The sequence below is a fragment of the Nicoliella sp. ESL1149 genome (assembly GCF_058107265.1).
Map to the genome: position 1 here is coordinate 922,744 of NZ_JBYLUE010000002.1, position 57,671 is coordinate 980,414.

General features: G+C 36.0%; 51 protein-coding genes, 6 tRNA genes and 3 rRNA genes (2 of these 60 only partly in view). 51 read left to right on the top strand and 9 right to left on the bottom strand.

Going from position 1 to position 57,671, the window contains the following annotated elements; all coding sequences use genetic code 11:
- The 8 genes from metG to AC3B6G_RS04460 all read left to right on the top strand — a co-directional run.
- Window positions 1-1,024, top strand: partial view of a methionine--tRNA ligase gene (gene metG / locus AC3B6G_RS04425; RefSeq protein ID WP_489849207.1) — the 3' portion only. It extends 1,007 nt beyond the left edge of the window; the window shows 1,024 of its 2,031 coding nt (coding positions 1,008-2,031); its start codon lies off the left edge, out of view; the stop codon is at window positions 1,022-1,024.
- Between the two features lie 63 nt (window positions 1,025-1,087).
- The gene (locus tag AC3B6G_RS04430) at window positions 1,088-1,861 is read left to right on the top strand and encodes a TatD family hydrolase (protein ID WP_489849208.1); all 774 of its coding nucleotides are present in this window, start codon (window positions 1,088-1,090) and stop codon (window positions 1,859-1,861) included.
- The gene (rnmV, locus tag AC3B6G_RS04435) at window positions 1,862-2,428 is read left to right on the top strand and encodes a ribonuclease M5 (RefSeq protein ID WP_489849209.1); all 567 of its coding nucleotides are present in this window, start codon (window positions 1,862-1,864) and stop codon (window positions 2,426-2,428) included.
- A complete protein-coding gene (gene rsmA / locus AC3B6G_RS04440; protein ID WP_489849210.1) occupies window positions 2,421-3,311 on the top strand; it encodes a 16S rRNA (adenine(1518)-N(6)/adenine(1519)-N(6))-dimethyltransferase RsmA in 891 nt (296 codons plus the stop codon). Before rnmV ends, rsmA begins: the two co-directional genes overlap by 8 nt.
- A 191-nt stretch (window positions 3,312-3,502) precedes the next feature.
- Window positions 3,503-4,354: a 4-(cytidine 5'-diphospho)-2-C-methyl-D-erythritol kinase gene (gene ispE / locus AC3B6G_RS04445; RefSeq protein ID WP_489849211.1), complete on the top strand. Its 852-nt coding sequence runs from the start codon at window positions 3,503-3,505 to the stop codon at window positions 4,352-4,354.
- An 89-nt stretch (window positions 4,355-4,443) separates the two neighbouring features.
- The gene (purR, locus tag AC3B6G_RS04450; RefSeq protein WP_489849212.1) at window positions 4,444-5,268 is read left to right on the top strand and encodes a pur operon repressor; all 825 of its coding nucleotides are present in this window, start codon (window positions 4,444-4,446) and stop codon (window positions 5,266-5,268) included.
- A gap of 21 nt (window positions 5,269-5,289) precedes the next feature.
- Window positions 5,290-6,666 carry a bifunctional UDP-N-acetylglucosamine diphosphorylase/glucosamine-1-phosphate N-acetyltransferase GlmU gene (gene glmU / locus AC3B6G_RS04455; protein ID WP_489849213.1) on the top strand — a complete coding sequence of 459 codons (1,377 nt, stop codon included), beginning with the start codon at window positions 5,290-5,292 and terminating at the stop codon, window positions 6,664-6,666.
- Between the two features lie 104 nt (window positions 6,667-6,770).
- Entirely contained in the window at window positions 6,771-7,751 is a 981-nt protein-coding gene (locus AC3B6G_RS04460) for a ribose-phosphate diphosphokinase (RefSeq protein ID WP_489849214.1), read from the top strand.
- Between the two features lie 56 nt (window positions 7,752-7,807).
- Here the strand turns inward: AC3B6G_RS04460 and yidA are convergent, their stop codons facing one another.
- Both yidA and AC3B6G_RS04470 read right to left on the bottom strand, forming a co-directional pair.
- Window positions 7,808-8,620 (bottom strand): sugar-phosphatase, encoded by an 813-nt coding sequence (yidA, locus tag AC3B6G_RS04465; RefSeq protein WP_489849215.1) that lies wholly within the window; start codon window positions 8,618-8,620, stop codon window positions 7,808-7,810.
- A complete protein-coding gene (locus AC3B6G_RS04470; RefSeq protein ID WP_489849216.1) occupies window positions 8,620-9,984 on the bottom strand; it encodes an HD domain-containing protein in 1,365 nt (454 codons plus the stop codon). Before AC3B6G_RS04470 ends, yidA begins: the two co-directional genes overlap by 1 nt.
- Window positions 9,985-10,140: 156 nt before the next feature.
- On the opposite strand from AC3B6G_RS04470, the gene AC3B6G_RS04475 reads away from it, so the two are divergent.
- The 5 genes from AC3B6G_RS04475 (at window position 10,141) to AC3B6G_RS04495 (ending at window position 14,777) form a co-directional block, all read left to right on the top strand.
- Window positions 10,141-10,581: a YwiB family protein gene (locus tag AC3B6G_RS04475; RefSeq protein WP_489849217.1), complete on the top strand. Its 441-nt coding sequence runs from the start codon at window positions 10,141-10,143 to the stop codon at window positions 10,579-10,581.
- A gap of 66 nt (window positions 10,582-10,647) precedes the next feature.
- Window positions 10,648-11,193, top strand: a complete 546-nt coding sequence (gene rpoE / locus AC3B6G_RS04480; RefSeq protein ID WP_489849218.1) for a DNA-directed RNA polymerase subunit delta — start codon at window positions 10,648-10,650, stop codon at window positions 11,191-11,193.
- A 168-nt stretch (window positions 11,194-11,361) separates the two neighbouring features.
- On the top strand, window positions 11,362-12,972 hold the full coding sequence (gene pyrG / locus AC3B6G_RS04485) for a CTP synthase (protein WP_489849219.1): 1,611 nt from the start codon (window positions 11,362-11,364) through the stop codon (window positions 12,970-12,972).
- 171 nt (window positions 12,973-13,143) lie between these two features.
- Window positions 13,144-14,421 (top strand): UDP-N-acetylglucosamine 1-carboxyvinyltransferase, encoded by a 1,278-nt coding sequence (gene murA / locus AC3B6G_RS04490; RefSeq protein WP_489849220.1) that lies wholly within the window; start codon window positions 13,144-13,146, stop codon window positions 14,419-14,421.
- A 107-nt stretch (window positions 14,422-14,528) separates the two neighbouring features.
- Complete coding sequence (locus AC3B6G_RS04495; protein WP_489849221.1) at window positions 14,529-14,777, top strand: type B 50S ribosomal protein L31; 249 nt, start codon at window positions 14,529-14,531, stop codon at window positions 14,775-14,777.
- A 39-nt stretch (window positions 14,778-14,816) separates the two neighbouring features.
- Here AC3B6G_RS04495 and AC3B6G_RS04500 read toward each other — a convergent pair whose 3' ends face one another.
- Window positions 14,817-15,287 carry a low molecular weight protein-tyrosine-phosphatase gene (locus tag AC3B6G_RS04500; RefSeq protein WP_489849568.1) on the bottom strand — a complete coding sequence of 157 codons (471 nt, stop codon included), beginning with the start codon at window positions 15,285-15,287 and terminating at the stop codon, window positions 14,817-14,819.
- Between the two features lie 88 nt (window positions 15,288-15,375).
- Here AC3B6G_RS04500 and AC3B6G_RS04505 point away from each other — a divergent pair, with 88 nt between their 5' ends.
- The 7 genes from AC3B6G_RS04505 (at window position 15,376) to AC3B6G_RS04535 (ending at window position 22,602) form a co-directional block, all read left to right on the top strand.
- Window positions 15,376-15,954: a LemA family protein gene (locus tag AC3B6G_RS04505; RefSeq protein ID WP_489849222.1), complete on the top strand. Its 579-nt coding sequence runs from the start codon at window positions 15,376-15,378 to the stop codon at window positions 15,952-15,954.
- A 9-nt stretch (window positions 15,955-15,963) separates the two neighbouring features.
- Window positions 15,964-16,866 carry a zinc metalloprotease HtpX gene (htpX, locus tag AC3B6G_RS04510; protein WP_489849223.1) on the top strand — a complete coding sequence of 301 codons (903 nt, stop codon included), beginning with the start codon at window positions 15,964-15,966 and terminating at the stop codon, window positions 16,864-16,866.
- 72 nt (window positions 16,867-16,938) lie between these two features.
- Complete coding sequence (locus tag AC3B6G_RS04515) at window positions 16,939-17,718, top strand: hypothetical protein (protein ID WP_489849224.1); 780 nt, start codon at window positions 16,939-16,941, stop codon at window positions 17,716-17,718.
- A gap of 118 nt (window positions 17,719-17,836) precedes the next feature.
- On the top strand, window positions 17,837-19,216 hold the full coding sequence (locus tag AC3B6G_RS04520) for a UDP-N-acetylmuramoyl-tripeptide--D-alanyl-D-alanine ligase (RefSeq protein WP_489849225.1): 1,380 nt from the start codon (window positions 17,837-17,839) through the stop codon (window positions 19,214-19,216).
- A gap of 155 nt (window positions 19,217-19,371) precedes the next feature.
- Window positions 19,372-20,919, top strand: a complete 1,548-nt coding sequence (cshA, locus tag AC3B6G_RS04525; RefSeq protein WP_489849226.1) for a degradosome RNA helicase CshA — start codon at window positions 19,372-19,374, stop codon at window positions 20,917-20,919.
- A gap of 115 nt (window positions 20,920-21,034) precedes the next feature.
- Window positions 21,035-22,174, top strand: a complete 1,140-nt coding sequence (gene alr, locus AC3B6G_RS04530) for an alanine racemase (protein ID WP_489849227.1) — start codon at window positions 21,035-21,037, stop codon at window positions 22,172-22,174.
- Between the two features lie 35 nt (window positions 22,175-22,209).
- Window positions 22,210-22,602, top strand: coding sequence for a type II toxin-antitoxin system PemK/MazF family toxin (locus tag AC3B6G_RS04535; RefSeq protein ID WP_489849569.1), 393 nt, complete (start codon window positions 22,210-22,212; stop codon window positions 22,600-22,602).
- 98 nt (window positions 22,603-22,700) lie between these two features.
- Here the strand turns inward: AC3B6G_RS04535 and AC3B6G_RS04540 are convergent, their stop codons facing one another.
- On the bottom strand, window positions 22,701-23,654 hold the full coding sequence (locus tag AC3B6G_RS04540) for an L-lactate dehydrogenase (protein ID WP_489849228.1): 954 nt from the start codon (window positions 23,652-23,654) through the stop codon (window positions 22,701-22,703).
- A 178-nt stretch (window positions 23,655-23,832) separates the two neighbouring features.
- On the opposite strand from AC3B6G_RS04540, the gene pth reads away from it, so the two are divergent.
- The 20 genes from pth (at window position 23,833) to AC3B6G_RS04640 (ending at window position 43,426) form a co-directional block, all read left to right on the top strand.
- A complete protein-coding gene (pth, locus tag AC3B6G_RS04545; protein WP_489849229.1) occupies window positions 23,833-24,390 on the top strand; it encodes an aminoacyl-tRNA hydrolase in 558 nt (185 codons plus the stop codon).
- Between the two features lie 18 nt (window positions 24,391-24,408).
- A complete protein-coding gene (gene mfd, locus AC3B6G_RS04550; RefSeq protein WP_489849230.1) occupies window positions 24,409-27,930 on the top strand; it encodes a transcription-repair coupling factor in 3,522 nt (1,173 codons plus the stop codon).
- A complete protein-coding gene (locus AC3B6G_RS04555) occupies window positions 27,930-28,208 on the top strand; it encodes an RNA-binding S4 domain-containing protein (RefSeq protein ID WP_489849231.1) in 279 nt (92 codons plus the stop codon). The genes mfd and AC3B6G_RS04555 overlap by 1 nt, the downstream gene beginning before the upstream one ends.
- Window positions 28,209-28,231: 23 nt before the next feature.
- On the top strand, window positions 28,232-28,597 hold the full coding sequence (locus tag AC3B6G_RS04560; RefSeq protein ID WP_489849232.1) for an FtsB family cell division protein: 366 nt from the start codon (window positions 28,232-28,234) through the stop codon (window positions 28,595-28,597).
- Window positions 28,598-28,668: 71 nt separating this feature from the next.
- Window positions 28,669-29,148 (top strand): S1 domain-containing RNA-binding protein, encoded by a 480-nt coding sequence (locus AC3B6G_RS04565; RefSeq protein ID WP_489849233.1) that lies wholly within the window; start codon window positions 28,669-28,671, stop codon window positions 29,146-29,148.
- A gap of 57 nt (window positions 29,149-29,205) precedes the next feature.
- On the top strand, window positions 29,206-30,564 hold the full coding sequence (gene tilS, locus AC3B6G_RS04570) for a tRNA lysidine(34) synthetase TilS (RefSeq protein WP_489849234.1): 1,359 nt from the start codon (window positions 29,206-29,208) through the stop codon (window positions 30,562-30,564).
- 15 nt (window positions 30,565-30,579) lie between these two features.
- Window positions 30,580-31,122, top strand: coding sequence for a hypoxanthine phosphoribosyltransferase (gene hpt, locus AC3B6G_RS04575; protein ID WP_489849570.1), 543 nt, complete (start codon window positions 30,580-30,582; stop codon window positions 31,120-31,122).
- 111 nt (window positions 31,123-31,233) lie between these two features.
- Entirely contained in the window at window positions 31,234-33,243 is a 2,010-nt protein-coding gene (gene ftsH, locus AC3B6G_RS04580) for an ATP-dependent zinc metalloprotease FtsH (protein WP_489849235.1), read from the top strand.
- Window positions 33,244-33,314: 71 nt separating this feature from the next.
- On the top strand, window positions 33,315-34,223 hold the full coding sequence (gene hslO / locus AC3B6G_RS04585; protein WP_489849236.1) for an Hsp33 family molecular chaperone HslO: 909 nt from the start codon (window positions 33,315-33,317) through the stop codon (window positions 34,221-34,223).
- Complete coding sequence (dusB, locus tag AC3B6G_RS04590; protein WP_489849237.1) at window positions 34,223-35,218, top strand: tRNA dihydrouridine synthase DusB; 996 nt, start codon at window positions 34,223-34,225, stop codon at window positions 35,216-35,218. The genes hslO and dusB overlap by 1 nt, the downstream gene beginning before the upstream one ends.
- Window positions 35,219-35,298: 80 nt before the next feature.
- Window positions 35,299-36,816, top strand: a complete 1,518-nt coding sequence (gene lysS / locus AC3B6G_RS04595) for a lysine--tRNA ligase (RefSeq protein ID WP_489849571.1) — start codon at window positions 35,299-35,301, stop codon at window positions 36,814-36,816.
- A 351-nt stretch (window positions 36,817-37,167) separates the two neighbouring features.
- Window positions 37,168-38,744: ribosomal RNA gene (locus AC3B6G_RS04600) — 16S ribosomal RNA — on the top strand.
- Between the two features lie 99 nt (window positions 38,745-38,843).
- Window positions 38,844-38,916, top strand: a tRNA-Ala gene (locus tag AC3B6G_RS04605).
- A gap of 177 nt (window positions 38,917-39,093) precedes the next feature.
- Window positions 39,094-42,009, top strand: a 23S ribosomal RNA gene (locus tag AC3B6G_RS04610).
- Between the two features lie 71 nt (window positions 42,010-42,080).
- A 5S ribosomal RNA gene (rrf, locus tag AC3B6G_RS04615) occupies window positions 42,081-42,197 on the top strand.
- The 16S, 23S and 5S rRNA genes sit together here with 5 tRNA genes alongside, the layout of an rRNA operon.
- 8 nt (window positions 42,198-42,205) lie before the next feature.
- Window positions 42,206-42,278 (top strand) — tRNA-Asn (locus AC3B6G_RS04620).
- Window positions 42,279-42,320: 42 nt separating this feature from the next.
- Window positions 42,321-42,393: transfer RNA gene (locus tag AC3B6G_RS04625), tRNA-Thr, on the top strand.
- Between the two features lie 101 nt (window positions 42,394-42,494).
- Window positions 42,495-42,577 (top strand) — tRNA-Tyr (locus AC3B6G_RS04630).
- 9 nt (window positions 42,578-42,586) lie between these two features.
- Window positions 42,587-42,658, top strand: a tRNA-Gln gene (locus AC3B6G_RS04635).
- Between the two features lie 66 nt (window positions 42,659-42,724).
- A complete protein-coding gene (locus tag AC3B6G_RS04640; protein ID WP_489849238.1) occupies window positions 42,725-43,426 on the top strand; it encodes a GntR family transcriptional regulator in 702 nt (233 codons plus the stop codon).
- Between the two features lie 27 nt (window positions 43,427-43,453).
- On the opposite strand, the gene AC3B6G_RS04645 is transcribed toward AC3B6G_RS04640, so the two are convergent.
- A complete protein-coding gene (locus AC3B6G_RS04645; RefSeq protein WP_489849572.1) occupies window positions 43,454-44,176 on the bottom strand; it encodes a WecB/TagA/CpsF family glycosyltransferase in 723 nt (240 codons plus the stop codon).
- Between the two features lie 119 nt (window positions 44,177-44,295).
- Here AC3B6G_RS04645 and AC3B6G_RS04650 point away from each other — a divergent pair, with 119 nt between their 5' ends.
- The 6 genes from AC3B6G_RS04650 to AC3B6G_RS04675 all read left to right on the top strand — a co-directional run bounded on the left by AC3B6G_RS04650 (window position 44,296) and on the right by AC3B6G_RS04675 (window position 48,585).
- Entirely contained in the window at window positions 44,296-45,759 is a 1,464-nt protein-coding gene (locus AC3B6G_RS04650) for a nicotinate phosphoribosyltransferase (protein WP_489849239.1), read from the top strand.
- A gap of 12 nt (window positions 45,760-45,771) precedes the next feature.
- Window positions 45,772-46,599 (top strand): NAD(+) synthase, encoded by an 828-nt coding sequence (nadE, locus tag AC3B6G_RS04655; protein WP_489849240.1) that lies wholly within the window; start codon window positions 45,772-45,774, stop codon window positions 46,597-46,599.
- 27 nt (window positions 46,600-46,626) lie between these two features.
- Window positions 46,627-47,043, top strand: coding sequence for a hypothetical protein (locus AC3B6G_RS04660; RefSeq protein ID WP_489849241.1), 417 nt, complete (start codon window positions 46,627-46,629; stop codon window positions 47,041-47,043).
- A 62-nt stretch (window positions 47,044-47,105) separates the two neighbouring features.
- The gene (locus AC3B6G_RS04665) at window positions 47,106-47,576 is read left to right on the top strand and encodes a SprT family protein (RefSeq protein WP_489849242.1); all 471 of its coding nucleotides are present in this window, start codon (window positions 47,106-47,108) and stop codon (window positions 47,574-47,576) included.
- Entirely contained in the window at window positions 47,576-48,445 is an 870-nt protein-coding gene (locus tag AC3B6G_RS04670; protein WP_489849243.1) for a homoserine kinase, read from the top strand. Before AC3B6G_RS04665 ends, AC3B6G_RS04670 begins: the two co-directional genes overlap by 1 nt.
- Window positions 48,446-48,499: 54 nt before the next feature.
- A tRNA-Leu gene (locus AC3B6G_RS04675) sits at window positions 48,500-48,585 on the top strand.
- Window positions 48,586-48,679: 94 nt separating this feature from the next.
- On the opposite strand, the gene AC3B6G_RS04680 is transcribed toward AC3B6G_RS04675, so the two are convergent.
- A complete protein-coding gene (locus AC3B6G_RS04680; protein ID WP_489849244.1) occupies window positions 48,680-49,756 on the bottom strand; it encodes an LCP family protein in 1,077 nt (358 codons plus the stop codon).
- Window positions 49,757-49,930: 174 nt separating this feature from the next.
- Here AC3B6G_RS04680 and AC3B6G_RS04685 point away from each other — a divergent pair, with 174 nt between their 5' ends.
- Together AC3B6G_RS04685 and AC3B6G_RS04690 are read left to right on the top strand one after the other, a co-directional pair.
- Complete coding sequence (locus AC3B6G_RS04685; RefSeq protein ID WP_489849245.1) at window positions 49,931-50,890, top strand: AEC family transporter; 960 nt, start codon at window positions 49,931-49,933, stop codon at window positions 50,888-50,890.
- A gap of 67 nt (window positions 50,891-50,957) precedes the next feature.
- Window positions 50,958-51,632 (top strand): 2,3-bisphosphoglycerate-dependent phosphoglycerate mutase, encoded by a 675-nt coding sequence (locus tag AC3B6G_RS04690; RefSeq protein WP_489849246.1) that lies wholly within the window; start codon window positions 50,958-50,960, stop codon window positions 51,630-51,632.
- A gap of 45 nt (window positions 51,633-51,677) precedes the next feature.
- Here the strand turns inward: AC3B6G_RS04690 and AC3B6G_RS04695 are convergent, their stop codons facing one another.
- From AC3B6G_RS04695 to AC3B6G_RS04705, 3 genes are all read right to left on the bottom strand, one after another.
- Window positions 51,678-53,012, bottom strand: a complete 1,335-nt coding sequence (locus AC3B6G_RS04695; protein ID WP_489849247.1) for a C1 family peptidase — start codon at window positions 53,010-53,012, stop codon at window positions 51,678-51,680.
- Window positions 53,013-53,075: 63 nt separating this feature from the next.
- On the bottom strand, window positions 53,076-53,756 hold the full coding sequence (rpiA, locus tag AC3B6G_RS04700; protein ID WP_489849248.1) for a ribose-5-phosphate isomerase RpiA: 681 nt from the start codon (window positions 53,754-53,756) through the stop codon (window positions 53,076-53,078).
- Between the two features lie 39 nt (window positions 53,757-53,795).
- Entirely contained in the window at window positions 53,796-54,044 is a 249-nt protein-coding gene (locus tag AC3B6G_RS04705; RefSeq protein WP_489849249.1) for a hypothetical protein, read from the bottom strand.
- 121 nt (window positions 54,045-54,165) lie between these two features.
- On the opposite strand from AC3B6G_RS04705, the gene AC3B6G_RS04710 reads away from it, so the two are divergent.
- The 3 genes from AC3B6G_RS04710 to gltX all read left to right on the top strand — a co-directional run.
- On the top strand, window positions 54,166-54,705 hold the full coding sequence (locus tag AC3B6G_RS04710) for a dCTP deaminase/dUTPase family protein (protein WP_489849250.1): 540 nt from the start codon (window positions 54,166-54,168) through the stop codon (window positions 54,703-54,705).
- Between the two features lie 19 nt (window positions 54,706-54,724).
- Window positions 54,725-56,107: a DNA repair protein RadA gene (radA, locus tag AC3B6G_RS04715; protein ID WP_489849251.1), complete on the top strand. Its 1,383-nt coding sequence runs from the start codon at window positions 54,725-54,727 to the stop codon at window positions 56,105-56,107.
- Window positions 56,108-56,187: 80 nt separating this feature from the next.
- On the top strand, window positions 56,188-57,671 hold the 5' portion of the coding sequence (gene gltX, locus AC3B6G_RS04720) for a glutamate--tRNA ligase (protein WP_489849252.1). The gene runs 7 nt beyond the window's last position; 1,484 of the gene's 1,491 nt are visible here — the first part of the coding sequence; it begins with the start codon at window positions 56,188-56,190; its stop codon lies beyond the right edge, outside the window.

Genomic DNA, 57,671 nt, shown 5'->3' on the forward strand with positions numbered 1-57,671 from the left:
GAAAGCTGTACCTTTTGGTAATGATGGTTCATTTACGCCAGAAGACTTTGTTGATCGAATCAACTATGATTTAGCTAATGATTTAGGGAACTTATTGAACCGGACCGTTGCGATGATCAATAAATATGAAGATGGTGTCATTCCAGCGTTTGAATCTAACGTTACAGCTTTTGATAAAGATCTTGAAGCCACTTCTGCTGAAGTAGTTAAAGAATACATGCATGATATGGATACGGTTCATTTCTCTGATGCATTAAGTGATGTTTGGAAGTTAGTTGCTCGAACTAATAAGTACATTGATGAAACTGAACCATGGAAATTAGCTAAAGCTGAAGATGATGACTCAAAGAAGAAGTTAGCTGCAGTTATGGCTCATTTAGCAGCTAGTTTAAGGGTTATTGCGTTATTGATCAGTCCAGTAATGCCGGAAGCACCAAGAAAGATTTTTGAACAACTTGGTTTTGCCGAACATCCACTTGATTTAACTAATGTTAAGATTGAAGATTTACCTAAAAATAGTCATACAGTCAAAAAGGGAACGCCAATTTTTCCAAGATTAGATGCTGATGAAGAAGTTAAGTTCATTAAGGATCAAATGACTGTTTCTGATAAAAAGAAGGGCCGTGCTGCTCAACAAGCTGCTGCAGCTAAGAATTTTGATCCAACTACTACGGTTTTGAAATCAGATAAAAAAGAAGTTCGATTTGATAAATTTGAAAAGGTAGAATTAAAAGTTGCTCAAGTGATTGATGTAAATCCAGTTGAGGGTTCCGATAAGTTACTTCAATTTAAGTTGGATGCTGGTGATGACGGGTATCGTCAAATTCTTTCTGGAATTGCCCAATTTTACCCTGACTATAAAAAATTAGTTGGTAAAAAAGTATTAATTGTTGGGAACTTAAAACCTCGCGAAATGATGGGACACGTTAGTCAAGGAATGCTATTATCTGTTCAACATGATGATGGCAAAGTTGAATTAACGATTTTACCCGAAACGTTTGAAAATGGTGCAACATTAGAATAGTAAAATAATTAGTCATTGGTTCATTTTTGAATTGATGACTATTTTATTATAAGGAGGATATTTATGAAGATTTTTGATTCGCATACTCATTTTAATGATGCTTTTTTTGCTGACAAAATTCCTGAATATTTAGAACATGCTAAAAAATTAGGAGTTGTGAGAGTTAATAATGCTGGATCTAATCCTGATTTGAACCAAAAAGCGGTTGAATTAGCTCACCAATATTCAGAAATGTATGCTATTGTTGGATTTCACCCAGAAGATGCTTATTTATTGAATGATGAAACTGAAAAAACGTTGATTGAGCAATTAAAAGATAAAAAAACAGTCGGCCTTGGTGAAATTGGGCTGGACTATCATCAAAATAAGGTTAAACACCATGCGCAAAAAATTGCATTTGAACGACAAATTGAGATTGCTAAACAATTACACATGCCGATTCAGGTTCATAATCGGGATGCGTTTGAAGACACCTACCAAATCTTAAAAGAACATCATATTGAAGATGTTGGTGGTGTGATGCATAGCTTTAATGGGGGCCCAGAATGGCTTGAAAAATTTCTAGATCTTGGAATTGATGTTTCATATAGCGGGGTTGCAACTTATAAAAGTGCTCATGATGTGCATGCATCTGTAAAACAAACGCCGCTTGACCGGATGTTGGTTGAAACGGATGCTCCATATCTATCACCAATTCCATTTCGGGGTGAAGACAACGAACCGGCTTTCACTTTATATACAATCGAGGGAATTGCTAGATTACGTGATGTTAATCCTGATGAAATTGCTGCGGCAACTTATCAAAATACGTTGCGGCGGTTTAGAATCGAGGAGTAAATGAAAAAAATTAAAGAAGTAATCGTTGTAGAAGGTAAGGACGATACGAAACGAATTCAAGCTGCTGTGGATGCGGATACTTTAGAGACTCAAGGTTCAGCAATCAATCAAGAAACGATTGATTTGATTCAACGCTTACAAGATCAACGTGGCGTAATCGTGTTTACTGATCCTGATTTTTCTGGAGAACGGATTAGAAGAATCATTATGCAAAACGTTCCAAATGTTAAGCATGCCTTCATTAATCGAAACTTAGTTCAAGCTCCTCACCATAATGGTTCTTTGGGTGTTGAACATGCAAGTCCAGAAGCCATTCGTGAGTCATTATCACAGGTTTATACTGAAGAATTAGATTCAACACCGCAAATTAATGAAAAGAAATTAATGGATTGGAATTTAATGGGCGGACCAGGATCAAAAGCCCGCCGTCGAGAATTATGTACAATTTTAAACATTGGGTACGTTAACGGAAAACAGCTTTCGCGCCGTTTAAGTATGTTTGGAATTGATCAATCAACGGTTAAAAGAACGGTTCAAGAAATGGACGGGGGATTAAATAATGAGTAACGAATTACCAGCAGTTGGTTCGCCAACTAGAACTTTAGCAATTTTAAATCGTTATCATCTATCGGCAAAAAAAAGTTTAGGACAAAATTTTCTAACTGATTTAAATGTTTTAACGCAAATTGTGGATGCAGCTGAAATCAATGATGAAGATAATGTTATTGAAATTGGTCCCGGAATTGGAGCATTAACTGAACAATTAGCTTTGCGAGCTAAAAAAGTGGTGGCTTTTGAAATTGATCAAAATCTGTTACCGGTCTTAGATGATACATTAGCTCCTTATAATAACGTTAAGATTATTAACCAAGATATCTTAAAAGCTAATTTACCCGAAGTAATGCAAAATGAATTTGGTACGGATCAACATGTTAAAGTGGTTGCTAATTTACCTTATTACATCACAACGCCCATCATTATGAATTTGTTAAATGAACCAGTTGATTTTGATAATATTGTTGTAATGATGCAAAAAGAAGTGGCTGATAGATTGTCAGCCAAACCTTCCACCAAGCCATATAGCTCATTATCAGTGGTAATTCAGTATCTACATCAAGTTAAAATTGCCTTCGGTGTTTCACATCGTTCATTTATTCCGGCCCCAAAGGTTGATTCTGCAATTGTGATGTTAGAACCACGTGGTCAATTTGAGAACAAAGTTTTTAGTGAAACGGTTTTTATGAAATTTGTAAAGGGATGCTTTTTACATCGCCGGAAGACAATGTGGAACAATTTGACTGGTTATTTTGACAAAACACCAGAAACAAAGGCTAAAATAGAATCTGTTTTGAACACCTTGTCTATTGATAAGGGAATTCGTCCAGAAAAACTAACGGTTGAAGATTATGTTAATTTAACAAATCAATTCCATAAAATTGGAATGCTATGATTAATAAACCCTAATGATATGAAAGTATCTTAGGGTTTTATTAAGTTTCTGATATATTTGTTCATGTTTTTGATTTGAAACTTTAAATTCATTTCGCGACCTTACTTTTAACTTTAAATTTAGTATAATGATATTAATATCAAGCTGATTTAAGTCATCTAAATTTAAGCGTCAGATGGAGAGGTGAAATAATGCGGATAATTGAAAAAGCAGCGGCAAAAGTTAATTTGGGATTAGACACCCCTTATATTCATTCTGATGGATTACCAGAATGGAACATGGTTATGACCTCAATCGATCTAGCAGATCGAGTAGAAGTGATAACTGAAGATATTGGTGATACTATTCAAGTTCATTCTGATAGTGGCTTTTTACCGGAAGATCATCGGAATTTAGCTTATCAAGCCGCTTTAATAATGAAAGAGCATTTTAATTTGCCAGGGAGTTTTTTTATTAATATTACGAAACAAATTCCTGTTGCAGCAGGTCTAGGCGGAGGATCTTCAGATGCCGCAGCGGTGATGCGCGCATTGAATCAAATTTTTGGGCTAAATTTGAAAAAAGAAGAATTAGCTGAGATAGCACTACAAGTTGATTCTGATGTTCCATATTGTATTTATAGTCAAACATCACAAGTTTGTGGTAGAGGAGAAAAAGTTACACCGATTCCCAAACTTCCTTCAATGTGGTTTATTATTGTTAAACCTAGTTTAAGTGTTTCTACCCCCAAAATCCTTAATCAAATTAATTATGATCGGCTTCAACATCCGAATATTAATGCATTATTGGACAAAGCCCGTCAGCAAGACTTTGATGGAATGGTAAATTATATGGGAAATGCTCTTGAGGGTCTTTCTAGTCACTATCACCCCGAAATTAAAGAAATTAAAAAACGAATGTTAGCTTTTGGGGCGGAAGCTTCCCAAATGAGTGGGACTGGACCAACCGTATTTGGTGTCTGTAAAAAATACAGTCGTGCAAAACGAATTTTTAATAGTCTGCAGGGTTTCTGTAAGGAAGTTTATTTAGTGAGACCTTTATAAAAAGTAAAGAAAATTAGATTTTGCTGTAGAATACGAACATTTATGATAAAATCAAATTATAAATTTACTTTTAAGGAGAAGAGTGGATATTGAAATCAAAAAGAAGTAATCGTCTTATTGATATGACGAGCTATTTATTAGATAATCCGCACACATTAATCTCATTACCGTTTTTTGTGAAGCGTTATGAGTCTGCTAAATCTTCCATTAGTGAAGATTTAGTGATTCTCAAGACGACCTTTGCAGAACGTGGAATTGGACTAATTAAAACCATTCCAGGAGCGGCTGGTGGAACGATTTTTCAACCGACAATGCTTGAGGAAGAAGCCCAATCATTTATTGCTGAACTAGAGGATCAATTAAATGATGACCAACGTTATTTAGCTGGTGGTTATTTATATATGGCAGATATTATGAGTTCATCCAAAAACTTGAAAAAAATTGGACGGATGATTGCAACGAAATACGTTGATAAAAAAGTTGATGCCGTGATGACAGTAGCGACAAAAGGGATTCCAATCGCTCAAAGTGTTGCAGAAGAATTGAATGTTCCGTTCGTGGTTGCTCAGCATAATTCAAAGATTACTGATGGTTCAACGATCAGTGTTAATTATATTTCTGCATCCAGTAATCAGATTAAAAGAATGGTCCTTTCTAAACGAAGCTTAAGTAAGGGATCAAATGTTTTAGCAATTGATGACTACTTAAAAGGTGGTGGAACGATTGCTGGAATGACGACCTTGATTCAAGAATTTGATTGTAATTTAACGGGCGTTGCCGTTTTAGCGGAACAAGCTGGAATCGATCGAAACTTAGATCCAAATTCGTATACATCATTATTAAAGGTCCAAATGGACAACAATCAAATTAAGGTTAACGATGGGAATTACCTCGAAACAATCTATAATCATTAATATTAAGGGGATTTAACAACAATGAATACGAGAAATACGATTATTTTAGCAGCTGGTAAGGGAACTAGAATGAAGTCTAAATTATACAAGGTTCTTCATCGGGTCTGCGGTCGAACGATGGTCGATCATGTTTTAACACAAGTTGAAAAGACAAATATGGATAATGTTGTAACCGTTGTTGGTTATGGTGCTGAAGATGTTGAAAAAGAACTTGGAAATCGAACTAAATATGTAGTTCAAAAGCAACAATTAGGAACTGGGGATGCTGTTATCCAAGCCGAACCATTATTAAAAGATTTGGATGGAACTACCATGGTCGTTAGTGGTGATACCCCATTGTTCACGGCTGAAACTTTTGATAAATTATTTAAATATCATGAAGAAAAGAAATCAGCAGTTACGATTCTAACTTCAAAAGCACCTGATCCTACTGGATATGGTCGAATCGTTCGAAATGATCTAGGAATCGTTGAAAAGATTGTTGAACAAAAAGATACTACTCCTGAAGAAGCTAAAATCAATGAGATTAACACTGGAGTATATGTTTTTGATAATAAAAAGTTATTTAATGCTCTTCATCAAGTGAACAATAAGAATGCTCAAGGAGAATATTATTTAACGGATGTAATTGAAATCTTGAAGAAAGCTGGGAATCCAATTGCAGCTTATCAAATGAAAGATTTTGATGAATCAATGGGGGTTAATGATCGAGTTGCATTAGCAAATGCTACTAAGATCATGCAACACCGAATCAATGTCCATCATATGCAAGAAGGAGTTTCAATTATAAATCCTGATGCAACTTATATTGATGTAGATATTAAAATTGGTTCTGATACTGTAATCGAACCAGGGGTTCAACTCCATGGAAACACTACGATTGGTTCTAATTGTCGAATTGGGGCTAACTCAGAAATTATTGATACTAAAATTCATGATAATGTGCATGTCATTTCTTCATACTTACAAGAAGCTGAAATGATGGAGGGCTCTAACATTGGCCCTTACAGTCATTTAAGACCTAATGCTGTGATCGGTAAGAAGGTTCATTTGGGGAACTTCGTTGAAGTTAAGAAATCTGAAATTGAAGAGGGAACTAAAGTTGGTCATTTAACCTACATTGGGAATGCTCATTTAGGAAAACATATTAACGTTGGTTGTGGAGTTATCTTTGCTAATTATGATGGAGCTCATAAGCACGAAACGACTGTTGGCGATGATTCATTTATTGGTAGTAACTCGAACTTGATCGCACCAGTTAATGTTGAGGATCATACGTTTATTGCTGCCGGTTCAACCATTACTGATGATGTTCATCAATACGAAATGGCAATTGCTCGCCAACGGCAAACCAATAAGGCAGACTATTACAAGAAGTTACCTTATCGTGGTGAATAATCTAAGATAACTACTATATTCTTTTATATATTTATTGTAAAATAAATGTATAGGTTTTTAATTACCACGCAATGTTAGTTAAAAAGTTCTAAATGGAGGAAATTATGGCTGAACAAAAAATGGATCCTAATTTTAAATTATTTGCATTAAGTTCCAACCGTCCTTTAGCAGAAGCAATTGCTAAACGACTTGGTGTTGAAATGGGTAAGGCTAATATTAGTCATTTCAGTGATGGTGAGATTAAGATTAATTTGGATGAAAGTATTCGTGGAGATAGTGTTTACGTTCTCCAATCAACATCCGACCCAGTTAATGATAACTTGATGGAATTATTAATTATGATAGATACTTTAAAGCGTGCTAGTGCTAAAAATATCAATGTCGTGATTCCTTATTATGGATATGCTAGACAAGATCGGAAAGCTCAACCTCGCGAACCGATCACAGCTAAATTAGTTGCTAATATGTTACAAACTGCAGGTGCTGATCGGGTAATCACTGTTGATCTACATGCAGTTCAAATCCAAGGGTTCTTTGATGTTCCGGTCGATCATTTAATGTGTGCTCCATTATTAGCAGATTACTTCATCAGAAAAGGTTTTGATGATAATACGGTTGTTGTTTCACCTGATCATGGTGGAGTGGTTAGAGCTCGTAAATTAGCTGAATTTTTAAAAGCTCCAATTGCAATTATTGATAAACGTCGCCCTAAAGCTAACGTTGCGAAAGTTATGAACATTATTGGAGATGTTAAAGGGAAACGTTGTTTAATGATCGATGATATTGTTGATACTGCTGGAACAATTACTAAAGGTGCTCAAGCCTTAATGGATGCGGGAGCAGAAGAAGTTTATGCTTGTGCGACTCATCCAGTATTATCTGGTCCAGCAATTGAAAGGATTCAAAATTCACCAATTAAAGAAATGGTCGTTTCAAATACGATTCAATTACCAGAAGAAAAGAAAATTGATAAGATTACACAAGTATCAATTGCCCCATTAATGGCGGAAGCTATCGAACGAATCCATGAAAACCATGCATTAAGTCCTTTATTTAAAACTCGTTACGAAGAAAAGAAACAATAAAAAATCAAAATAAAAACCGTGTTGATTATTAAAATCAGCACGGTTTTTATTTTGAACTATTTTAATGCCCAGTTGTGAATGGCGTATGCAACTCCGTCTTCACTGTTAGGTTTTGTAACTTGATCAGCAACTGCTTTAACTTCGTCAATAGCATTGCCCATGGCAACTCCAAGCCCAGCAGCTTTAACCATGGAAACGTCATTTCCCTGATCGCCAATAGCCATTACGTTTTCTTTTAAATCCAAATGAAGTTGTTTAGCTAGTTCAGTTAATGTGTTTCCCTTGCTAGCCCTTTTGTTCATCATTTCTAGGAAAACAGGAGTTGTTTGAACAACATACATCCGGTCAATGATTTCCTTTGGAATTTGTGATTTTATAGCAGTAATTTTGTCCGGATCAGCAATCATCATGGTTTTAGTGACCGTGATATCTTTTGTGATTTCTTCCGGAGTTCGATATTTGATTGGCAGATTTACTAGGTTACTTTCATAGATGGTGTATGGACTAATATCACGATTTAGGGCATAGATACAATCAGGATTTTCAAATTGGAAATTAACCCCTAATTTTCGTGCTAATAGTTCTGTATCCATGAAGTCATCATGAGTTAACGTAAAGTGAGTGGTAACTTTACCATCAGCAGTTTGGGCCATAGCTCCATTGAAGGTAATGGCATATTCATCATTACCTGTAATGTTAAGAGCCTTTAAGTATGGAGCGGCACCGCTTAATGGACGACCGGTACATAATACAACTTTAATTCCCTGGTCGCGGGCTTCTTGAATTGCCGCTTTAGTATTGTCTGTTAGTAAGTCATCAGGATTTAATAACGTTCCATCGATGTCGATGGCAATTAGTTTAATATTCATTATTTTTTTGAATGCTCCTTGGTAATAATATGATCGTTATTGATATATGTTCTGAACTTTTGATAAAGTTTCCAGTTAGTATCGTGAACATCTTCAGATAAAATGAATTCACGAGGGAAGAAGAAACGGTCAGCGCCAACGGTTTTACCACTGATAGCACGAACTAAGTTACTAGCCTGTGATAGTTCGACCATTGAACCGTCAATATTCAATAGATAAATTGAACTATTGTCCATATCCCGTTTTGTTTGGTAGGCTTCATAGGGTAAGTTAAAACTTTCATCGATTGCAGTGTAGTATTCTGGATCAAAACCACCTTCAGCAACAATTTTTCTCATCTCAGGGATTCGATTAAAACTGGTTTTATCATATTGAACAGAGCCAAATGGATGCCGATTTAAGAACCGTTTTGAAAGATTTCTTAAAATAGGATCCTTAGATTGTTTCCAGTGAATCAAGTAGGTATTTAAAACCCCATCGTCTAACTGAAGATAGTCATTTAAAGTGAAATCATGTTTAAAGAATGGAATAAGTAAATATGGTTCCAAACTGGCTTCTAGTTTACCACTAAGATAAAGTTCCTTAGCTCGTTTTAATAAGTTAACTAAGATAACTTCCATTGAACGTGAAATGGCAACAAAGTCAACTTGGAGATACATTTGCATGCGACTGATCAAGTAATCTTCAATCGTATGTTTTCCAGACATATCGAAACAAATTCCTTTTTTATAAGGTCTCATGATTCTAATCATTCGAGATAAATCAAAATTACCATAATCAGTACCTGTATTATAAGAATCACGAAGTAAGTAGTCCATTCGATCTGCATCACATTGACTAGAAATTAATTGAACTACCTGGGGATTGGGATAGGTATGGTTAATTACGCTAGCGACCCGTTCTGGAAAATCTGGGGAAACGCGACGTAACACTTTATTGATTTTAGTAGTTGGTGAAGTAATAATTTCTTGGGTGATTGCTTCGTGATTGGTTTTAAATAAATGTTCAAAAGTATGGGAATAAGCACCGTGTCCAATATCATGCAGTAATGCAGCACAGAGGGTAACTAGTAATTCTCGATTGTCCCAACCACCATCATTTGGCTGTTGCGTCGGGAAATTTCTTTGAAAGTTATCACAGATTTGACGAGCAACTTCGTAAACACCTAGTGAGTGGGTAAAACGAGAGTGTTCAGCGCCAATAAATGAAAATGAGGCGGTTCCCATTTGACGAACTCGGCGTAGACGTTGAAACTCTGGTGTATCGATCAGATCCAGGATAACTTGATGTCGTACATAAATGTAGTTATGGATTGGATCGCGAAAAACTTTTTCTCGTGGTAACATTTGATTCGCATATGTCATTTCCTTTTCCCCCACTTGATATAATTGTATAAAATAACTTATATACCATTATAACTAAAAATCTTTTTAGTTACTATGTTTAGATGATTAAACTGTTATGATTAATGAATAGCGTCTATAATATAAATAATTATGAAATAAGAAGGGAACGATTAGATGAGTGAAGCAGAAGCTAAAACTCCAATTAGTGTCCATTTGGAGACCCATATCCTTCAAAATGACGATGTTGCTGATTTTAAGTATGATATGCCAGGACAAATGGTTAGAATGGGTGATTCGATTTACTTACGTTTCGATGAAGATGATAATCACGATGGTCAACCAGTCCCAGTTACCGTTAAAATTAATCATAATGGGGAAGTTAAGTTAACTCATTCTGGTGAAAATCGGATGCAGATGAATTTTATTGAAGGGAAACGGGTCCGATTTAATTATCATACGCCATTTGGAGTGATGCCAATCCATTTATTTACTCAAATATTGAATATTCAATATCAAGATAAACCATTTCGCGGGCAAATCGAAATTCACTATCAATTGGAAAATAATGGTGAAGTTGTCGGAAAATATCGGATGGAATTGCATTTTACGGCATAAACGAGTATCATAAGATAGTATGTAAAAATGGAATAATATGAATGTTTTGAAAGGACGTGCGCGATTTTGAATTTAAAAGCCTTAGATGGTAAAGACAAAAGCGAATTATCAATGGTTGAGGTTGCTCATGCCATTCTTGCCCAACATGGGGATGTCTTGTCGTTTGCCGATTTGACTAATGAAATTCAAAAGTACCTTGGTGATTCTGATGAAGAAATCAGAAAACGTTTAGCTCAGTTCTATACTGATTTAAATGTTGATGGTAGTTTTATTTCATTGGGTGATAACCTATGGGGACTTAGAACATGGTATCCATACGACTCCATCGATGAAGCCACTGTTCGTCCAGAAGATGAAGACGAAGACCGTCCTAAGAAGAAACGTCGGAAAGTAAATGCATTCTTAGCTGATGCCTCTGATGATGATGATGTGATTGATTATGACGATGATGATCCTGAAGATCAAGATGATGATTTTGATGATGATGACAGCGATGAAGATAGCGATGACGATTTTAATAACGTTGATGGTGATTCTCCATTAAGTGGTGATAATGGCCTTCCTCATCACATCCATAAGATTGATCCAGATGACGAAGAAGATAACGATTAATATTATCTTGACTGAACAAGTTAAATCTTGTATCATGTTGTTTGGGCGCCTCAGTTTTAACTGGGGACTTTGATCGAGTTAATTAAAAAACTGCTCCCTGTTCGTATGAATAGGGAGCTTTTCATTTTATGAGTGACCCTAAATCTTTATACTAAGGAGAAATTAATTTTGACTAAATATGTATTTATCACAGGTGGAGTTGTTTCATCACTAGGTAAGGGAATTGTTTCTGCATCAATTGGTCGGTTATTAAAGAACCGGGGCCTTAAGATTACAATTCAAAAATTTGATCCATATATTAATGTGGATCCAGGTACGATGAGTCCTTACCAACACGGTGAAGTTTTCGTTACTAATGATGGAACTGAAACCGATTTGGATTTAGGGCATTATGAAAGATTTATCGATAATAATTTAAATCAATATTCAAATGTAACGACTGGTAAGATTTATTCTGAAGTCTTAAAGAAAGAACGCCGTGGTGATTACCTTGGTGGAACGGTTCAAGTTATTCCACATATCACTAATATGATTAAGGATAAGATTATGCGTGCTGCAAAGACTACTGATTCTGATGTTGTTATTACAGAAATTGGTGGAACTGTTGGTGATATCGAATCATTACCATTCTTAGAAGCTATCCGTGAAATGAAGACTGAACTTGGTAGTGAAAACGTATTTTACATTCATACGACATTAGTTCCTTATTTGCATGCTGCTCATGAAATGAAGACTAAGCCTACTCAACATAGTGTTAAGGAGCTACGAGGATTAGGGATTCAACCTAATATGTTAGTTGTTCGTTGTGAAAAGCCAATTACTGATTCAATGAAGAAGAAAATTTCATTGTTCTGTGATGTTAAACCTGAAGCAGTCGTTCAATCTGTTGATTCTAAGACACTATTCTCAGTTCCATTGAGTTTGCATGATCAAGGAATTGATGATCAAATCTTAAATCACTTTGGAATTAAGGCTCCAGAACCAGATATGAGTGGCTGGAAGAAATTAGAACAACACGTTCTTCATCTTAAGAATGAAATTAATATTGGATTAGTTGGAAAATATGTTTCATTGCACGATGCTTATCTTTCAGTTATTGAAGCCTTGAATCATGGTGGATACGCTGTTGATGCAAAGATTAACTTAAAAATGATCGATGCTGCTCAAATTACGAAAGAAAACGTTGCTGATAAATTAAAGGGTCTTGACGGAGTCATTGTTCCCGGTGGTTTTGGTCAACGTGGAGTTCAAGGAATGATTTATGCAGTTCAATACGTCCGTGAAAACGATATTCCATTCTTGGGAGTATGTCTTGGGATGCAAGTTGCTACGATTGAATTTGCTCGAGATGTCTTAGGATATAAGGATGCTAACACGACTGAAATTGACCCAGATACTCAACACAATGTTATTGATATCATGGCTGATCAATCTGATTTAGAAGACATGGGAGGAACACAGCGTTTAGGTGCATACCCATGTAAATTAGTTCCTGGTACTGTAACGGCCCATGCATATGGTGATAAGAAAGAAATTTCTGAACGTCACCGTCATCGTTATGAATTTAACAATAAATTTAGAAAACAATTAGAAGCCAAGGGCTTGGTAATTGCTGGAACTTCTCCTGATGATCGATTAGTTGAAGTTGTGGAATTACCTAAGAAGAAATTCTTCGTTGCTGCTCAATATCATCCAGAATTTATTTCACGACCAACCCGTCCAGAAGGATTATTTAAAGCCTTCGTGGCAGCTGCAAATAAACAACATGGAAATGCATAACACAAAATAAAATGAAAAGTGATTAGTTTTGAACTAATCACTTTTTTTGTGTAAAAAAAATCTACATTTAAGAAGAAAAATGATATAATCAAAAGATAGTGCTTAAATTAAAAATAACTAAAATAAATTAAATTAAAAATAAAATATAACATTAATAAGTGAGGAATAATAATGAATAAGATGATTATTCACGGAGGAAAGCCCCTTTCGGGAAAGGTAACAATTGGCGGGTCTAAAAATAGTACGGTGGCGATTATTCCAGCAACTATTTTAGCAGATACACCAGTTCGTTTAGATATGGTACCTAACATTTTAGATGTTCATAATTTGATGCTGATTTTAGAGTCAATGAATGTAAAATCAGAATTTGTCGATGGCATTTTAGATGTTGATCCAACTGATATCATTGAAAGTCATTTACCAAGTAAAGCCATTAAGAGTTTAAGAGCATCATATTACTTTATGGGAGCTCTATTAGGGAAATTTCATCGTGCTAAAATTAGTTTTCCTGGTGGAGATAACATTGGTCCAAGACCAATTGATCAACACATGAAAGCTTTTAAAGCGATGGGTGCAGAAATTTCTGAAAAAAATGGCGTTATCACACTTGAAGCTGGTCCAGATGGAATTCACGGAGCAAACATCTTCTTAGATATGGTTTCCGTAGGAGCCACGATAAATACAATTTTAGTCGCTGTAAAAGCAAAGGGCCATACCGTAATTCGGAATGCTGCTAAGGAGCCAGAAATAATTGATTTAGCAACTTTTTTGAACAATATGGGTGCTAAGATTCGTGGTGCTGGAACAGATGTGATTAGAATAGACGGTGTTGATAAATTGGTAGCAAATAATACCCATACCATTATTCCGGATCGAATTGAAGCAGGTACATATTTATCACTAGCTGCAAGCATGGGAGAAGGAATCTTGATCAATAACGTTATTCCAGAGCATTTGGAATCCTTCATTGCAAAGTTGTTAGAAATTGGCGTTAAGCTTGATATTAATGAAGACAGTATCTATGTTCCTAAATCGTCTAATTTGAAGGGTGTTAAAGTTAAAACAATGCCATTTCCAGGCTTTGCAACGGATTTACAACAACCGTTAACGCCATTATTGTTCAATGCAAATGAAGATAGTGTAATCGTTGATACAATTTACCCTGAACGAATTAAACACGTCGAACAATTGACCAAAATGGGGGCTAATATTCGATATGATGCTGATCGTCAAGTAATCATTATTAGTCCTAGTGCTAAGTTAACTGGAGCTAAGGTAAGTGCTGGTGAAATCAGAGCCGGGGCTTCATTAGTGATTGCTGGTTTGATGGCTAACGGAGTTACTGAAATTGATAATGCTGATAATATTTTACGTGGTTATGATAACATCATCGATAAATTAACGGCTTTGAATGCCGATGTTGAATTACTGCATCCAATGCCAAAATAAGCCGAAAATAGTTTGATTATAGCGTTTATTAATGATATTATATTAAATGTTGTCGACTAATCGATAATCTATGACCATTGAGAGTCATGGCAAAGGAGCGATATATAATGAAAAAAGGAATTCATCCAGATTACCACCCAGTAGTATTTAAGGATTCAAGTACTGGTTACAAGTTTTTAACTGGTTCTACTTTAAATTCTGATCAAACTATCAAGTGGGAAGACGGTAACACTTACCCATTAATCATTGTTGAAATTTCATCTGATTCACATCCATTCTACACTGGACGTGAAAAGTTCACTCAAGCCGATGGTGCTGTGGACCGTTTCAACAAGCGTTATGGTTTAAAGAAATAATTCAATTATTTCAAAAACAAAAGCTTAGCTATTTAATAGCTAAGCTTTTTTCTTTTTGGATAACATATAATCAAGCCACTTTGGTAATGCTAATTCTAGCATATCATAAGTATATTCAAATCGATGGGTATACCAAGGATCTGGAATTGGTTCGTTTTGATGATCAGGTAAAATATTAAGACATAGGTGGATCTTATTACGACAATCAGGTGGGGCAATCCTTTGGAGATCTCTAACGTTTTGATGATCCATCGTAATGATGTAATTTGCCCATTTAAAATCTGCTGATTTAATTTGATGAGAAATCAGTCCCTTTTTACTAAGGTGATGCTTTTCTAAAACTTTTAGAGTTCCTGGCTGGGGTTGATTGCCTTCTTCTTCATCACTAGTTGCAGCTGAGCGAACTTTGAATTGGTCAGTAAGTTGTTTTTCTTTTATCATTTGGTTGAACATGGCTTCAGCCATTGGAGAACGACAAACGTTACCAAGGCAAACAAAGAGAACATTAATGATTGTAAAAACCTCCTTAAATTGATAGCTTAATCATTTAATATCTGATAATATAATATAACAAATTAATACGAAGGAGTTCAATGCTATGTGGATTGCAATTATTATTATTGCTATTTTAATTTTTATTTACGTCATGATTTACAATGGGTTAGTTAAGTCTAGGACATATGTTGATGAGGCATGGAGTCAAATCGATGTCCAATTAAAACGTCGGAATGACTTGATTCCAAACCTAATTTCAACGGTTAAGGGTTATGCTAATTATGAACAAGAGACTTTAGGTAAGGTTACTGAAATGCGAAGTCAATTGATTAAATTAGATGCCAATGGTGACCGCCAAGAAATGATGGAGTTATCTGATCAATTATCCAAAAGTCTAAAATCAATTTTTGCCGTTTCAGAAAATTATCCAGATTTAAAAGCTAATTCACAATTTCAACAATTAATGGAAGAATTAACTAATACTGAAAATAAAATTGCTTATTCACGTCAATTGTATAATTCGTCCGTTGCCAGTTTCGATATGAAAATTCAAACTTTCCCAACTAACATTGTAGCTGGAATTCATCATTTTTCTAAACGAGAATATTTACAAACGCCTGAAACGGAAAAACAAACACCTAATGTTAGTTTTGATGAATTTAAGGGCTTTGATAAGAAGTAGGGATGAAAAATGTTATTTGAACAAATTGCACGGAATAAACGCCGTACTTGGTACGTGTTGATCAGCTTTTTCTGCTTACTGTTGATCATAGGAGCTGCAGTAGGAAGAATTATGGCTGGTAATTTTGTTGCGGGAATTATAATTGCCGCAGTTTTAGGAATCATTTATACATTGATTATGATTAGTCAATCAATCGATGTGGTTATGCAAATGAATCATGGTCATGAGATTACACAAGAGGATCAAGCACCCCAATTATGGCACATTATTTCTGATATGGCATTAGTAGCTAAAATTCCAATGCCCCGTGTCTTTATCATTAATGATGATGCTCCAAATGCATGTGCAACTGGAATGAAACCAACCAATTCAGCTGTCGCTGTTACAACGGGTTTATTATCGATAATGGATCGAGAGGAACTGGAAGGGGTAATTGCTCATGAAGTTTCTCATATTCGAAATTACGACATACGAGTTTCAACGATTGGAGTCGCACTTTCAGCAGTTATTTCAATTTTAGTTGATTTTGGGAGTAATGCATTATTTTGGGGAAGTGGCAGAGATAAAGATGAAGATAATGGGAATAATATTTTAGGTCTTATTATTTCAATTTTAGTTATTATTCTTGGACCTTTAGCAGCAACGATTGCTCAGATGGCTTTGTCCAGAAATAGGGAGTATCTTGCTGATGCATCAGGTGTAGAATTAACTAGAAATCCATTAGGATTAATCGATGCACTTAAGAAGTTAGAACAAGATGAAGAGCCAATGAAAGAAGCCAGTCCTACAAGTGCTGGATTGTATATTAGTGATCCTTATCCTAAAAATGATGAAAATCATTTTTCATTTACGTCATTATTTGATACCCATCCTTCTATTCCAGACCGAATTAATCGCCTTGAAAAAATGTAATTTTCAACCCTTTTAAATGAAAAAGGAGTACAATATATCTTGTGAAATTTAAAAGGTATGTAGGTGAGAATTATGAGGGAGAACTTAATTTATATAAATACTAATTTAGTTCGAAATATGGTAGTTACAAAGGGAATCGAAGCAGCTGATTTTGTTAATGGAGTTAAAAGTCTTCCTGATAATGTTGTCCTTCTAAACGATGATCGAAAAAATTCTAATGGTTATAATACTCATACTCAGTTCAGTTTAATTGTTGGTAGTAATGCAATCCGTGATTATTTATTAGATAAACAGGTTAAAGGGAAACGGTTGATCGATTTTACTGATGAAGATGATTTGAATGTACTGTTAGATCGTGAAATTGCAGATTTATTATATCTAAGTCATATGACATCACCGTTATCATCACCTTTTTATTCAAAATTACAAAATCGCTATATTTATATGGATTTAGAATCAGGGTTCACAAAAACGTTTTATCGAAAGTTTTCTGATTTTAACCATGTTTTATGTATTAGTTTAAAACGACATCTAAGATCGACACACAATAGCATTAGGATGTTCAGTCGTCCATTAGTGATAAAAGACGTCCCGTTACAGATAATTAAACAGTTAATTTTATTAAGTGAAGATGGGTTAGTGATTGCTTTCGATCGTGAAAGCGAACAACGTCGCTTATATCAAATTCCGTTGATGATTGTTAATAATGTTGATCAAAAAACGAATTGGTACAATCCAAGTAATATTTATCAAGATGTTAAGCAAATTGGAAATCTAACGTATAATACGACCAATTCTAAGTGGAATTTAAATATCACAGATAAAAGAATTTTAAATGAAACAGACTTATAAAAGCAGATGAAGAATATATTCATCCGCTTTTTGTTTTGTAAAAGCCAAACAATCCAGTGATAGCCGATAAAGTGACTGTGTTATAATTAATATTAGATAAATGAATGGAGTCAAAATTATGAAAATGACAATTGCTGAAGTTGCAAAAGCAGTTTCAGCTTACAATGATGTTGTTGATTATCCAAACGTAAAGGTATCTAGTGTTGCATTTGATACTCGGAAACTAAAAGAAGGGGCACTGTTTGTTCCATTATCTGGTGAACATGATGGTCATGATTATATTAAATCAGCCATTGATAACGGGGCTAGTGCTACTTTGTGGAAAAAAGATCATCCTAATCCACCAAAGGGGATTCCAGTTTTATTGGTTGATGATCCTTTAGTTGCTCTTCAGGAATTGAGTGTTCATTATTTAAGAAAAATTAATCCAACGGTAATTGCAATAACCGGAAGTAATGGTAAGACAACTACTAAGGATATGGTCGCAGCTGTATTGGCTAGTCAATATAACGTTACAAAGACGAATGCGAATTTTAATAATGAAATTGGGGTACCGATTACCGTGCTCTCAATGGCAACAAATACGGAAATGTTAGTTGTTGAAATGGGGATGGATAGACCAGGACAATTGGACTTTTTAAGTAAATTAGTATCTCCAGACGTAGCGATTATAACGATGATTGGTGAAGCCCATATTGAGTTCTTTGGAACGAGAGATAAGATTGCTGATGCCAAATTAGAAATAACTCATGGTCTTTCTGAAGATGGAACGTTTATTTATAATGGTGATGAACCTTTACTCCAAAGTCGGGCAGCTGATGTTAAACAAGATCAGCTTACATTTGGAATTGACGATACAAGTACAATTTACGAAATTAGTAGTAAGGATACACCTAAGCAAACTAGTTTTAAGACTAATTTGTGGCCAGATGTCACCTTTAAGATCCCGATGATTGGTGATTATAATGTTAAAAATGCAATGGCAGCTCTATTAGTTGGTAGATTGTTCGAAGTATCTGCTAAAAATATGCAGATGGCGTTAAAACATTTTAAAATAACTGCTAATCGAACAGAATGGCTAACAGGAAATCAAGGCGAATCAATCTTAAGCGACGTTTATAATTCCAATCCAACTGCTTTAAAAGCAGTTTTAAAAGCTTTTTCTGATACTCCATTAGAAGCAAATGGGAAGCGAATTTTAGTATTAGGTGATATGCTAGAATTAGGTGATCGTTCTAAAGAGATGCATGCTTCAATTGCTAAGTCGATCAGTAGAGATTTATTTTCTGATGTTTATTTAGTTGGTCCTGATATGATGGCTTTAGACGAACAATTAAAGCCGGATTATGATGATAAACACTTACATCATTATCAAGCTGATCAATTAGATCAACTAACGGCTGATTTAAAGAAAATCATCACTCAAAATGATGAAGTGATGTTGAAAGCTAGTCATGGAATTCATCTTGAAAAAGTACTAGGTTCGCTAACAAAATAAAATTTTTATTGCGCTTTTGTGTAAAACAGTTTACGATAGTAAGATAGCTTGTTATTTGGACTTGATAAAATAATTGAATGATAAAATGGTGAACCGGATTGTTCAAATCATTCGTAACTTTATTTACCAAGTGATTTATTAGGAGGAAACAAGATTTGAAATTTACAGAATTGGGTCTATCAAAAGACCTATTAAAAGCAGTTGAAAGAAGTGGCTTTAATGAAGCTACACCAATCCAAGCAGAAACAATTCCATTGATTTTAAATGGTGATGATGTTTTGGGACAAGCCCAAACTGGAACTGGTAAGACTGCCGCCTTTTCATTACCTATTTTAGAAAAGATTGATGTTAATGATCCTAAAGTTCAAGCATTGGTAGTTTCACCAACCCGTGAATTAGCAATGCAGACTGAACGCGAAATGAAACGTTTTGGTCGTGAAAAAGGAGTTAAAGTTCAATGTGTTTACGGTGGTTCTGATATTCGCCGTCAAATTAGAGATTTAAAGCAAAAACCTCAAATCATTGTTGGAACTCCTGGGCGAATTTTAGATCACATTAATCGTCATACATTAAAATTAGGCAATGTTAAGCTTTTAGTTCTTGATGAAGCTGATGATATGCTTGATATGGGATTTCTGCCTGATATTGAAAGTATTATTAAACAACTTCCAGAAAATCGTCAAACACTACTCTTCTCTGCTACAATGCCTAATTCTATGAAGAAGATTGGTGAAAAATTCATGACCAATCCAAAAGAAGTTAAGATTAAGGCAAAGGAATTAACAACTGATTTAGTTGATCAATATTATGTTCGAACCCGTGAAGCAGAAAAGTTTGATTTATTAACGCGTTTTCTTGATGTTCAATCACCAGAAGTTGCCATTATCTTCTGTCGAACTAAACGAAGAGTTGATGAAGTTGGTCGTGGACTAGCCGCTAGCGGTTATCATGCCGCAGGACTACATGGTGATTTAACTCAACAACGTCGTTCTCAAATTATGCGTCAATTTAGATCTAAACAGGTAAACGTCCTTGTTGCTACTGACGTGGCTGCCCGTGGAATTGATGTTAGTGGTGTTACTCATGTCTTTAACTATGATATCCCTCAAGATCCAGAAAGTTATGTTCACCGAATTGGCCGTACAGGTCGTGCCGGACATCATGGTGTGTCAATTACATTTGTTCAACCAAACGAAAAGAGTTATCTTCGTGAAGTTGAAAAGTTAACGAAGACGAGAATGTTACCTTTGAAGCCTCCTTCGGAAGAAGAAGCTTTAAATGGTCAATTATCTAAAGTTAAGGGACAAATTAGTGAGTTAGTTCAAAAGACTGATACTGACAAATTTCTTAATACAGCAGAAGAATTATTAAGTAAATATTCTTCTGAAGATTTAGTAGCCGTATTATTGAATAAAATGACTAGAAATAGTGTTAAAGTTCGAATTACTCCAGAACGTCCATTACCAAACAAACATCATGGTAATGGTGGTGGTTACAGACGCGGTGGAAATCGTCGCCGTTATAATGGCCATGGTCGCGGTGGCAATGGATATCGTGGCAACGGTAGTAATCATCGTCGTACTGGTGGAAATAGTAGTAACTATCGTGGTAAGAACAATAACCATTCTGGAAAACGTTCCAACAATGGTGGACATTCTAAATCACATGTTAATAAATCTTTTAAGATTAAACCAAAAGATTAAGATAATTTGAACTAATTAAAAGAAGGCTTTTGGCAATATTGTCAAGAGTCTTTCTTTATACATATGTAATATGTGGTAAAATAATATATAATTAAGTTTTGACGGGGTGGATGTAATGGTAGGTAATCATCGCAATGCAATTGTAGAGGTTGATTTAGAGGCCATTCGTTATAATGTGAAATCAGAGGTACAACGCTTAGCTAGTGGAACCGAATTGTTTATGGTGGTTAAAGCCAACGGTTACGGTCACGGTGCTATTGAAGTAGCTAGAGCTGCTCAACAAGTTGGAGCAACAGGATTTTGTGTTGCTATTTTGGATGAAGCGTTAGAATTGCGAGCAGCAGGTTTTACAGAACCTATTTTAGTGTTAGGAGTTACCAGAATCGAGGATATTGCGTTGATTGCAGAACAAGGAATTTCTGTTACAGTACCTTCTATTGAGTGGCTATCTGACGCAATTGCTACAATAAAAAGTATAAGTTCCCAGAATCCGTTACCTTTGTTAAAAATTCATTTAGGACTAGACACCGGAATGGGAAGAATTGGTTTACAAACTGAAGAAGAAGTAGTTACGGCTGCAAAGTTAATTTCAGATAATCAAATTTTAATTGATTTTGAAGGAGTTTTTACTCATTTTTCCTGTGCTGATGAGACCAGTGACGATTATTTTAATTTACAATACAAAAGATTTAATCGTCTAGTTTATAAACTACCCAAACGTCCACGATATGTACATATTTCTAATTCAGCAACTAGTTTATGGCATGCTAAGTGTAATGGCAACATGATTCGATTTGGAGTGGCTGGATATGGGTTAAATCCGTCAGGAAGAACGATTCAACAAACACCATATCCATTGCATCCTGCTCTATCAGTTTTTTCAGAAATCGTTTTTTGTAAAAAAATTGTTAAAGGACGCTCAGTAAGCTATGGAGCAACTTATACTGCCAATGAAGATCAATATATTGCAACCATTCCAGTTGGATATGCTGATGGGATTCCACGGCGCTTACAAAATTTTAAGGTGCTTATTGATGGGGAATTTTGTTCGATTGTTGGAAGAGTCTGCATGGATCAATTAATGGTGCGAGTACCAAAACCACTGCCAGTTGGAACTAGGGTAACTTTTGTGGGTCATGACGGGGATAAAGAAATCAGTTTGCAAGATGTTGCGGACTATTGTGATACGATTCATTATGAGTTGGCTTGTCAATTAACAGCACGAATGCCTAGACGTTATACCCATTCGTTATAGGATGTGCGATTTGAGGGGTGAAAAAATTGTCGAAAATGGAGATTAAACGTGGTGATATCTTTTATGCAGATTTATCACCAGTCATCGGTTCAGAACAGGGTGGTGTTCGGCCGGTATTGATTATTCAAAATAATATTGGAAATCACTATAGTCCGACAGTAATCGTTGCAGCGATTACTGCTAGAATTTCTAAACCTAAAATGCCCACGCATGTGGGAATTAAGGCAAGTCAATCTAAGATTGAAAAAAATTCTGTAATTTTGTTAGAACAAATTCGAACAATCGATAAAAGTCGGTTAAATGATCGGGTTGCACATCTAAATAATACGATTATGAAGCGAGTCGATACAGCTTTAAAACTAAGTGTTGGGGTATCTACTAAAACTAATCCTAAGTCAGTGGCGAGTCCGGAAACTGAAAATAAATAAAATTACTTTGTATTTTTATACATAAAAAACCGTAAAGTTAAATTAATAACTTTACGGTTTTTGATTTCAATAATTTTATTTTCAATTGAAATGAGAAATTACTTTAAAGAATCCATACCCTTTTTAGCAGTTTCTTTTAATGTTTCAGCAGATGCTTGCATCTTCTTGTTTTCGTCATCACTTAATGGAACTTCAATAACTTTACGAACACCAGAAGCATCAACAACAGCTGGGGAACCGATGTAAATATCGTTTAAGCCATATTCACCGTTCATTGGAGCACCAATAGGTAATACAGACTTTTCATCACGTAAGATAGCACGTGAGATTCTCATTAAAGCAGTTGCAACACCGTAGAATGTAGCACCTTTTTTGTTGATGATAGTGTAAGCTTTGTTTCTAGTTTCGTCTTCTAATTTAAGAAGGTCATCTTTGGAAACACCGTAATCCTTAGCAACGTCTAATAAAGGACGATTACCAATCGTAGCTTCATCGATGTCAGCAAATTCTGAGTCACCGTGTTCACCCATAATGTAGGCGTTAACGTCAGCTGGATTAATTCCACCTAACTTCTTAGCAACGGCAACTTGGAAACGAGTAGTATCCAATGAAGTACCGGAACCAACAACCTTTTCTTTAGGGAAGCCAGATAATTTTTGAGTAGCGTAAGTTAAGACATCAACTGGGTTAGCAGCTACTAAGAAGATACCATCGAATCCAGATTTAACAACTGGAGGAACAATAGATGATAAAATCTTAATGTTTTTACTTACTAAGTCTAAACGACTTTCACCTGGTTTTTGAGGTGCACCAGCAGTAATAACAACTAAATCTGCATCTTTACAGTCGTTGTAATCTCCTGCATGGATTCTCTTAGGAGCAGTGAATACTTGACCATCTTCGAGGTCAAGAGCGTCTCCTTCAATCCGATCTTTAATAATATCAACAATGACAAATTCTTCGCCAAGGCCTTGTTGTAACATAGCAAAAGCGTAAGAAGAACCAACGGCTCCATCACCGACTAAAACAACTTTTTGTGGTTTTAATGACATATTAATTCATCCCTTCGAAAGAAATATATTTAAATACATATTTAGTATAGCATAAAGTCTAAGTATTGCTAATCAATATGCAAGCGAATTCATTAATTTAATTTTTTGTTATAATATAGAATATGTAGAAAATATAGATAGTAATAAATGGCTAATCAATAAATTAGGAGAAATAAAAATGAAATTAATTGTCGGTTTAGGAAATATTGGTCCTGAATATGATGGAACACGTCATAACACTGGATTTTCAGTCATCAATGAATTTGCTCAAAAGCATCAAATTGATATTAATCAGAACAAGATGGAAGCTATGGTTGGGACTGGTATGGTTGATGGTGAAAAAGTAATGTTAGTTGAACCGACAACGTTTATGAATGAATCTGGCCGTTCAGTTGGTCCTTTGATGAATTTCTTTAAGTTAGATATTGAAGATTTAATTGTTGTTTATGATGATATGGATTTACCAGTTGGAAGAATCAGATTACGTGATCATGGATCAGCAGGCGGTCATAATGGAATTAAGAGTTTAATTTCTCATTTAAACACTAATAAGTTTTATCGGATTAAGGTTGGTACTGATCACCCAACCCGAGAAAGTGTTGTAAATTATGTTTTAGGTAAATTTACCCAAGATCAGCTTCCTGATTTTAATAAAGCTTGTGATCAAGCGGTATCTGCATTAGAAGATTGGATTTCAGGGACTGAGTTTAACCGTTTAGAAAATAAATATAACTAGTTTGGAAGTGCATAGAACGTGGAATTAGGTCAATTTTTAACTAAATTACCACAATATCAAAATATTGTTCAAGACATTAAACCGGCTCATCGTCAATTAATAACGGGGTTAGCAGGATCAGCTAAAACTTTTTTGCTTTCTGCAGTTTTAAAAGACTTGAATCATCCCATTGTGTTGGTCACTGATACCCTTTATCATATGAATGAGATGGCAGATGATTTAGTGAACTTGATTCCTAGTGAACAAGTATATGAATTTCCAGTAGAGGAATTGATTGCTGCAGAAGCAGCAACTAGTTCACCTCAATATCGTTCACAACGAGTTAAAGCACTTCATGCCTTGCAAAGTGATAAGCCTGTTGTTATCGTAACTTCTGTTTCTGGAATTCGGCGGATGTTGCCTCAACCAAGTGAATTTAAACAAGCTGAACTGTCTTTTGAAGTGGGTAAAGACGTTGATTTAAATGAGTTGCCCAAAAAATTATCTCGAATGGGATATGAAAGGCAAAAACTAGTTGCAGCGCCAGGTGAATTTGCGATTCGGGGGTCAATCATTGATGTATATCCTTTGAATTCTTCAGATCCGGTAAGAATTGATTTGTTTGATACTGAAATTGATTCATTACGCCTGTTTAGTGTTGGAACCCAAAGTAGTATTGAAAACATCGATCAAATTCAGGTATTACCTGCTACTGATTTAATACTAGATGATAAAACTAGAAAAGTGGGAGCTAAGAATTTAGCAACCCGTTTAAAACGAAGTACTAGTCGAATGAAAGATAAGAAGTTAGCTAAATCACTTACTGATTATGTTAATGAGATTATTGAGGGATTATTAAAGGGCTACCAAAATAGCGAAACGGTTTTATTTAGTGAATTTTTATTTACAACACCTGTTTCATTATTTAATTATTTACCTCAGGATGGGTTAATCGTTTTTGATGATTTTAGTCGTTTAAAGGAATCAAATCAACAGTTAACGGACGATGAACAACAATGGGCAGAAGAAAGACTATTGCATGGGAAGTTGTTTGGAAAACAGCAATTGGGACTAGATTTTCATGATGAAATTAAAAATTCTTCTCAAGCTCAAATGCTGTTTTCTTTGTTCCAGAAAGGGATTGGTGGTTTAAAACTAACCCAATTAACTGATCTACCCGTTCGTCCAATGCAAAAGTTCCTAGGACAAATTCCACTTTTGAAAACGGAATTAAAACGTTATCAAAAACAAGCAATGACCACGGTTATCATGGTCGAAGATGATGCTCAAATGAGTAAGTTATCTCAGACAATGGCTGACTTTAAAATTGATGTCGTTGAGACTAGCTGGGATAAAATAATTAAGGGTCGAACCCAACTGATTGCTAATCATTTAGGGAATGGTTTTGAATTACCATTAGCTGGATTAGCTATCATTACAGAAAATGAGATGTTCAAGCGCCGGACGAAAAAGCGTGCTCGCCGACAAACATTTTCTAATGCGGAAAGAATTAAAAGCTATACTGATTTAAAACCCGGAGATTACGTTGTTCATGTTGACCATGGAATTGGTCGATATGAAGGAATGAAAACCATGGAGTCTGATGGTAAACATCAAGATTACATGACGATTGCCTATAAGAATGATGATAAGTTGTTCATTCCGGTTAGCCAATTAAGTAAAGTTCAGAAATACGTTTCCTCTGAAGACCGGCACCCTCGGATCAATAAATTAGGGGGAAGCGAGTGGGCTAAAACAAAACGAAAAGTTTCCCAAAAAGTTGAAGACATTGCAGATGATTTAATTGATCTTTATGCAAAGCGCTCTGCTGAAAAGGGTTTTGCCTTTCCTAAGGATGATAAATATCAAAAGGAATTTGAAGCAGAATTTCCTTATCAAGAAACGCCTGATCAACTAAAAAGTTCTGATGAAATTAAACACGATATGGAACAACCACATCCAATGGATCGGCTCTTAGTTGGAGACGTTGGTTATGGAAAAACTGAAGTAGCACTTCAAGCAGCATTCAAAGCTATTGAAGCGGGGAAACAGGTTGCAATGCTAGTTCCAACGACCGTTTTAGCACATCAACATTATGAAACAATGCTGAGTCGATTTAGTGGATATCCTGTTTCAGTTGGGGTTTTGTCTCGTTTTAGAACGGCTAAACAAATTAAACAAACTTTGTCCGAACTTGAAGATGGTTCACTAGATATAATTGTTGGAACCCATCGATTATTATCTAAGGATATTCATTTTAAAGATCTTGGATTATTGATCGTTGATGAAGAACAACGGTTTGGGGTAAAACATAAGGAGAGAATTAAAGAGTTAAAGTCTTCTGTTGATGTTTTGACATTAACTGCCACTCCAATTCCGCGAACCTTGAATATGTCAATGATGGGGGTTCGTGATTTATCCGTTATTGAAACTCCTCCTACCAATCGCTATCCCATTCAAACCTACGTAATGGAAGAAAATGCAGGAACGATTCGGGATGGAATTCGACGTGAATTACAACGAGGTGGTCAAGTTTTTTATCTTCATAACCGGGTTGAAAGTATTGAAAAAACGGTTTCGATGTTGCAAGAATTAGTTCCTGAAGCTAAAGTTGCTTATATTCATGGAAAAATGAATGAAAATCAACTCGAATCAGTTCTGTATGATTTTACTAATGGTGAGTATAATGTACTTGTAACGACAACAATTATTGAAACTGGGGTCGATATTTCGAATGCAAATACATTATTTGTGGAAAACTCTGATCATATGGGATTATCACAGTTGTATCAATTAAGAGGTCGGATTGGAAGAAGTAGTCGGGTGGCATATGCTTACTTCATGTACAAACCAAATAAAGTTTTAACAGAAGTTAGCGAAAATCGATTGGAAGCAATCCGTGATTTTACTGAATTAGGGTCTGGATTTAAAATTGCAATGCGTGATTTATCATTACGCGGTGCCGGAAATATTCTGGGAAAAGAACAACATGGTTTTGTTGATTCTGTAGGATATGATTTGTATACCCAAATGATTTCAGAAGCAGTTGGTCGAAAACGTGGTAAAACGGTTACTAAATCAGATTCTGTAATTGAATTAGGCTTTGAAGCATATTTACCCGATGATTATGTGAATGATCAACAACAAAAAATTGAAATTTATAAACGAATCCATCAAATTAGTAACGATGATGATTACACAGAAGTTCAGGGAGATTTGATCGATCGTTTTGGAGATTATCCCAAACCAGTTGCTAACTTATTAAAAGTTGCAAAATTGAAGATGTTAGCAGATCAAGCTTTAATTCAAAATATTAGAAACTTTAATCATCAAATTATTATTACAATGGCGTTAAGTGCTAATGATGTTTATGATTCGAAAATGCTGTTGAAAGCAGTTTCCAAAACAAGTTTTAGAGCTATTTTAGCCGAAGATAATAATCATATTTTAATTCGATTGAATTTACAACCGCAAATGAACGTTGATCAATGGATGGATGAATTATTAAAGTTAGTTAGTGAGTTGGTTGAGGAAAGAAAAAATAAGGAGGATGATGAATAATGCGTTTAGACAAATTTTTAAAAATATCGCGAATTATTAAACGACGTCCAGTTGCTAAAGCAATTGCCGAACAAGGACGTGTAAAAATCAATGATAAAGTTGCTAAATCGTCGACAAACGTTGTTCCAGATGACGTTTTAGTAATTGAATTTGGAAATAAGATTTTAAAAGTAAAGGTTTTACAAATTATTGACCGAACCAAAAAAGCTGATGCTGATAAAATGTACGAAATAATTAGTGAAGATTATCATCATGATTATTCTAATGATGAATTTTAGAAATAAAGGAATGGAGTAGTTAGATGGCAGATTTGGGAAATCAACAAACGAATAAAGTTAAAAGGCATAAAAATGTGTTGATGAGTAAGTGGCGGTTAAAAAGAGCAATTGTTTTGGGGCTCGTTTTTCTATTTTTTGTTGTGTTTTTTATGGTAAAGATTAGTTCTATGAACTCTCAATTAGGAACTACGCAAGATCAAATCAATGCTAAAAAGGTTGAACTAAGGGTCACTGATCAACGTCATTCTGAATTAAAATTAGGGATACGGCGCTTAAATAACCAAAATTATTTGGGACAATTGATTCGTGATAAGTATTACTACACTAAACCTGATGAAAAAGTCTATATTTTGCCAGGCGAAGTGGCAAAAGATGTCACCCAAAATTAAGATTTTATTAAAAAAAGTTAGCTTTTATGATATACTAAAGGCACAAAAATATTAGGAGGAACATCTTTTTTATGGCATTAAAGGTTGGAGAAAAAGTTTCCGGTAAAGTATCTGGAATTACTAATTTCGGTGCTTTTATTGATTTGGGAGATCATAAAACAGGTTTAGTACATATCAGTGAAGTATCCGAAGGATTTATTAAGGATATTCATGATGTATTAAAAGTTGGGGATACAGTCACTGTTAAGGTTTTGAAGATTGGTGACGATGGTAAGATTGCGCTTTCGATTAAGCAAGCTGACGATTCAGTTAAACATGAAAAAAAAGACCAACATGATCACCATAATAACCATAATAGCTATAATAAACACGATCATGGGAATCATAATGGCGGAAATCATAATGGTCATGCACCTAGTAATAATACACATCATAAAGAAAGTTTTGACGACATGATGAATGATTTCTTAAAAAATAGTGAAAGTCGTTTAGCTACGATTAAGAAGAACACTGAAGGTAAACGTGGCGGTCGCGGTGGTCGCCGAAGTTAACTTAATTAAAGATTAGAGCTGCTTGCTCTAGTCTTTTTTATTAGGAGTAAAGAAAAAGTGAATTTGGAAAAGAAATTTCAAACTATTATCCAAGATAACAATTGGTGGAAAACAAATGATCTAATTGTTGTTGCAGTTTCCACAGGAGTAGATTCAATGGCTTTGTTATCACTTTTATTAAAGTTATCTAACCATAAGCCGCGAATTATTGTTGCGCATGTGAACCATCATCTTAGAAAACAGAGCCAAGAAGAAGCAGAATTCCTTAAAGAGTACTGTTTTAGTCATCATCTTCAATTAGAAATAGCTGATTGGACTCAGCATCCCAATGTAGGAATTGAGGAAGCAGCCCGAAGATTTAGATATCGATTCTTTGGGGATGTGATGAGAAAATACGATGCCAACGTTTTATTAACGGCTCATCACCAAAATGACCAAGCAGAAACAATTTTAATGAAATTAACTCGTGGTGGAATGTTAAATGAACTAACTGGAATTAGAGCTGAACGAACGTTTGAAAACGGTATTTTAGCTCGCCCTTTATTAGCATTTCCTAAATCAAAAATTATTTCATATGCTCAACAAAATGGTTTAACCTGGTTCGAAGATAAAACCAATCAAATTAATGATGTTTTCAGGAATCGAATTCGCAATCAAATTTTACCTAAAATGAGACAGGAGAATCCGCAATTACTCGAACATTTAGCTAATTATGCTGAACAAATTTATCAAATTCAAACTGTTAATCGTAAATTCTTATTACCCATTCTAAGGGAAATGAACGTTTCAAATGATACTTGGCAAACTAATAGTTTTTTAAAATTAGATCCCAACACTCAAATGGAGCTATTAGAATTAATGATTCATGAATTTAATTCTCAAATTGGGATTAATCAACGAACAATAAGGGCTATTTTACACTTGTTAAAAAATGATGATAAACCCAATGGGCAAGTCCTGTTAAATAAGCATTATGTAGTAATAAAAAGTTATAATTTATTGAGGATAGAAGAAACGAATGATTTGTCACAAAAAAATGATTATTGTTCAAAATTTATGGTAAGATTAAATCACTGGTTTACGACTAGTAATGGAATATATTGTTGGATTGGCGAATCGAACAAGTGTCCTGAACTGGATTATTTTAATTCACTTCCGTTGGAAATGAACATGAACTCATTAATTGTTCGGAATTGGAAGTCGGAAGATAAGATTCGTCTGAAAAATGGTGGGCATCAAAAAGTGAGACGCATTTTAATTGACCAAAAAGTACCATTGAATGAGCGAGATTCAATCCAGGTATTGGTTGATAAGAATAATCAGATATATTCTGTTCTAGGATATAAAAATAGTTATATGGGTGTTATTCATTCTAATTATATAATTGGATGGAAAAACGAAAGGGGAATACATTAGCTTATGACAGAGACAATGAATAATGATATCGAAAGAATTATTTGTAGCGAAGACCAAATCCAAGAAGTATGTAAAAAACTAGGAGAACAATTAGCTAGTGATTATGAAGGGAAACGACCATTAGTAATTGCTGTTTTAAAGGGCGCTATTTTCTTTATGACTGATATCGTTAGATATATGGACATGGATTTGAGTATTGATTTTATTGATGTCTCTAGCTATTTCGGTGGGACTAGTTCAACTGGGAAAGTGAAACTGGCGAAGGATATTGATAGTGATGTTTCTGGAAGAGACGTTATCTTTATTGAAGATATTATTGAAACTGGTCGAACCATCAAATACCTAAAGGATCTCTTATCAGACAGAGGAGCTAATTCAGTTAAAATCTGTACCTTAATAGATAAACCAGAAGCTCGTAAAGTTGATGTTCAATCCGATTATGTTGGAGTGGAACTTCCAAAAGAATTTTTAGTAGGATATGGATTGGATTACAATGAAAGTTATCGTAATTTGCCATATATTGGAGTTTTAAAACCAGAAATTTATAACAAGGATTAATTTAAATTCTTAACGTGTCATTAAGAATTACAAGAATCGACGTGTTCTAATTTAAAACGCTTCTTTAATCGTGATATAATTAAAACATTATTTGTTTTTAGGAGGTAGTCAATGAAAAAAGGTAATAATGGCTTTTTGCGAAGTAGTTTATTCTACATCTTGATCGCCCTATTACTTGTCGGAGGATTATACTTCTTCGAAGGTGGTAGTGGTAGTACTGGACAAAGTCGTACGATTGAATCTAGTCAATTCATCAATTCGCTTAAGTCTCATCAAATTAAAAAATTCTCCATTCAACCTTCAGGTGGTGTTTATAAGGTTAGTGGTGAATACAAACACCCTCAAACAATGAAAGCTAATTCATCATTGTCATTAGGGAGTAAAAAGAATGTTAAGGTTAGCCATTTCGATGCATTAATGTTAAAAAATAACGCTTCTGTATCTGAAATTAATAAGGCGGCCCGGACTTCTAACACTCAGTATAGTGCTAAGGAAGCTGAGTCTAATGGCTTTTGGTTAAACTTAATTGTTTATGTTCTTCCATTAATTATCTTTATCTTTTTCTTTTATATGATGATGAATCAAGCCGGCCGTGGTGGCGGTGGTGGTCTTATGAAAGTTGGAAAGAGTAAGGCTAAACCCGCTACTAGTAAAGTCCGTTTTAAGGATGTAGCCGGTGAAGAAGAAGAAAAACAAGAATTAGTTGAAGTGGTTGAATTCCTTAAGAATCCAAAGAAGTATTCAGCCCTTGGTGCCAAGATTCCACATGGTGTTTTACTTGAGGGGCCTCCTGGTACTGGTAAGACATTGTTAGCAAAGGCTGTTGCTGGAGAAGCTAACGTCCCATTCTTCTCAATTTCAGGTTCTGATTTTGTTGAAATGTTCGTTGGGGTTGGAGCTAGCCGAGTTCGTGATTTATTTGAACAAGCTAAGAAGAACTCCCCTGCAATCATCTTTATTGATGAAATCGATGCCGTTGGACGGAAGCGTGGTTCCGGCATGGGGGGCGGTCACGATGAACGTGAACAAACCTTGAATCAATTGTTAGTTGCAATGGATGGTTTTGAAGGTAACGAAGGTGTTATCGTTATTGCTGCTACTAACCGTGCTGATGTCTTAGATCCGGCTTTGACTCGTCCAGGTCGTTTTGATCGAAAGGTGCTAGTTGGTCGTCCAGATGTTAAAGGGCGTTTAGCTATCTTGAAAGTTCATGCTAAGAATAAGCCGTTTGCTAAGGATGTTGATTTGCAAGAAATTGCTAAACAAACTCCTGGATTCGTTGGAGCTGATTTAGCGAACTTGCTTAATGAAGCCGCATTATTAGCTGCTCGTCGAAGTCATAAGGAAATTGAACCTGTTGATTTGGATGAAGCAGAAGATCGTGTGATTGCTGGTCCAGCTAAAAAGGATCGGGTCGTTAACAAGAAGGAACAAGAAACAGTTGCTGCCCATGAAGCTGGACATACAATTGTAGGGTTGGTCTTAAATGATGCCCGAGTTGTTCATAAGGTTACGATCGTGCCACGTGGTCGTGCTGGCGGATATGCAATTATGCTACCAAAAGAAGATCAACAATTAATGTCGAAGAAGAATGCTATGGAACAATTAGCTGGCTTAATGGGTGGTCGGACAGCTGAAGAGATCGTCTTCAATTCCGAATCATCCGGGGCTTCTAATGATTTCCAACAAGCTACTAGATTAGCTCGAGCAATGGTTACTCAATATGGAATGAGTCCTAAGGTAGGAACAGTTGAATTAGAGGATCCAACTCAAGATCCATATGCGGGTCGTCAATATTCTGAAAAGACAGCTGCTTTAATTGATGAAGAAGTTAAACGCTTCATTGATGAAGCTCATGAAACAGCTCGTAAGATCATTAATGAACATCGAGAACAACATCAAGTGATTGCGGATGCTTTATTGAAGTATGAAACCCTTGATGAAAAGTCAATTCTTAGTTTGTATAAGACTGGGAAAATGCCAAAGCATGATGACTTAGAGTTCCCTAGTGAACATGATCCAGAAACTTTTGATGAAGCACGTTCAGCTGCTGATAAAAAAGATTCTGAAGAAGAACATCACGATGAAAAGGAAGAAAAACATCATGATGATCAAGATTAATAACTAAATATTTAGGTATAAAACGTGGGCGCTTGTTACTCACGTTTTTATATTATGAGGAGTGAATTTATATGAGTGATGATTATTTAATTAAAAGTATTACTAAAGATGGAATGTTTCGAGCATATGCAATTCAAGCCCAAGGGGTTGTTCAAGAAGCACAAAAACGTCAAGATACGTGGAGTGCATCTTCAGCAGCACTAGGTAGAAGTATTATTGCGACATTACTGTATTCATCTTCTTCCTTAAAAGGCAAGGAAACTTTAACCGTTAAAATTAATGGTGGTGGTCCCGTTGGAACGATTATGGTTGATGCTGACGCTAATGGTCGGGTAAAGGGTTACATTCAAAAACCACATGTTAACTTACCATTAAACAAGCATCATAAGATTGATGTTGGTAAGGCAGTTGGAATCAATGGATTCTTACAAGTAATGAAGAACACCGGTGGTGATGAGCCATATACAAGTAACGTTCCATTAGCTTCAGGTGAAATTGGTGATGACTTTACTTATTACTTAGCTCAATCTGAACAAGTCCCTTCAGCAATGGGGGTTTCAGTTTTTGTGAACTCAGACAATACGATTGGTGAAGCCGGTGGTTACCTAGTTCAAAAGATGCCAGGGGCAACTGATGAAGCTATTCAAAAGTTAGAAAAACGTTTGAAACAAATTCCAATGATTTCCGAATTATTATTAGATAAGCAAAAACCAATCGACATTTTAAACTTGATTTTTGGGAAGGATAACTTAGAAGTATTGGATAAGATGCCAGTCGAATTTCATTGTAATTGTTCTAAGGAACGTTTCGGAAAAGTCTTAGAAAAAATTTCTAATGAACAATTAAAACAATTGATCAATGAAGATCATGGTGCTGAAACTACTTGTCATTTTTGCGGAGCTAAATATCAGTTTAGCGAGGATGATTTAAAGCAAATCCTTGCAAAAAAGGAAGCCAAAGCGGCGGAGGATAAAAAATAATGAATCAGGAATGGAAAATTGGGAATGTAACGATTCCTAATCGAGTTGTTGTTGCTCCGATGGCTGGAGTGACTAATCCTGCTTTCCGAATTATTTGTAAGGAAATGGGAGCTGGATTAGTTGTTTGTGAAATGGTATCTGATCGAGCTATTATTCACCGTAATGAAAAGACCCTTAGTATGTTAGGGGTTAGTAATAAAGAACATCCTATGAGTATTCAAGTCTTTGGTGGAACTAAAGAAACTTTATTAGAAGCAATTGAGTACTTAAGTGAAAATACCAACGCTGATATTATTGATATTAATATGGGATGTCCAATGCATAAGATTACAAAAAGTAATTCTGGTTCAAAATGGTTATTAGATCCAGATAGAATATATGACATGCTTTCCACTGTTACTAAGGCGGTAGATAAACCTGTTACAGTTAAAATGAGAACTGGTTGGGATGATGATCATATTTTTGCTGTAGAAAATGCCTTAGCAGCTCAAGAAGCTGGGGTTGCTGCTTTGGCAATGCATGGACGGACACGAGAACAAATGTATCAAGGACATTCTAACTGGGAGATTCTAAAGGACGTTGCTGACCATTTGACAATTCCGTTCATGGGAAACGGAGATGTTAGGACTCCTGAAGATGCCAAGAAGATGATTGATGAAGTTGGTGCGGATGCAGTTATGATTGCTAGAGCAGTTGAAGGTAATCCATGGATGCTTCGTCAAACCAGTCATTATCTAGCAACCGGTGAATTACTTCCTGAACCAACATTAGAAGAACGGGTATCAATTGCAAAAGAACATTTGCATAATTTAATCGATTTAAAGGGTGAAAGAATCGGTCCTAAAGAATTTCGCGGACAAGCTGGGTATTATTTAAAGGGAGTTAGTCATTCTGCTAGAACACGGGTTGCTTTGAATAATGCTGATACGGAACAAGAGATGGATAATATCTTTGATAAGTTCGTTGAAAAACAAGCTAAAAGAAATGCACGATAGAAGATAAATGCGTATTATTTGATAATATGTGTTATTATTAAATTGAATTTGTAACTGGAGGGGTTAAAGTGTCACATGAAATGAATGATCAAATTCGCGTGCGAATTGATAAAATGAATGAATTACGCCAAGAAGGAATCGATCCATTTGGTGGACGTTTTGAAAGAAACTATCTAGCTCAACAATTACATGATGAATATAATGATTTATCAAAAGATGAACTAGAAAAGATGGATAAAACAGCCACAATTGCTGGCCGAATGGTTGCTAAGCGTGGAAAAGGTAAAGTTGGTTTTGCTGATTTACAAGACCGGACTGGTCGAATCCAAGTTTATGTTCGTAAGGATGTTGTTGGAGAAGATGTATATCATATCTTCAAACGTTCTGATATTGGTGATCACCTTGGTTTTACTGGTGAAATTATCAAGACAGATATGGGTGAATTGACAATTAAGGCAACGAAGGTCTTCTTCTTGTCTAAAGCTTTACGTCCATTACCAGATAAGTACCACGGTTTACAGAACAAGGAACAAAAGTATCGTCAACGTTATCTTGATTTAATTTCTAATCGGGAAAGTTTTGATCGCTTCCAATTGAGAAGCAAAATCATTACTGCAATTAGAAGTTATTTAGATAATGTAATGCATTGTACTGAAGTAGAAACACCTGTTTTGCATAATCAAGCTGGTGGAGCTAATGCTCGTCCATTTATTACTCACCATAATGCATTGAATATTGACCTATATCTTCGAATTGCTTTGGAATTACATTTGAAGCGTTTGATCGTTGGTGGAATGGAAAGAGTTTATGAAATTGGTCGTGTCTTCAGAAATGAAGGAATGGATCAAGAACACAACCCTGAATTTACTGAATTAGAATCATACATTGCATACTTTGACTTTAAAGATGTTATGGATGAAACTGAAGGTTTATTTAAAGCAGCAGCAGCTGTAGTTACTGATGATGGTAAGATTACTTATAAGGGTCAAAAGATTGACTTTGATAAACCATTTGCCCGTTTACACATGGTAGATGCAATTAAGCAAGTTACTGGTGTTGATTTCTGGCCTAAGATGAGTCTTGAAGAAGCTCGTAAGTTAGCTGATGAACATCATGTTGAATATAAGGATTATTGGAAGGTCGGTCATATCATCAACCAATTCTTCGAACAATTTGTTGAAGACAAAATTGAACAACCTACCTTTATTTATGGTCATCCTGTTGAAATTTCACCATTGGCTAAGAAGAACAAGAAGGATCCACGTTTTACTGATCGTTTTGAACTTTATATTTGTGGAAATGAATATGGAAATGCCTTTAGTGAATTAAATGACCCAATTGATCAAAGAAAGCGTTTTGAAGCTCAAGCAGCTGAAAAAGCAGCTGGTAATGATGAAGCTCAAGGAATTGATGAAGACTTTATTGAAGCTTTATCATATGGAATGCCTCCTACAGGTGGTTTAGGAATTGGAATTGATCGTTTGGTTATGTTATTAACTGATGCTGATTCCATTCGTGATGTCCTATTGTTCCCAACGATGCGTCCAGAAGACAATTCTAATAATGAACAAGATGAAAAAGAAAAGAAGAATAAGTAATTAGAAAAAGTTCTACGTTTTTGTAGAACTTTTTTTATTTTGGTGTTGACTTTTATATTTTAAAATAGTAATATATTTAATTGTGGTTGAGCGAGACAAGTTGTCAGTTAAAAATCTTGAAAAGAAATTAAAATTTCTTATTGACATCGATTGCTTAATTATGATATTATTAAATAGTTGTCGCGTTAAAAAAGACAATTAAAACGATGTAGATCTTTGAAAACTGAATAAGATATGACAATAAATGTGTAAGGACATTTTACATTAGTAAAATGAATTAAAACATTTGCGAATGTCAATTCGTAAAAAAGAAACAATATTTGAAGAGCTAAATTAAGCTATTCATATTTATAATATGAGAGTTTGATCCTGGCTCAGGATGAACGCTGGCGGCATGCCTAATACATGCAAGTCGAACGAGCTTCCGTTAATGATAGTAGGTGCTTGCATCAACTTGACTTAACATCGAAGCGAGTGGCGAACTGGTGAGTAACACGTAAGGAACTTGCCCTAGAGTAGGGGATACCACTTGGAAACAAGTGCTAATACCGTATAACAACGAAGACCACATGGTCTTCGTTTAAAAGGTGCGTTTGCATCGCTTTAGGATAGTCTTGCGGCGTATTAGCTAGTTGGTGAGGTAATGGCTCACCAAGGCAATGATACGTAGCCGACCTGAGAGGGTAATCGGCCACAATGGGACTGAGACACGGCCCATACTCCTACGGGAGGCAGCAGTAGGGAATCTTCCACAATGGACGAAAGTCTGATGGAGCAATGCCGCGTGAGTGAAGAAGGGTTTCGGCTCGTAAAACTCTGTTGTTAAAGAAGAACGAGTATGATAGGAAATGATCATTCCGTGACGGTATTTAACCAGAAAGTCACGGCTAACTACGTGCCAGCAGCCGCGGTAATACGTAGGTGGCAAGCGTTATCCGGATTTATTGGGCGTAAAGCGAGCGCAGGCGGTTCCTTAAGTCTGATGTGAAAGCCTTCGGCTTAACTGAAGAAGTGCATCGGAAACTGGGGAACTTGAGTGCAGAAGAGGATAGTGGAACTCCATGTGTAGCGGTGAAATGCGTAGATATATGGAAGAACACCAGTGGCGAAGGCGGCTGTCTGGTCTGCAACTGACGCTGAGGCTCGAAAGCATGGGTAGCAAACAGGATTAGATACCCTGATAGTCCATGCCGTAAACGATGGATACTAGGTGTTAGAGGGTTTCCGCCCTTTAGTGCCGCAGCTAACGCATTAAGTATCCCGCCTGGGGAGTACGACCGCAAGGTTGAAACTCAAAGGAATTGACGGGGACCCGCACAAGCGGTGGAGCATGTGGTTTAATTCGATGCTACGCGAAGAACCTTACCAGGTCTTGACATCTTCTGCTAACCTAAGAAATTAGGCGTTCCCTTCGGGGACGGAATGACAGGTGGTGCATGGTTGTCGTCAGCTCGTGTCGTGAGATGTTGGGTTAAGTCCCGCAACGAGCGCAACCCCTGTTACTAGTTGCCAGCATTTAGTTGGGCACTCTAGTGAGACTGCCGGTGACAAACCGGAGGAAGGTGGGGATGACGTCAAATCATCATGCCCCTTATGACCTGGGCTACACACGTGCTACAATGGGCGATACAAAGAGTTGCGATACCGCGAGGTGGAGCTAATCTCCTAAAGTCGTTCTCAGTTCGGATTGCAGGCTGCAACTCGCCTGCATGAAGTTGGAATCGCTAGTAATCGTGAATCAGCAATGTCACGGTGAATACGTTCTCGGGTCTTGTACACACCGCCCGTCACACCATGAGAGTTAGTAATACCCAAAGCCGGTGCAACAACCTCTTTTGAGGAGTAAGCCGTCTAAGGTAGGACTGATGATTAGGGTGAAGTCGTAACAAGGTAGCCGTAGGAGAACCTGCGGCTGGATCACCTCCTTTCTAAGGAATAATACGGAACCTTACGCATGTCAATCTTATTCAGTTTTGAGAGGTTTACATATATCTCCTCTCATGCTATAATATTTGAGTTGTAGATATGGGGAATTAGCTCAGCTGGGAGAGCACCTGCTTTGCAAGCAGGAGGTCAGCGGTTCGATCCCGCTATTCTCCATTGATACCGTTAGGTATCAAACTTGGTTCTTTGAAAACTAGATAATATTAATTTTTTCAAATTTGATTTTATATTTTATATAATTTCAACCGAGAACACCGCGTTATTTTGAGTTTTTTAATATAGTTCAATTCGTATTTACTCAATTAACCAAATCAACCACGTCGTGGTTAGATAGGTTAAGTTATTAAGAGCGCATGGTGGATGCCTTGGCACTAGAAGCCGATGAAGGACGGGACTAACACCGATATGCTTCGGGGAGCTGTACGTAAGCTTTGATCCGGAGATTTCCGAATGGGGAAACCCAATGATCTTAATCGATCATTATCAACTGACTAATACATACTCAGTTGAAGGTAGACGTGGGGAACTGAAACATCTCAGTACCCACAGGAAGAGAAAGAAATTTCGATTCCCTTAGTAGCGGCGAGCGAACGGGGAACAGCCCAAACCAATGAGCTTGCTCATTGGGGTTGTAGGACTGAACATTTGAGTTACCAAAGTATTCGATAGTCAAAAGATCTGGAAAGTTCTGCGAGACAAGGTGATAGCCCTGTAGACGAAATCGAATACCCTCAGTTCAGGATCCTGAGTACGGCGGAGCACGTGAAATTCCGTCGGAATCTGGGAGGACCATCTCCCAAGGCTAAATACTCTCTAGTGACCGATAGTGAACCAGTACCGTGAGGGAAAGGTGAAAAGCACCCCGGAAGGGGAGTGAAATAGTTCCTGAAACCATGTGCTTACAAGCAGTCAGAGTCCGTTAATGGATGATGGCGTGCCTCTTGCAGAATGAACCGGCGAGTTATGATTGCATGCCAGGTTAAGACGAAAAATCGGAGCCGTAGCGAAAGCGAGTCTGAAATGGGCGTTTTAGTATGTAATGATAGACCCGAAACCAGGTGATCTACCCTTGAGCAGGTTGAAAGTGTGGTAAAACACACCGGAGGACCGAACTCGTGTACGTTGAAAAGTGCTGGGATGACTTGAGGGTAGCGGTGAAATTCCAAACGAACTTGGAGATAGCTGGTTCTCTCCGAAATAGCTTTAGGGCTAGCCTTGGAGTAAAGAATCTTGACGGTAGAGCACTGTTTGGATAAAGGGTCCGTCTTGGATTACTGAGTTCAGATAAACTCCGAATGTCAATGATTTATATCCAGGAGTCAGACAATGAGTGATAAGATCCATTGTCGAAAGGGGAACAGCCCAGACCACCAATTAAGGTCCCTAAATATATGCTGAGTGGAAAAGGATGTGGAGTTGCATAAACAACTAGGATGTTGGCTCAGAAGCAGCCACCATTTAAAGAGTGCGTAATAGCTCACTAGTCGAGTGATTCTGCGCCGAAAATTTACCGGGGCTAAGCATATTACCGAGATTGTGGACGCAACTACGTTGCGTGATAGGAGAGCGTTCTAAGGGCGTTGAAGTCAGACCGTAAGGACTGGTGGAGCGCTTAGAAGTGAGAATGCCGGTATGAGTAGCGAAAGACCAGTGAGAATCTGGTCCACCACATGACTAAGGTTTCCTGGGGAAGGCTCGTCCTCCCAGGGTTAGTCGGGACCTAAGCCCAGGCTGAGAAGCGTAGGCGATGGATAACAGGTTGATATTCCTGTACTAGTTAATTATGTTCGAACGATGGAAGGACGCAGAAGGCTAAACGATGCATACTGTTGGATATGTATGTTCAAGCAACAAGTCAGGTGATGAGTCAAATGCTTATCACCGGGTTGACAAGTTGTTACGAGGACCGAAATTTAGTAGGGAAGTCGTCGATGTCACGCTGCCGAGAAAAGTTTCTAGTTAGTAATTAACTACCCGTACCGCAAACCGACACAGGTAGTCGAGGAGAGTATCCTAAGGTGAGCGAGTGAACTCTCGTTAAGGAACTCGGCAAATTGACCCCGTAACTTCGGAAGAAGGGGTGCTGCACTAACGTGCAGCCGCAGTGAAGAAGCTCAGGCGACTGTTTATCAAAAACACAGGTTTCTGCAAAATCGTAAGATGAAGTATAGGGGCTGACGCCTGCCCGGTGCTGGAAGGTTAAGTGAAAGAGTTAGCTTCGGCGAAGCTCAGAAACGAAGCCCCAGTAAACGGCGGCCGTAACTATAACGGTCCTAAGGTAGCGAAATTCCTTGTCGGGTAAGTTCCGACCCGCACGAAAGGCGTAACGATCTGAGCACTGTCTCAACGAGAGACTCGGTGAAATTGAGATACCTGTGAAGAAGCAGGTTACCCGCGACAGGACGGAAAGACCCCATGGAGCTTTACTGTAATTTGATATTGGGTGTTGACATGACTTGTACAGGATAGGTAGGAGCCGTAGATATCGGGACGCTAGTCTCGATGGAGGCGTTGTTGGGATACTACCCTCGTTGTGTGAACACTCTAACCTTCACCACTAAGCGTGGTGAGAGACAGTGTCTGATTGGCAGTTTGACTGGGGCGGTCGCCTCCTAAACAGTAACGGAGGCGCCCAAAGGTTCCCTCAGAATGGTTGGAAATCATTCGCTGAGTGTAAAGGCACAAGGGAGCTTGACTGCGAGACTGACTAGTCGAGCAGGGACGAAAGTCGGGCTTAGTGATCCGGTGGTACCGTATGGAAGGGCCATCGCTCAACGGATAAAAGCTACCCTGGGGATAACAGGCTTATCTCCCCCAAGAGTTCACATCGACGGGGAGGTTTGGCACCTCGATGTCGGCTCATCGCATCCTGGGGCTGTAGTTGGTCCCAAGGGTTGGGCTGTTCGCCCATTAAAGCGGTACGCGAGCTGGGTTCAGAACGTCGTGAGACAGTTCGGTCCCTATCCGTCGCGGGCGTAGGAAATTTGAGAGGAGCTGCCCTTAGTACGAGAGGACCGGGGTGGACATACCGCTGGTGTATCAGTTGTGCCGCCAGGCGCATCGCTGAGTAGCTATGTATGGATTGGATAAACGCTGAAAGCATCTAAGTGTGAAGCCAACCTCGAGATGAGATTTCCCATTTCCTTGTGAAAGTAAGACCCCTGAGAGATGATCAGGTTGATAGGATGGAAGTGGCAGCATAGTGATATGTGAAGCGGACCATTACTAATCGGTCGAGGACTTAACCAAGTAAGGTGTTCTCACCAGGAAGAATTAATATTAGCTAGTTTTGAGAGAACGAAGTTCTCATCATACAATTGTGTGGTGGCGATAGCCGGAAGGATACACCTGTTCCCATGCCGAACACAGAAGTTAAGCTTCCGCACGCCAAGAGTAGTTAGGGGATCGCCCCTCGCGAGGGTAGGACGTTGCCACGCAATATTATTCCGGCATAGCTCAGTTGGTAGAGCACCTGACTGTTAATCAGGTTGTCGACGGTTCGAGCCCGCCTGCCGGAGTTTTGTTATCTTATAGCTGTTTGTCACCTTTTGTTTCTACATGCCGGCTTAGCTCAGTTGGTAGAGCATCGGTATCGTAAACCGAGGGTCACAGGTTCAACTCCTGCAGCCGGCATTATTAAGATAATAAATTCATAGTTGACATTATAAATATGATTTGATATTATATTATTTGTTAATTATTAGTTACTAACTTCTTAGTAATTTTATCATTATGGAGGGGTAGCGAAGTCTGGCTAAACGCGGCGGACTGTAAATCCGCTCCTTCGGGTTCGGTGGTTCGAATCCACTCCCCTCCATTTTATTTTTGGGCTATAGCCAAGTGGTAAGGCAATGGGTTTTGATCCCATGATGCGCTGGTTCGAACCCAGCTAGCCCAATATTATGCTGATTAACTTAAATGTTAATCAGCTTTTTTATTACTCTTTGGAGGTTTACTTATAATAATGAAATCACCAATTTATATTCAAATTCATAATAATATTAAGTTAAAAATCGAAAATCAAGTTTGGAAAATTGGTGATAGAATTCCTTCTGAACGAGAATTAGCTGATATGTATAAAGTTAGTCGAATGACACTTAGACAGGCAATTAAAACACTGGTCGATGAGGGTATTTTAGAACAACGTGTTGGTTCTGGAACGTATGTTGCCAATCAAAAAGTACAAGAAAGAATGTCTGTCTTAACTAGTTTTACAGATATAATGCTTGCTCAGGGCAAAAAACCGTCAAGTAAAACAGTTAGTTATTATATTGTTTCTCCATCACTTAGTGAAATTGAAAAACTTCATTTAAATAAAAATCAAAAAGTTCTTAGAATGGAAAGAATCAGATTTGGCGATAATGTGCCGATTTGTTTTGAGATAACGACAGTTCCAGAAGTTATAATAGAAGGATTAAGTAAAGAAGATGTTACAAGTTCACTTTATCGGGCATTAGAAGAAAAGAAGAACTTAGTCCCAATGAAAGCACGTCAAACCGTTTCAGCCTCCTTAGCATCTGAAAAAGTATCAAATTATTTAAAAATTAGAAAAGGAGATTCTGTTTTAAATTTAAGACAAGTTACCAATTTACAAAATGGCTTACCCTTTGAATATGTTCGAACCCAATATGTTGGTGACAGATTTGAATTTTATTTAGAAAAATAAGGTTGAAAGAGAATTCCTCTGTCAATCTTATTTTTGTTGCTGTTTTTGTTTATATATTTGTTGAAGAAATGGAATGATTTTAGCAACTCTTGATAATCGTGATGGTTGCTTAATCAATCTATAAAACCATTCTAAATGATGATTTACCCAGAACTTTGGAGCTCGTTTTACATTACCTGACAAAACATCAAAACTGCCACCTAAACCCATCCAAATCCCATTTGAAACTTGTCTATGTTTATTAATAAATTCTTCTTGCTTAGGTGATCCTAAAGCAACGAATATCATATTAGGTTGAATTGTTTTAATTTCTTTAACGATTTGTTCATCATTTTTGAAATAACCATCGTGAAAACCACATTTATTTAAATTAGGATAACGGGTCTTAATTACTTTTTTTAAATCGTTAATAACACTTGGTTTAGCACCTAGAAAATAAACTGACTTATGGTTCTTATTTCCCCACGCTAGAAGATTCACAAAAAGATCATATCCAGATATTCTTTCAACCATTGGTTGTTTTAAAATTTTTGCTGCCTTAACTATTCCAATTCCATCAGGAGTAATGAAGTCAGCATTTTGAATTAACTTTTGATATGGTGGATTTTGAAATGCATAATAAGCAATTTCTGGGTTCGCAGTAACTACGAAAGTATTTTGTCCCTTTTGATCACATTCAATCAAAACGTTAAGAAATTCATTGAAGCTGGTATTTACGAATGGTAATGCTAAAATATTTGTCTTTTTAATTTTATGTCACGCTTTCTATGAGAAATATATTAATAAGTAGTATACTATTAGGTATATTCAATAAAATAATTATATTATATAACAGTTGATAATTCATATCATTTCCGAGGAGAATTTTAATGACATTAAAAGATTATACTAATTTGACTTTGCATACAGATGCATATGAAATTAATATGATGCAAACTTACTTTACTAAACATATGCAAAATCGGCGCGCCGTTTTTGAAGCTTTTTTTAGAAAAATGCCATTTGATAACGGTTATGCTATTTTTGCTGGCTTAGAGCATATTATTAATTATATCCAAGATCTTCATTTTACTGAAGAGGATATTGACTATTTGAAAAAAAATGGAGATTACACTGATGAATTTTTAGATTATCTTCGTAACTTTAAATTTAATGGTACTATCCGCGCAGCTCAAGAAGGTGACATTGTTTATAGTCATGAACCAGTTATTCAGGTTGAGGGTAACCTTTGTGAATGTCAATTAGTAGAAACTGCTATTTTGAATATTTTCAATTATCAAACTTTAATTGCGACTAAAGCATCAAGAATTAGAAACGTTGCAGGAAATGATGTTTTAATGGAGTTTGGAACTCGTCGTGCTCAAGAAACAGCAGCAGCTATTTGGGGAGCTAGAGCTGCATTTATTGGTGGCTTTAATGCTACTTCGAATGTTCTTGCTGGCCAAAAATTTGGAATTCCAATTGCGGGAACTCATGCGCACGCACTTGTTGAATCTTTTGGAAATGATTACGATGCTTTTATGGCATATGCTCAATCCCATCGAACTTGCATTTTTCTTGTTGATACCTATGACACTTTAAAGAGCGGTGTTCCCAATGCAATTAAAGTTGCAAAAGAAATGGGAGATAAGATTAATTTTGCCGGAGTTAGAATTGATTCTGGTGATATGGCATACCTTTCTAAACGTGTTCGGGAAATGCTTGATGATGCTGGTTTTAAGGATACTAAGATTATTGCATCAAATGATTTAGATGAAAACACCATTACTAGTTTAAAAATGCAGGACGCTAAAATTGATACATGGGGAGTCGGAACTAAATTAATTACAGCTTTCGATCAACCATCATTAGGTGGGGTCTACAAGATGGTCTTAGTTGAACATGCTAATGGTAAAATGGTTAATACCATTAAAGTTACTAATAATGCTGCTAAGGTTTCCACACCAGGTAAAAAACAGGTTTGGAGAATTACCAAAAAGTCTGATGGTAAATCAGAAGGTGACTACGTTGCATTGAGTGATGAACGTCCGGATAAGCAGAAAGAACTTTATATGTTCCATCCTGAATTTACTTATATTAATAAAACTTTAACGGATTTTGAAGCACGTCCATTATTGCATACTATTTTTGAAGATGGTAAGTTGGTATATAATCAACCATCTCTTCAAGCAATTCAAGACCATACTAAACGAGCCTTAGCATCATTATGGCCAGAATATAAACGTGCTTTGAATCCACAAGATTATCCAGTGGATTTATCTCAAAAATGTTGGGATACAAAAATGGAAACAATTAAACAAGTTCATCAATACGTAAAATCTTTAAATAAATAAGGAGGATTTTAGATGCGACCATTACAAAAACAAATCATTGAAGATTTAAAGGTAAAACCTAAGATTGATCCAAAGCATGAAATTAGAGTTAGTATTGATTTTATAAAGGAATATCTTAATCATTATCCATTCCTTAAAACATTGGTGTTAGGGATTTCAGGTGGCCAGGATTCGACTTTGACTGGGAAGCTATGTCAAATGGCAATTGATGAAATGCGCAAGGATACTAATGATAGTAGTTATAAGTTTATTGCTGTTAGATTACCATATGGTGAACAAGCCGATGAAGCTGATGCAATGGAAGCAATTAAATTCATGAATGCTGATGAAACTGTCAGAGTTAACATTAAAGCATCTGCTGATGCGATGGTTAAGTCTGTAGAGCAAGATGGACCTCAAATTAGTGATTTTAATAAGGGCAATATTAAAGCTCGGGAAAGAATGATTGCCCAATATGCGATTGCAGGTCAAAATGCTGGGGTAGTTGTTGGAACAGATCATGCAGCTGAAGCAGTCACTGGTTTTTATACTAAATTTGGTGATGGAGCAGCAGATATTACGCCAATTTGGCGATTAGATAAACGACAAGGAAGGGAACTATTGGACGTTTTAGGTGCTCCAAAGCATTTATATGAAAAAACACCAACTGCAGACTTAGAAGATGATCGGCCAGCATTACCTGATGAAGTTGCATTAGGAGTTCGTTATCAAGATATTGATGATTATCTCGAAGGAAAAGAAATTAATGAAAAAGCTGCCGAAACGATTGAAAATTGGTATAATAAAACTGCTCACAAACGTAATTTACCAATCAATGTTTATTCAACGTTTTGGAAATAAGATAAATTAAAGGAGTTTTTTGATAACATGAAAGTTGGAAATATTAGTGTTTATGTCCCTAAAGTTTCACAAATTTTAGAGGATAGTGATAAATCTGGTGCTGAAATGGGTAAATTCTTTGAACCATTGAAAACAGCAATTGAAAAAGATGATCTTTCAAGTGTTGATTTAGCCAAAACAAAAGAAGTATTTAAAGAAGGTACTGACGATTACAAGCAGAACCTCAAGAAATTTGAAAACTTAGCTGTCCCAGTTAAATTAATTGGAAAGCATAAGTCAATGACTGCTAATTACCGTCATTATGTTGATGCCTGTGAAAAGATGCTTGATACAATCGATGTTCCCGCTAAAAAAGTTGATGTTAAGCAATTTAATGAAGCTGAAAAAGAACAAGATGAATATATTCAAAAAGTAATGCATTGGGTTCAAAAAATTATGATTTAAGATTAATGATAGTAGAATTTATAATTCTACTATTTTTTTTCGTATTTAAAAGAGAATAGGGGGTGAATATAATTTTAACAAATCAAGAATTACAGGAATTAGTAGAAGACGTTTCAATGAGATATTTTGCCAAACCTTTCTTACATCATGCTTATTTTAATTCACGTTTAAGGACCACGGGAGGACGCTATTATCTTAAAAGTCATGATATAGATATTAATCCTAAAATGATAACTGAGTATGATAATAAGGTGTTATTAGGTGTAATTAAACATGAATTATGTCATTATCATCTTCATTTAGCTGGATATAGTGGTCAACATCGGACAGTTGAATTTAAAAAGCTATTAAGGACGGTTGGGGGAACAAGATATGCCCCGAAAGCGAGTTTAACAAATTGTTATTTATATGTTTGTTCAAATTGCAATCAAAAATATTACCGTAAAAGAAAAGTAAATGTTCAAAAATATGTTTGCGGGAAATGTCATGCTAGGTTAAAATTAATTCGAGATAAACCTAGGAGGAAAATATAATGGAGAAAATTGTTGTTCGAGTGCCATCCACTTGTTCAGATATAATAATGGGGAGTGATGCTTTTGGATTAACATTTGCTCGTTATTGTACGGTGATTGTTGAGGAAGAAACGGATCATTGGAGAGTAAATCATGCTCTAGGTAATAATATTCCACATAACGAAGATAATTTAATTGTTCAAACTATTTTAAAAACTAATGATACGATTCATCCTCATCAAATTACAATTATGTCTGATATCCCTCAGAATCAAGAAGTTGGTTCCAAGAATGCAATGATAATTGCTGGAATTAAAATTGCTAATGTTCTAGGTAAAATGAATTTATCCTTAGATGATCAGATTAAAATTGGATATAAATTAAACCATAATCTATCAAAAGTAACGGCTGCTATTCTTGGTGGTTTAACTATCGCTGATATTAATAATGACCAAGTTACCGCAATTAATGCTAAAATTCCGGTTATGAGTGCATTAGTTGTCGCAAACAAGCAAATAAATTTAAATGATTATAAACTTCCTGACAAGGTTAATTTGAGGGATGAGTTAAAAATATCTTCAATTTCAAGTGTCTTCACTGCTGCGCTTATGGATGATGAGTGGAGTAAAGCGGCAATGGTAATTGAAGAAAATCCGTTTTTTAGTAATATTGAGAAAGAAAATTTGGATAAATTAGATTGGGTTAAGGATAATGCTCATTCTTTAGGAATTTACGGAACGTTTATGCTTACTAATTCAACCGTCATTACTTTGGGAAACGAAAGTGCATTGAGTAAGCTACAGGATTATTTGAATAATGATTTTCAAAATGAATATGATATTAAAATTATTCCAATAAGCAATAATGGGGCATCAATTCATGGAGAATAAAAAAACAATTGCAATTTTCATGATAATTTGATATATTATTAATTGTAATTCTTTGCGGCCATGGCGGAATTGGCAGACGCGCAAGATTAAGGATCTTGTCGGGAGTTATCCCGGTGGAGGTTCGAATCCTCTTGGCCGCATTCTAAAAAGAGCTGATCTTAATTGATTAGCTCTTTTTTTTATTTAAATAAATGAAAATAAAACGGCCGATTATTTAATCGACCGTTTTATTTTTTAATAACTACTTTGTGTAGAATCAGACGAATCTCCTGATGTAGAACCTGAATCATCGTTAGTTGTAGTTTGTTGAGTATTTAATTTTTTACTATCTGATAATCCTAAGCTGTGTCGGATGGTATTAGAAACTTTCAAAAGTTCCTGAGGTTCTGCTACTTGATAATCAATTCCATCAATAGTAGCATCTTCACCTTGTAATGTTTGCGATTTAATATGGTGGGTAGCATCGCCATATTTAGCACGCATTGCAATCATATCATTAAATGGGATATCCGTTTTAAGATTTCCCTTTAGTGACGAAAGAATTGATTTATAACGAGGTAATGATGAAATGTTCATTCCCTTCATAACCAATTTCTGAAGAACTTCTCGTTGTCTTTGTTGACGTCCATAGTCACCAAGTGGATCTTGATGTCGCATTCTAGAATAATCTAAGGCTGCAGCACCATTTAAAGTTTGCTTACGACCCTTGACAACATTTGCTGCTTCATAATGGAAAGTTAATTTTGGATTAACGGTAACTCCTCCAACTGCGTTAACCATTTTTTCAAGACCACCCATATTAACAATAGCGTAGTAGTCAATTGGAACATCTAATAGATTTTGTACGGTTTGAATTGCTGATGTTGCTCCACCAATCGTATAAGCAGCGTTGATTTTTTCATACGGTTGAGAGTCACCAGGAACGGTAACTTTAGTATCACGTGGAATACTAGTTAATGTGATAGTTTCCTTTTTAGGATTGACTGTTGCTAGAATAATGGTATCAGTTCTTCCAGTATCATCTCTTCCTAATGCTCCAGTATCAGTTCCAAGTAATAAAATTGATAAAGGTTTATTATTATTAATTATTTGAGAAACATTTCTCATTTTTTTAGCACTATCTTGTTGATAGGTTCCATTGAATGATTTTTTGGCACTGTTATAAGCGTTATACATAAAGATAAGGCCAGCCCCAAATAGAATCATTACCGCAAGCAATACCCAACGTTTCCATGGTTTACGTTTTGTAAAACGTGGCCCATTTTCTTCGCGTCGAGGAAAGTTATCTTGTTGGTTATCATCGTTATTCATAATATTATTCCCCATTTTTTAAATAATTAAGTCTAATTATATGATAAAGCCCTTCGTCATAGTAGGGATTTCATAAAATTTTAAATGCTTTTTAATAGTTAAAATTATCTATTCAAAATCATACCTTTTCTTATGTTATAATTCAAGGTATTATCGTTTTAAGGAGGGGATATTGTGACAGTTTTATGGAATAGTATTTCAGGAGTATTGGTGGTCCTTTTAATTATTGTGGTTGGATTTATTTTAGCTAAAATGAATTGGTTCGACGACAAATCAACTAAATTAATTGCTAAGTTAGTTACGCAGGTAGCTTTGCCAGCAGATATGATTTTTACGATCACATCAAATTTTAAAGCAAAGGTATTATTAGCAACATTACCAGATTTAAGATTCCCAGTACTATCTATGTTGATCTTATTTGGAATTTCAGTTGCAGTGGCGAATGTTTTACATATTAGAAAGACCCACCGCGGTTTGTTTGAGTCAATGTTTTTTAATTCTAATACCATTTTTATTGGATTACCGATCAATATGGCATTATTTGGAATAAGTAGTCTACCTTATGTATTGGTATATTATATGGCTAATACGACGTTCTTTTGGACATTAGGGGTCTATCTAATTCAAAAGGATGGAGAAGCGGATGCTAAAATTAACTTTACTAAAGCTTTAAAAAAATTATTATCACCACCATTATTGGGATTTATTTTAGGGGTGATCATCGTTTTGATTCAAGGGCAATTACCTTGGTTCAAACTACCACTTTTCTTAGATAAAAGTTTAGCATATATTGGGGGGATGACTGTTCCACTTTCAATGCTTTTTATTGGGATTGCAATTGCACAAACTAGTTTGCATGATATCAGTTTTTCAAGAAAAACCATTGGGGTTTTAGTTGGTCGTTTCTTAATAGCTCCATTATTGATGACGTTATTAGTTGTTCCAACAGGAATGCCGATTTTAATGAAACAGGTTTTTATTATGCAAGCAGCCATGCCAGTAATGACAAATGCGCCAGTTGTTTCTAAGTTATATGGAGCAGATGAAAAATACGCCTCTATTACGGTTGCTGAAACAACGGTGTTGAGTTTGGTCATTGTGCCGATTTTAATGTTTTTAGTTCAAAAGATATAATACAATAGTTTTTTTAGTTTAAAACAGTTACAATAGATGTTGCAAATCATTTGAGAGGTGGAATAAAATGTCAGTTTTAGTAATTATGCGTCATGGAGAAAGTCAAGCAAATCGTGATCATATTTTCACCGGCTGGACAGATGTTCCACTGACAAAAAAGGGAATTAACCAAGCCCATCAAGCAGGTCAATTATTAAAGAAAACTGGATTAGATTTTTGGGATGTTCATACCTCTTTTTTGATTCGAGCAATCGATACAACAAATATTGTTTTAGATGAGATTAACCAAGCTTTTATTAGTGAACATAAAACCTGGCGATTAAATGAACGCCATTATGGGGCTTTAAGAGGACTAAATAAACTTGAAGTCAAAGCTGAGGTTGGTGAAAAGCAATTTAACCTTTGGCGAAGGAGTTTTAAAACGGTTCCACCGCTTCTTAAATATCGTGATAATGAAGAAAGATATACAAGAATTGGGGTAAAAGAACCACTTGGAGAAAGTCTTGAGATGACTTATAATCGTTTGATGCCTTATTGGGAAGATCAAATTGCACCTAGACTATTGGATCAACATAATCAATTGATTATTGCCCATGGAAGTACCCTGCGAGCATTAATTAAATATTTAGAACGAATTGATGATGATGATATTGATAAAGTCGAGGTACCAAATGGAGTTCCAATTGTTTATCATCTAAATGATAAACTTCAAATTGAAAAGAAAGAAATTATTAGAGAATAAAAAATGATGTTAGATTGAAAAATCTAACATCATTTTTTTATTTTGTTAAGCTAAAGTTCCCATTGGATCCCAAGGATCTAACACAACTGGTTTTTTAGCTTGATCTTTCTTTTGTTTTTCGGAGAGATATTTCTTGTTAATAACAACTTGGTAAGCATACTTCTTGAACCATGATTCGCTCATGACGAAGTAACCTTCGTTTCCAACTTTCTTACCCCAACTATTTTCAACTTTCCATTTTGTTGGTTTGCCGTCAACAATATCAACTCCAGTAAGAACCATTGCATGATTCATCATACTTTCGCCAGAATCTAATTGTTCACCCTTAGTCATTGAAAGGTCCATCTTTAATAAGTCATCTTTTTGGAATAATTTATCATCCATGTATCCTTTTTGACGATCAGAGTATTGACTGACGTCACTACCAAACCAAACACTTTCACCATTCTTTAATTGTTTAACAGCTAATTTTTCAAAATCATCCATTGATAGGTTTAAATGTTTAACCTGACGACCATTAACGACGTTCCCTAACATATCAATCGTATAAGTTTTGTTAAAAGGCTTATCATCAGTAGGTGAGTTGATCATTGAAACGTAATCTTCTAAATCTACTTTTACGTATTTATCATAGAAAGACTTAGGAGTAAGATCTTTAGCAATGTGATACTTCTTATCCTTATCACGATATTCAAAGTTGAACTTTTTAGTTGGTTCGCCTAGTGCAAAGACTAATAAGCGATAAACTTCAGCCATCATTTCATCTTTACGAGTACTGATTTTAGAATCTGAAGCATTGTCTGAAACCATTTGACGTAGCTCAAATGCATCTTTACGAAGTTTTCTATTTAAGACAGTATTTAATTCAGATGAATCGTTACTGTTATGAGTTTCAGACATTGCTGATTTAGGAGCAACTCCATACTTTTCAATTAAAGCACAAAGCATATCCCATTGGCCACCATCTTGTTGAGGGGTAGCTAATAACCAAGAAACTTTACGAGAAGTTGTTTTCTTATCGGCAGTTTTTAAAATGTTTTCTAAGAAATAGTTTGATTTCTCGAATTTATCCCAGAAGTTAATGTAGTTTTGAGAAAGTTCAAAATTACCCTTTAAATTAAAGGTATTGGCAAGTTGATGACGTAGGGTATTTAATGCAGCGAACATCCAACAACGACCACTTCTAAGTTGGTTAGCAACGTCTCCAGTATCTAATTCAATTGAAAAGACTGGATTAAGTTTAACCGCAGCTTTGAAATCAGAACTAGTAGTATTAATGCCATTATGGGTTACGGCACGACTAATAACTTTATTACCGCTATCTTTATCGAAAGCTTTTTGATATTTTTCAATATTTTTGAAGCTAATTTCTTTACTCATTTAAATTCACTCCTTGTTAAATGCTGTAGCTATTTTACACCCAATTATTTGATAATCAAAGCTTTATCTAGCTTTCATAATGTGAATTCCATCATCTTTACCCACAATAACCGTATTAACGATATCTAGAAAAAGACCATGTTCAACGACGCCAGTCATCATTTCTAAATCTTTTGCTAAATCGTGAGGATGATCGATGTGATCGAAGTTTAAATCAATTATATAGTTTTGTGAATGGGTGAGCACATACTGATTATTAGCCATTCTGAACTTAGGATGATAATTTTTCTTTTCGAATTGCTTAAAAAGTTGCTTGCTACCGTAAGGAATAACTTCAACGGGTAAGGGACATCCACCTAGTTGTTGAGCAACTTTTGTTTCATCAACGATCCAAATGTTTCTTTTGGAATAAGTAGCGACGATTTTTTCACGAAGATGAGCAATTCCGCCACCTTTAATCCCCTGGAAATTTTTATCAACTTGGTCGGCACCATCAATTGTCAAATCAATGTGGTCAACATCATCAACACTCTTAATTGTAATCCCTACATTTTGGGCTCTAATAGCAGTGCGATTAGACGTAGGTACACCGATAATATTTAAATGTTCCTCTTGGACGCGTTTTCCTAAAGCTTCTACTAAATATTTAACAGTGGAACCAGTACCTAATCCAACTGTCATACCATCGTGGATATATTTAGCAGCTGCGTTACCAACTAATTGTTTTAATTTATCCTGGTTCATTTTAACTTCTGCCCCTCTAAATTTGTTGTACTGTCAAAATTAAAGATATTCATTTATATAGACCCGCGCTGCAGGATCCAATATTTCTACTTCCTCTATTGTACCAGGAATTTGTTTTAAAAACTCTTCAATTAATATTTTTATATATTTTGTTTCTTGTTTTCCTGGGAAAAATAATTGTTCCAAAACCCATTTTCCACTGGGAAGTTGAAAAAAAGTTAAACGAGCAACTAAATAGTCATGTTCATCTAACAATTCAATGTGGTTATCATCACTTGATATTTTCAAATTATTTAACTCCCTTAATTGCGCTAAAATTGCTTTAAATTATTGAATCATAAAATCTATTTGTATCATATCATGTTATCCTATTACTATGTATTTATTAAGAAAAGGTGGAATTTAAAAAATGAAAAAACGTGGATTTGAAATCGTTTCCAAGTATAAAGATCAAGATTTACATTTACCCTATCGAACAACGACCAAAGCAGCTGGATATGATATCGAAAGTGCTGTTGACATCACATTGCCATCGATTTGGCATCTTAATTTTTTAAAAGTTTTGTGGCAATTGCATAATCAAAAAAATATTAGCTCAACCGACATGGATAATGCTAAAGCAGCAATAAAACCCTTTTTAGTTCCGACTGGAATTAAGGCATATATGCAGGATGAAGAAGTATTAGTAATTGCAAATCGTTCAAGCAATCCTTTAAAACGGGGATTATGGGTTCCAAATGGGATTGGAGTTGTTGATGCTGACTATTACAATAATGAAAGTAATGAAGGCGAATTATTGATTCAATTAATTAATTTTGGATTAACTGATTATCACATTAAAAAGGGAGAACGAATTGCGCAAGGAATCTTTATGCCATTTTTAAAAGCTGATGGAGAGGATACTAAAGCTAAAAAGCGGATTGGTGGATTTGGATCTTCCGGAAAATAACTAATAAGGAGATTGTAAGATGGCAAAAGCAAAGAGCCGTTTTGTTTGTGAGAATTGTGGATACGTATCTTCCCGCTATCTAGGGCGTTGTCCTAATTGTGGAGAATGGAACACCCTAGTTGAAGAGCAGGTTCAATCAACGACCGCTAAGAAAAAGAACGAAAGAGCAAAAGTAAACTTTACTAGTACGACTTCCAAACCGGAAAAAGTTAATGACATTAAGTTTCACAACGAACAACGTTTTAAAACGGGTTCAGAGGAATTTGATAGAGTTCTTGGCGGTGGAATTGTACCAGGGTCTTTAATTCTAATTGGTGGAGATCCTGGAATTGGGAAATCAACTCTGCTCCTTCAAATTTCTGGAAGGTTAAGTAATGAAAAAGAAAAAGTGTTGTATGTTTCTGGAGAGGAAAGTGCGAATCAAATTAAGTTACGTGCGGATCGTTTAGGAGTCTCCAGTGATAATCTATATATTTATCCAGAAACAGATATGGATACGATTCGAGCTGTAATTGAAAAAATGCAACCTGATACGGTCGTGATTGATTCGGTTCAAACTGTTCAAGAAAATGGAATTGATTCAGCAGTCGGATCTGTTTCACAGGTTCGTGCTGTAACCGCTGATTTAATGAATATCGCTAAATCAAATGGAATTACTATTTTTTTGGTAGGGCATGTTACTAAGGGTGGCGCAATTGCTGGTCCTAAGACTTTGGAGCATATGGTCGATACCGTTCTTTATTTTGAGGGAGATTTACATCATACTTATCGACTCTTACGTTCGGTCAAGAATCGTTTTGGCTCAACGAATGAACTTGGTGTCTTTGAAATGAGGACGGAGGGACTAGTGGAAGTTTCTAATCCTTCAGAAATGTTCTTAGAAGAGCGTTTAAAAGATGCAACGGGTTCGGCAATTGTTGTTTCAATGGAAGGAACGAGGCCAATCCTAGTAGAAATTCAAGCGTTGATAACCCCTTCCGTTTTTGGAAATGCTCAAAGAACGGCAACAGGACTCGATCGAAATCGGGTTTCTGTTTTAATGGCAGTGTTAGAAAAACGAACGGGACTGATGTTACAGAATCAGGATGCATATTTAAAAGCAGCAGGTGGAGTTAAATTAAATGAACCTGCCATTGACTTAGCAATTGCGGTAAGTATTGCTTCTAGTTATAAAAACTCTGGAACCAGTCCGTTAGAATGTTATATTGGTGAAATTGGTTTAACCGGTGAAGTTCGTCGGGTAACTAGAATTCAAGACAGAGTTGCTGAAGCTGAAAAATTGGGTTTTAAACGGGTTATTATTCCTAAGCACAATATTGGTGGTTGGCAATTTCCAGAAGGAATTGACGTAATTGGGGTTTCAACTGTTAAAGAAGCCCTTAATATTGCGTTGAAACATTAGTTGGCTTTAATGCAATCATTTGATTGATTGTGTTACAATGAAATACGATATGAATTTTAATATAAAGAGGAGACATGATCGTGGCTAAGAACTCTATTCGTGTTAGATATGCACCTAGTCCTACTGGACATTTGCATATTGGAAATGCTAGAACGGCAATCTTTAATTACTTATTCGCAAGACATAATAAGGGAAAGTTTATTATCCGGATTGAAGATACCGATACTAAACGAAACGTTGCTGATGGTGAAAGTAGTCAATTAGATAACTTAAAATGGTTAGGCTTGGATTGGGACGAAGGTCCTGATGTTGGTGGCGATTTTGGACCATACCGTCAATCAGAACGTCGTGATATTTACAGTAAATTAATTCAACAATTATTGGACGAAGGTAAGGCATATGAATCCTACCGGACTGAAGAAGAACTCGAAGCTGATCGTGAAGAACAAAAGGCTCGTGGGGTAATGCCTCATTATGAATATGAATTTGAAGGCATGACTGAAGAAGAAAAACAACAAGCGATTGCTGATGCAAAGGCTAAGGGTCTTAAGCCAGTTATTCGTTTCCGAGTTCCTAAGAATCATGATTACAAGTGGGACGATTTAGTTAAGGGACCATTATCATTTAATTCCGATAGTGTTGGTGGCGATTTCGTTATTGCTAAACGGGATGGAATGCCTACTTATAATTTTGCAGTTGTTGTTGATGATCATAAGATGGAAATTAGTCATGTTTTCCGTGGTGATGATCATGTCTCCAATACGCCTAAGCAATTAATGATTTATGATGCTTTTGGTTGGGAAGCTCCTAAGTTTGGTCACATGAGCTTAATTACTAGTGCAGATAGTGGTAAAAAGTTAAGTAAGCGTGATGAATCCGTTATTCAATTTATTGAACAATACCGTGATTTAGGTTACTTACCAGATGCAATGTTTAATTTCATTACATTATTAGGTTGGTCACCAGTTGGTGAAGATGAAATCTTTAACAAACGTCAATTTATTAAGATGTACGATTACAAACGTTTGAGTACTTCTCCTGCTAAGTTCGATAAGAAGAAGCTTGAATGGATTAATAATCAATACGTTAAATCTAGTGATGAAGACGTTGTCATGGACTTAGCTTTACGTCAATTGATCAAAAAGGGTAATATTCAAGAAAATCCAGATCCTAAGACTGTTGAATGGGCTCGTAAGTTGATTAATACTTATAAGCAACAAATGAGTTACATGGCTCAAATTAATGAAATGGCCGATGTCTTCTTCCATGAACCAGAACAAGTTAGTGGCGAAGCCTTAGAAGAAATTAGTAATGACACTGCCCCAGTTGTCTTGAAGGAATTCATGGCACGAGCAGAAAAAATGAAGATTTTTGATAAGACTGAAATTCTTAAGACAATTAAGAGTATTCAAAAAGACACCAAAATTAAGGGTCGCCAATTATGGATGCCAATCCGAATTGCGATTACTCATGAAATGCACGGTCCAGAACTTCCTGAATCAATTGAATTAATTGGTCGTGAAACTTCTTTGAAACACATGAAGGAAACATTAGCTCAAATTAC

What these genes read in the sequence shown, in the direction of transcription:
- rpiA (WP_489849248.1), bottom strand. Translation starts at nt 53,756, where the DNA reads ATGAACCAGGATAAATTAAAACAATTAGTTGGTAACGCAGCTGCTAAA.
- AC3B6G_RS04560 (WP_489849232.1), top strand. Translation starts at nt 28,232, where the DNA reads ATGGCAGATTTGGGAAATCAACAAACGAATAAAGTTAAAAGGCATAAA.
- AC3B6G_RS04520 (WP_489849225.1), top strand. Translation starts at nt 17,837, where the DNA reads ATGAAAATGACAATTGCTGAAGTTGCAAAAGCAGTTTCAGCTTACAAT.
- AC3B6G_RS04690 (WP_489849246.1), top strand. Translation starts at nt 50,958, where the DNA reads ATGTCAGTTTTAGTAATTATGCGTCATGGAGAAAGTCAAGCAAATCGT.
- htpX (WP_489849223.1), top strand. Translation starts at nt 15,964, where the DNA reads ATGTTATTTGAACAAATTGCACGGAATAAACGCCGTACTTGGTACGTG.
- lysS (WP_489849571.1), top strand. Translation starts at nt 35,299, where the DNA reads ATGAATGATCAAATTCGCGTGCGAATTGATAAAATGAATGAATTACGC.
- pth (WP_489849229.1), top strand. Translation starts at nt 23,833, where the DNA reads ATGAAATTAATTGTCGGTTTAGGAAATATTGGTCCTGAATATGATGGA.
- AC3B6G_RS04660 (WP_489849241.1), top strand. Translation starts at nt 46,627, where the DNA reads ATGAAAGTTGGAAATATTAGTGTTTATGTCCCTAAAGTTTCACAAATT.
- AC3B6G_RS04430 (WP_489849208.1), top strand. Translation starts at nt 1,088, where the DNA reads ATGAAGATTTTTGATTCGCATACTCATTTTAATGATGCTTTTTTTGCT.
- AC3B6G_RS04680 (WP_489849244.1), bottom strand. Translation starts at nt 49,756, where the DNA reads ATGAATAACGATGATAACCAACAAGATAACTTTCCTCGACGCGAAGAA.
- AC3B6G_RS04475 (WP_489849217.1), top strand. Translation starts at nt 10,141, where the DNA reads ATGAGTGAAGCAGAAGCTAAAACTCCAATTAGTGTCCATTTGGAGACC.
- rnmV (WP_489849209.1), top strand. Translation starts at nt 1,862, where the DNA reads ATGAAAAAAATTAAAGAAGTAATCGTTGTAGAAGGTAAGGACGATACG.
- AC3B6G_RS04470 (WP_489849216.1), bottom strand. Translation starts at nt 9,984, where the DNA reads ATGACATATGCGAATCAAATGTTACCACGAGAAAAAGTTTTTCGCGAT.
- ispE (WP_489849211.1), top strand. Translation starts at nt 3,503, where the DNA reads ATGCGGATAATTGAAAAAGCAGCGGCAAAAGTTAATTTGGGATTAGAC.
- AC3B6G_RS04650 (WP_489849239.1), top strand. Translation starts at nt 44,296, where the DNA reads ATGACATTAAAAGATTATACTAATTTGACTTTGCATACAGATGCATAT.
- AC3B6G_RS04670 (WP_489849243.1), top strand. Translation starts at nt 47,576, where the DNA reads ATGGAGAAAATTGTTGTTCGAGTGCCATCCACTTGTTCAGATATAATA.
- AC3B6G_RS04540 (WP_489849228.1), bottom strand. Translation starts at nt 23,654, where the DNA reads ATGTCATTAAAACCACAAAAAGTTGTTTTAGTCGGTGATGGAGCCGTT.
- rsmA (WP_489849210.1), top strand. Translation starts at nt 2,421, where the DNA reads ATGAGTAACGAATTACCAGCAGTTGGTTCGCCAACTAGAACTTTAGCA.
- ftsH (WP_489849235.1), top strand. Translation starts at nt 31,234, where the DNA reads ATGAAAAAAGGTAATAATGGCTTTTTGCGAAGTAGTTTATTCTACATC.
- AC3B6G_RS04535 (WP_489849569.1), top strand. Translation starts at nt 22,210, where the DNA reads ATGGAGATTAAACGTGGTGATATCTTTTATGCAGATTTATCACCAGTC.
- murA (WP_489849220.1), top strand. Translation starts at nt 13,144, where the DNA reads ATGAATAAGATGATTATTCACGGAGGAAAGCCCCTTTCGGGAAAGGTA.
- AC3B6G_RS04565 (WP_489849233.1), top strand. Translation starts at nt 28,669, where the DNA reads ATGGCATTAAAGGTTGGAGAAAAAGTTTCCGGTAAAGTATCTGGAATT.
- glmU (WP_489849213.1), top strand. Translation starts at nt 5,290, where the DNA reads ATGAATACGAGAAATACGATTATTTTAGCAGCTGGTAAGGGAACTAGA.
- AC3B6G_RS04505 (WP_489849222.1), top strand. Translation starts at nt 15,376, where the DNA reads ATGTGGATTGCAATTATTATTATTGCTATTTTAATTTTTATTTACGTC.
- AC3B6G_RS04460 (WP_489849214.1), top strand. Translation starts at nt 6,771, where the DNA reads ATGGCTGAACAAAAAATGGATCCTAATTTTAAATTATTTGCATTAAGT.
- alr (WP_489849227.1), top strand. Translation starts at nt 21,035, where the DNA reads ATGGTAGGTAATCATCGCAATGCAATTGTAGAGGTTGATTTAGAGGCC.
- nadE (WP_489849240.1), top strand. Translation starts at nt 45,772, where the DNA reads ATGCGACCATTACAAAAACAAATCATTGAAGATTTAAAGGTAAAACCT.
- AC3B6G_RS04695 (WP_489849247.1), bottom strand. Translation starts at nt 53,012, where the DNA reads ATGAGTAAAGAAATTAGCTTCAAAAATATTGAAAAATATCAAAAAGCT.
- AC3B6G_RS04555 (WP_489849231.1), top strand. Translation starts at nt 27,930, where the DNA reads ATGCGTTTAGACAAATTTTTAAAAATATCGCGAATTATTAAACGACGT.
- hpt (WP_489849570.1), top strand. Translation starts at nt 30,580, where the DNA reads ATGAATAATGATATCGAAAGAATTATTTGTAGCGAAGACCAAATCCAA.
- dusB (WP_489849237.1), top strand. Translation starts at nt 34,223, where the DNA reads ATGAATCAGGAATGGAAAATTGGGAATGTAACGATTCCTAATCGAGTT.
- AC3B6G_RS04710 (WP_489849250.1), top strand. Translation starts at nt 54,166, where the DNA reads ATGAAAAAACGTGGATTTGAAATCGTTTCCAAGTATAAAGATCAAGAT.
- AC3B6G_RS04515 (WP_489849224.1), top strand. Translation starts at nt 16,939, where the DNA reads ATGAGGGAGAACTTAATTTATATAAATACTAATTTAGTTCGAAATATG.
- AC3B6G_RS04495 (WP_489849221.1), top strand. Translation starts at nt 14,529, where the DNA reads ATGAAAAAAGGAATTCATCCAGATTACCACCCAGTAGTATTTAAGGAT.
- yidA (WP_489849215.1), bottom strand. Translation starts at nt 8,620, where the DNA reads ATGAATATTAAACTAATTGCCATCGACATCGATGGAACGTTATTAAAT.
- hslO (WP_489849236.1), top strand. Translation starts at nt 33,315, where the DNA reads ATGAGTGATGATTATTTAATTAAAAGTATTACTAAAGATGGAATGTTT.
- AC3B6G_RS04640 (WP_489849238.1), top strand. Translation starts at nt 42,725, where the DNA reads ATGAAATCACCAATTTATATTCAAATTCATAATAATATTAAGTTAAAA.
- radA (WP_489849251.1), top strand. Translation starts at nt 54,725, where the DNA reads ATGGCAAAAGCAAAGAGCCGTTTTGTTTGTGAGAATTGTGGATACGTA.